Raw genomic sequence first — 57,671 nt, forward strand, 5'->3', positions numbered from 1 at the left:
AACTTTTGCGCGGATTAATTCAGCGTGGCAATAATAACTATTAGCGAAAGTTAATTATTTAGTTCGCTACTATTTTCCCGACGCAGTGCGACGGCATCCAGTATGCAGCCAGTCACGAAAGCGAGCCCTGCCAGTATCGCACCCGCCTCAAGCAAGACCGTGTCCAGCGACGTTGCCGTGATATTCAGGGCATTAGCGATCAGCAATACCAGCCAGCCGGCGACTAACAGGGCCGCGACGGCCAGCAGCGATACCGCCGCTTTATAGCCTCGCGCGAAGTGACGTCGCGGCAGGAAGCTACCGGTGCGCTGGGTGTACTCCAGCGTCTGGCGGCACACGATGAGAAGCAACAGCCCCGGCATCGCGGCGAAGACCGAGAACAGATAAAACAGCGGCCAGCCGTGAGCTTCGACAAACCAACCCGCTACCGGGCCAACATAGACGCGCCCGACGGCAGCCAGGGCAGAGAGCAGTGCGAATTGCGTAGCGGAAAACGACAGGTTGCACAGCGTCATCAGTAAGGCTACGAACGCCGCAGTTCCCATCCCGCCGCACAAGTTTTCGAAAAACACCGCGCCGGCCATGGTGTAAATACTTTTTGCGCTGATGGCGAGCAGCCAGTAACCCGCATTAGAGACGCCCTGCAGGATACCGAACAGCAGCAGGGCGCGGAACAGCGACAGGCGCTGCATCAGGATCCCGCCGTAGAGCGCCCCAATAATGGTGGCAAACAGCCCGAGCGTCTTGTTGACCATGCCGACTTCACCGGCATCAAAACCGACACCGCGAATCAGGAAGGTGGTGGTAAGCGACATGGCGAAGGCATCGCCCAGCTTATACAGCACGATCAGCATCAGGATCAGCCAGGCATTGTTGCGCCCGAAGAAGTCGCGCAGCGGGGCCATCACCGCCTGCTCCAGCGTTCGCGGCACCGGAGCGTCCACCGCCGGCTCGGGGGCCAGCAGGGTGGCGATAATGCACGGAATGAGCAACGCGGCCATCAGCCAGTACATGCCCTGCCAGCCGAGATAGTTATCCGCCAGCCACAGCGCCAGTCCGCCCGAGGCCAGCATCGCCAGCCGGTAACCCAGCACGCTTATCGCCGCGCCCGCACCGCGCTCTTCCGCAGGCAGCACATCGGTTTTCCAGGCATCGAATACGATATCCTGTGAGGCCGAGCAGAAAGCGATAACCACCGCCAGCGCCGCCATCCAGCGCAGATCGGTTGACGGCTCAAGAAAGCCCATGCCCGCAATCGCCACCAGCAGCAGAAGTTGGGTGATCAACAGCCAGCCGCGACGGCGGCCTAAGAAAGGCGGCACGTAGCGATCCATCATCGGTGACCAGAGGAATTTGAACACGTAAGCCTGACCTACCAGCGAGAAGAAGCCGATGGTTTTCAGGTCGACGTTTTCCACGGTCATCCACGCCTGAAGCGTGCCGGAGGTCAGCGCGAGCGGCAGCCCGGAGGCGAAGCCCAGGATGAGCAAAATGACGGATTTAGGATGCTGAAAAAAGCGTAATGAGAGACTGGACATAGAGAGGTGTCGTCACAGGCCCGGTCATGCCGGGCCTGTAGAGAAGTGATTAACGCGCGTTTTGCTTAATGAACTCATGGATAGCGGTATCCTGAGCCATGTCGGCAATGGTATCGGTCAGCACGCTGTTAACGGCATCGGCGATATTTTTGTTAGAGGCCTGCAGGGCACCTTCCACGCTGTAGCTGGCGCGGTAGTTTTTGTTCAGCTTATTGCCGTTGGCAGCGGTGGCGATGATGGCGATGTCCGCTTTGGTGGCAATGTTGTAACGCACGTTGCCCTGAGAAACATCGGCATACAGCTGGTTGACGATAATCTGCAGGTTAACCGCGCCGTTCGGCCCAATCATGTAGCCGCGAGACGTCATCTGCTTCTCTAACACTTCCTGCAGCAGGAAACGCAGATCGCGTGACGCGGTCAGGGTTACCAGCTGATTATTACGGGTCACTTTCGCCAGCGCCTGATCTTTACGCTGATCGGCACCGTTAATGCTGACGGTGACGCCCATCAGGCTCGGGTCCTGCTGCGGCAGAGAGATTTTCGGCGAAACATCAATCGTGGTCGGCGGCGTGGCACAGCCAGCCAGCATGAACAGCGCAACTAACGGGAAAAGCAGTTTTTTTAACATGTTCGTGTTCTCGTAATTCCGTGTGCTATCAAAAAGAAAATTCCTGCCATCATAAACATCGCGTGCGGCGAGGGGAAGTAGTAAACGAAGCGAAATCATGGCGTGACAACTTTTGTTGAATCATCAGGAATGATGATTCCGCTGCGATTAAATGCCGATTTAATCTTAAAATTGCCGCGGATGAACCAGGACTCAGCCTTAAAATTTGTTGTTTTACGGTTAAATAACCGGTAAAAGCGGCTACCATTTTAACTACCAGGGCCGCATTTCTGCCTTGTCACAGGAGTAAACAGCCATGATGATTCGTGAGCGTATTGAAGACAAGTTAAGGGCAGCGTTAGAACCCGTTCATCTCGAAGTGGTTGATGAAAGTTATCGCCACAACGTACCGGCTGGTTCTGAAAGTCACTTTAAAGTGGTGCTGGTGAGCGACCGGTTTGTTGGCGAGCGTTTTCTTAATCGTCACCGCCTGATTTACGGCGCGCTGGCGGAAGAGCTGGCGTCAACCGTTCATGCGCTGGCGCTGCATACCTATACCATTAAAGAGTGGGAAGGGCTGCAAAACACCGTTTTCCCTTCGCCGCCGTGCCGTGGCGCAGGCACTATCGCCTGAGGCCAGAATTTGCAACGACGGGAGCTTTTCCAGTATGTTGCGGTAGAGAGAGTGAAATCTGAACGGCCTGCGGGCCGTTTTGTTTTGTCTGAATTTTTATGCCGTCTGATGTGATTCAGGCAGAAAACAACGGGAAGTGTGAAAAATGCCGCAGACTGGCGCGCTTGCGCTTCTCGACTCACCAGAGCGATGCCGCTATAATGCTGCGTCTAATTTTTCGGAATGTCTTCGGGATAATTCTGACGACAGGGAATGTGATTCTGATTCAGAGGACATCCCGGTTCTGCGAAGCGGCTAGGGCTTCCAGAGTTGACCGAGCACTGTGATTTTTTGAGGTAACAAGATGCAAGTTTCAGTTGAAACCACTCAGGGCCTTGGGCGCCGTGTAACGATTACAATTCCTGCTGACAGCATCGAAAACGCTGTGAAAAGCGAGCTGGTCAACGTGGCGAAGAAAGTCCGTATCGACGGTTTTCGTAAGGGCAAAGTACCGATGAATGTCGTTGCTCAGCGTTATGGCGCTTCTGTTCGCCAGGACGTGCTGGGCGACCTGATGAGCCGCAACTTTATCGACGCGATCATCAAAGAAAAAATCAATCCGGCCGGTTCCCCGAACTACGTTCCGGGCGAATACAAACTGGGTGAAGATTTCACCTACGCTGTTGAGTTCGAAGTGTATCCGGAAGTTGAACTGAAGGGTCTGGAAAACATTACCGTTGAGAAGCCGGTTGTAGAAGTCACCGACGAAGACGTTGATGCGATGCTGGATACCCTGCGCAAGCAGCAGGCAACCTGGAAAGATAAAGACGGTGCTGTTGATGCAGAAGACCGCGTAACCATCGACTTCTCCGGCTCTGTAGACGGCGAAGAGTTCGAAGGCGGCAAAGCCTCTGACTTCGTGCTGGCGATGGGCCAGGGCCGCATGATCCCGGGCTTCGAAGACGGCATCAAAGGTCGTAAAGCGGGTGAAGAGTTCACCATCGACGTGACCTTCCCGGAAGACTACCACGCGGAAAACCTGAAAGGTAAAGCCGCGAAGTTCGACATCGTTCTGAAGAAAGTTGAAGAGCGCGAACTGCCGGAACTGACCGCAGATTTCATCAAGCGTTTCGGTGTGGAAGATGGTTCTGTTGTGGGCCTGCGTACCGAAGTGCGTAAGAACATGGATCGCGAACTGAAAGGCGCGGTGCGTAACCGTGTTAAAACTCAGGCGATCGAAGGTCTGGTTCAGGCTAACGACATCGAAATCCCATCTGCGCTTATCGACAGCGAAATCGACGTGCTGCGCCGCCAGGCTGCACAGCGTTTCGGTGGCAGCGAGAAGCAGGCTCTGGAACTGCCGCGTGAGCTGTTCGAAGAGCAGGCTAAACGCCGCGTGATTGTTGGCCTGCTGCTGGGCGAAGTGATTCGTACCCACGAGCTGAAAGCTGATGAAGATCGCGTTAAAACCCTGATCGAAGAGATGGCGTCAGCCTACGAAGATCCAAGCGAAGTTATTGAGTTCTACAGCAAAAACAAAGAGCTGATGGACAACATGCGTAACGTCGCTCTGGAAGAGCAGGCTGTTGAAGCGGTACTGGCGAAAGCGAAAGTCACCGACAAACCGACCTCCTTCAACGATCTGATGAACCAGCAGGCGTAAGCCGCTTTTTCTCAGAACGATCTGATAAAAAGCCCGTCACCGTCGGTGACGGGCTTTTTTTGTCACTTTTCGGTTTGTGCTGATGCGAAAACCGTGCCGGGATGTTAGCGTAACAGGAAAAGGTTGTTATGCTTGAAATAAGACAGGTTAAACCCCATTAATCGTTGGTAACCCAACGAATACTCTGACTGATAATCCGTCCGTGATGATTGTGAGGCACCACAAGCATAGTCATGCCTGGTCGTCTCAAGTAGAATCAGTGCAGCAGGCGACATACGAATATTTATCCAGGAGACGGAAATGTCATACAGTGGCGAACGAGACAATGTAGCACCCCACATGGCCCTGGTGCCGATGGTCATCGAGCAAACCTCACGCGGTGAGCGCTCTTTCGATATTTACTCCCGCCTGCTTAAGGAACGCGTCATTTTTCTGACCGGTCAGGTGGAAGACCATATGGCGAACCTGATCGTGGCGCAGATGCTGTTTCTCGAAGCAGAAAACCCGGAAAAAGACATCTACCTGTACATTAACTCTCCTGGCGGCGTGATCACGGCCGGGATGTCGATCTACGACACGATGCAGTTTATCAAGCCGGACGTCAGCACCATTTGTATGGGCCAGGCGGCCTCAATGGGCGCGTTCCTGCTGACCGCTGGTGCTAAAGGCAAGCGTTTCTGCCTGCCGAACTCCCGCGTCATGATTCACCAGCCGCTGGGCGGTTATCAGGGTCAGGCAACGGATATCGAAATCCATGCGCGTGAAATCCTGAAGGTGAAAGGGCGTATGAATGAACTTATGGCGCATCACACGGGTCAATCTCTTGAGCAGATTGAACGTGACACCGAGCGCGATCGTTTCCTGTCGGCATCGGAAGCGGTAGAGTACGGGCTGGTGGATTCGATTTTGACCCATCGCAGCTGATGGGCAGGCCGCGTGAGGCCGCTATACTATAGTAAAGCTGGCGCCTCACTGCGGTTGAGTACAGCTTGCGCCTGTGAATAGCATTTGCGTCGTTGTGTGCGGCACAAAGAACAGAAAAGAGGTTTTGACTCATGACAGATAAACGCAAAGATGGTTCGGGCAAACTGTTGTACTGCTCTTTTTGCGGCAAAAGCCAGCACGAAGTACGCAAACTGATTGCCGGCCCATCCGTGTATATCTGCGACGAGTGTGTCGATCTGTGTAACGACATCATTCGCGAAGAGATTAAAGAAGTAGCGCCGCATCGTGAACGTAGCGCGCTACCGACACCGCATGAAATCCGTGCTCATCTGGATGACTACGTCATCGGGCAGGAGCAGGCGAAAAAAGTCCTCGCGGTCGCGGTATATAACCACTACAAACGTCTGCGCAATGGCGACAGCTCCAACGGTGTTGAGCTGGGTAAAAGTAACATTCTGCTGATCGGTCCGACCGGTAGCGGTAAAACCCTGCTGGCTGAAACCCTGGCGCGTCTGCTGGACGTTCCCTTCACCATGGCCGATGCCACTACGCTGACCGAAGCCGGTTACGTCGGTGAAGACGTTGAAAACATCATTCAGAAACTGCTGCAGAAGTGCGATTACGACGTACAGAAAGCCCAGCGCGGCATCGTATACATTGATGAGATTGATAAGATCTCCCGCAAGTCCGACAACCCGTCGATTACGCGCGACGTATCCGGTGAAGGCGTTCAGCAGGCGCTGCTCAAGCTGATTGAAGGCACCGTTGCCGCCGTACCCCCGCAGGGGGGCCGTAAGCATCCGCAGCAGGAGTTCCTGCAGGTTGATACCTCTAAGATCCTGTTTATCTGTGGCGGTGCGTTTGCCGGTCTGGATAAAGTCATCGCTAACCGCGTTGAAACCGGTTCGGGTATTGGCTTTGGCGCAACAGTAAAAGCGCAGTCTCAGAAAGCGAATGAAGGCGAGCTGCTGGCGCAGGTTGAACCGGAAGATCTGATCAAGTTTGGTCTGATCCCGGAGTTCATCGGTCGTCTGCCGGTGGTTGCCACCCTGAACGAGCTGAGTGAAGAGGCGCTGATCCAGATCCTGAAAGAGCCGAAAAACGCCCTTACCAAGCAGTATCAGGCGCTGTTCAATCTGGAAGGTGTGGAGCTGGAGTTCCGCGACGAAGCGCTGAATGCTATCGCTAAAAAAGCAATGGCGCGTAAAACCGGCGCGCGCGGCCTGCGTTCTATCGTAGAGGGCGCACTGCTCGACACGATGTACGATCTGCCGTCGATGGAAGAAGTGGAAAAAGTGGTGATTGACGACTCCGTGATCGCCGGGCAGTCCGAGCCGTTGCTCATCTACGGCAAACCCGAAGCTCAGCAGGCATCCGGCGAATAATTCGCCAATTCATACAGCCAGTTAATACAAAAATGGGGAGTTTAGCTCCCCATTTATTTTTCCTTCATTCCTGCCGTTGAATACTCGCGATACATCCCCATATACTGATTTACTTGTTAGCGGCGGCATGAGATGTCATGTGCGCTCCATAACCTGGCGGACACTAAACTAAGAGAGAGCTCTATGAATCCTGAGCGTTCTGAACGCATTGAAATCCCCGTATTGCCGCTGCGCGATGTGGTGGTTTATCCGCACATGGTCATCCCCCTGTTTGTGGGACGGGAAAAATCAATCCGTTGCCTCGAAGCGGCTATGGATCATGATAAAAAAATCATGCTGGTCGCCCAGAAAGAAGCGTCAACGGATGAGCCGGGCGTGAATGATCTTTTCACCGTCGGGACCGTGGCGTCTATTTTGCAGATGCTGAAACTGCCGGACGGCACCGTTAAAGTGCTGGTTGAAGGCTTACAGCGCGCGCGCATTACCACACTTTCAGACGACGGCGAGCACTTCAGTGCGAAAGCCGAATACCTTGAATCGCCGGCAATTGAAGAGCGCGAGCAGGAAGTGCTGGTGCGTACCGCTATCAGCCAGTTTGAAGGCTACATCAAACTCAACAAAAAAATCCCGCCTGAAGTGCTGACGTCGCTGAACAGCATCGACGATCCTGCCCGTCTGGCTGATACCATCGCTGCCCATATGCCGCTGAAACTCGCCGACAAACAGTCGGTGCTGGAGATGTCCGACGTCAACGAGCGTCTGGAATATCTGATGGCCATGATGGAGTCAGAAATCGATCTGCTGCAGGTTGAGAAACGCATTCGCAACCGTGTGAAAAAGCAGATGGAGAAGAGCCAGCGCGAGTACTACCTGAATGAGCAAATGAAAGCCATTCAGAAAGAGCTGGGCGAGATGGAAGATGCGCCGGACGAAAACGAAGCGCTGAAGCGTAAGATCGACGCGGCCAAAATGCCGAAAGAGGCCAAAGAAAAGGCCGAAGCCGAGCTGCAAAAATTAAAAATGATGTCGCCGATGTCTGCGGAAGCAACCGTGGTGCGCGGCTACATTGAGTGGATGGTGCAGGTTCCGTGGAATGCGCGCAGCAAGGTCAAAAAAGACCTGCGTCAGGCCCAGGAAATCCTTGATACCGACCACTACGGCCTGGAGCGTGTGAAAGACCGCATCCTCGAATACCTCGCAGTCCAGAGCCGCGTTAACAAAATCAAAGGGCCGATCCTGTGCCTGGTAGGGCCGCCGGGGGTGGGTAAAACCTCTCTGGGTCAGTCCATTGCCAAAGCCACCGGGCGTAAATACATCCGTATGGCGCTGGGCGGCGTGCGCGATGAAGCGGAAATCCGCGGTCACCGTCGTACTTACATCGGTTCTATGCCGGGTAAACTGATCCAGAAGATGGCGAAAGTGGGGGTGAAAAACCCGCTGTTCCTGCTGGATGAGATCGACAAAATGTCCTCGGACATGCGCGGCGACCCGGCTTCTGCACTGCTGGAAGTGTTGGATCCGGAACAGAACGTGGCGTTTAACGATCACTACCTGGAAGTGGACTACGATCTGAGCGACGTGATGTTTGTCGCCACCTCGAACTCCATGAATATCCCGGCACCGCTGCTGGATCGTATGGAAGTGATTCGCCTGTCCGGCTACACCGAAGACGAAAAGCTGAACATCGCTAAACAGCACCTGCTGCCGAAGCAGATTGAGCGTAACGCGCTGAAAGCAAATGAACTGACGGTAGACGACAGCGCCATCGTCGGCATCATTCGTTACTACACCCGTGAAGCGGGCGTGCGTAGCCTTGAGCGTGAGATCTCCAAACTGTGCCGTAAGGCGGTTAAACAGTTGCTGCTGGAAAAATCCAGTCAGCACATTGAGATCAACGGCGACAACCTGAAAGACTACCTCGGCGTGCAGCGCTTCGACTACGGTCGTGCCGACAGCGAAAATCGCGTGGGTCAGGTGACCGGCCTGGCGTGGACCGAAGTGGGTGGCGATCTGCTGACCATCGAAACCGCGTGCGTACCGGGCAAAGGCAAGCTGACTTATACCGGCTCGCTGGGCGAAGTCATGCAGGAGTCTATTCAGGCGGCGCTGACCGTGGTCCGTGCGCGCGCTGAAAAACTCGGCATCAACGGCGACTTCTACGAAAAACGTGACATTCACGTTCACGTTCCGGAAGGCGCTACGCCGAAAGATGGTCCGAGTGCGGGTATCGCTATGTGTACCGCGCTGGTCTCCTGCCTGACCGGTAACCCGGTTCGTGCCGATGTTGCCATGACTGGTGAGATCACGCTGCGCGGTCAGGTTCTGCCAATTGGCGGCCTGAAAGAGAAGCTGCTGGCAGCGCACCGCGGCGGCATCAAAACCGTGCTGATCCCTTACGAAAACAAGCGCGATCTGGAAGAGATTCCGGATAACGTAATTGCCGACCTGGCAATTCACCCGGTGAAACGTATCGAAGAGGTGCTGACCCTGGCGCTGCAGAACGAGCCGTCGGGTATGCAGGTGGTCACCGCGAAATAGTGACCTGACGCAAAAGGCATCAATAAAAACGATGCTGGCAGGTGAAATCTCACTTGCCAGCATTTTTTTGTGCCGCTAATTTATGTGGCGGCCAGGCCGGGTTTAATCTTTTCCTGGTGTTGTAAGGGCATGAGAGGCCTGCTATAACTGCTCCGCGGTCGCGCTGTGATGGGTACAGACGCGATATATATAATAAAGTGAGGAAGAGAAGAGTGAATAAATCTCAACTGATAGACAAAATTGCCGCAGGTGCTGATATTTCCAAGGCTGCGGCTGGACGTGCGTTAGATGCGTGGATTGCTTCTGTTACTGAATCTCTGAAAGCCGGAGACGATGTAGCCCTGGTTGGTTTTGGTACTTTTGCTGTTCGTGAACGTGCTGCCCGCACTGGCCGCAACCCACAGACTGGTAAAGAGATCACTATCGCAGCCGCAAAAGTTCCGGGTTTCCGTGCTGGTAAAGCGCTGAAAGACGCGGTGAACTAAACCACTTTCCTCACACGAGGCAAGTTACTGACGAGGGCGCATCATCTGATGTGCCTTTTTTATTGCCTGAATAAGACTTTCTGCACGATGTGGGCTGACATTTGCCCCGGTTTCTTGTCACAATAGCTTTTTTGCGCGCAGCGGCAGCCCTGCTCTTTGCAGGGTGGACGGTTGTTGTGCGGGATTACAGTCACCTACAGCGGAGTGTTGTTACACCATGATGGACAATTTACGCGCGTCGGCTAACCACGTCGTGCTCAAAATCATTCTGGGTTTGATTATCGTGTCATTCATTCTGACTGGCGTGGGTAACTACCTGATTGGCGGTAACACGAACTATGCCGCAAAAGTGAACGGCCAGGAGATTGACCGCGCCCGGTTTGAAGGCGAAGTCGCCCGCGAACGTACCCGTCTGCAAAACCAGCTTGGCGAGCAGTTCTCGGTGCTGGCAGCGGATGAAAACTTTATGAAATCCCGACGCCAGCAGGTGCTTAATCAGCTGATCGACCAGACCCTGCTGGACCAGTACGCCAAAGAGCTGGGCCTCGGCATCAGCGATGAGCAGATCAAAAAGGCTATCTTCAGTACGCCGATGTTCCAGAATAACGGTAAGTTCGACAATGAGCGTTTCACCTCGCTGTTGGCAGCTAACCAGATGACACCGGATACCTACGCGCAGGGTCTGCGCAACCAGTTGCTGAACCAACAGGTTGTGAATGCGGTACTGGGCACCGACTTTACCCTCAAAGGCGAAGCCGATGAGATTGCCGCCCTGGTGTCTCAGCAGCGCGTCATGCGCCAGGCCACTATTGACGTGAAAGCCCTGGCAGCGAAGCAGCAGGCGAGCGAAGAAGAAGTTAACGCTTACTATACCCAGCATAAAAATGATTACCTGACCCCGGAACAGTATCGCGTCAGCTATATCAAGCTGGATGCCGCAGAGATGGCCCAGCCAGCTACCGACGCCGACATTCAGGCTTATTACGATGAGCATAAGGATGAGTTCACCACCCCGGCTCGTCATCGCTACAGCGTGATTCAGACCAAAACTGAAGAGCAGGCACAGCAGGTGCTGGACGCTCTGAAAAAAGGCGGTGATTTCGCCGCGCTGGCCAAAGAAAAATCTACCGATATCATCTCCGCGCGCAACGGCGGCGATATGGGCTGGCTGGAAGAATCTACCACCCCTGACGAACTCAAAAACGCCGGTCTGAAAGACAAAGGCCAGCTCTCAGGCGTGATTACTTCCTCTGTCGGCTTCCTGGTAGCCCGTCTTGACGATACCCAGCCGGCGCAGGTTAAACCGCTGAACGACGTACGCGATGCCGTCACGGCAAAAGTGAAGCAGGATAAAGCCCTGGACGCTTACTTTGCGCTGCAGCAGAAGGTGAGTGAAGCCGCCAGCAATGACAACACTTCTCTGCAGGCTGCCGAGCAGGTTGCGGGCGTGAAAGCGGTGCAGACCGGCTGGTTCAGCCGCGATCAGCTGCCGGAAGAGCTGAACTTCAAGCCGGTTTCCGATGCGGTGTTCGGCGGCGCGCTGCTTGGTTCCAACGGCGCTCCGGGTAACAACTCCGACATCATCACGGTGGAAGGCGATCGTGCGTTCGTGCTGCGTATTACCGATCACAAAGCCGAAGCGGCGAAACCGCTGGACGAAGTGCGCGACCAGGTAACCGAAACCGTCAAGCTGAACAAAGCGCAGCAGCAGGCGAAGCAGGATGCACAGAAACTGCTGAGCGCACTGCAAACCGGCAAAGGTGATGAGGCAATGAAAGCCGCTAACCTGAGCTTTGGCGAGGCGAAAACCGTCGGTCGTAATGCCGGTGACCCGGTAAGCCAGGCGGCATTCAACCTGCCGATGCCAGCTAAAGGCAAGGCGAGCTACGGCGTAGCGGACGATGCGCAGGGCAACGTCGTCCTGCTGGCGCTGGATGAAGTACGCAGCGGCACCATGCCAGAAGAGCAGAAGAAAGCCATGACTCAGGGCCTTGCCCAGAACAATGCTTCTATTGCTTTCGACGCTCTGATGCAGAACCTGCGTAAAGAAGCCAAAATCAAATATGGCGACATGGCCGATCCGCAACAATAACGAGACGCCTCGCACGTTTTGTGCAAGCTGATGCAACACCCAAAGGCCGCTTTCGCGGCCTTTTCCATTTCTGAAATCTGCCTTTTGCCCCGTCTCGTTGCCTTCGCTATCGTGACCGTGCTGTCAACAAACAAGGAGATACAGCATGAAACGAGGAATCAACGCATTTTTACTCTCGCTGGCAATGATGATGGGCACCGTCGGCTATACGGCTCACGCAGCGCCGTCTGCGGCAAAAAACGAAGCGACGCAAACGCGCCCTGAATCTTCAGGCGGCGCGCAGGCGAGTAAGTCGCAGACAGCGCAGGATAGCGTCCTGAAAGCGAGTGAAGAGGGGGTAAATATCAACACCGCCACCGCAGATGAACTGGCACAGGCTCTCAACGGCGTGGGCGGTAAGAAAGCGCAGGCCATCATCAGCTATCGCGAAGAGTTTGGTCCCTTTAAATCGATAGACGATCTCAAGCAGGTGCCTGGGATGGGCGATGCACTGGTGGAGCGTAACCGGGCCTGGATCAAACTCTGACTGACGCGCCTTGCAGAGTTGCCATACTTTGCCAGGCTAGAGAGGTCATACCAGTTGTATGACCTCTGACCCTATTACAACAACAGGAAGGTTTGGCGCTATGCAGACGCAGATTAAAGTTCGCGGTTACCATCTCGATGTTTATCAGCACGTCAACAATGCCCGGTATCTTGAGTTTCTCGAAGAGGCGCGCTGGGCGGGGCTGGAAAACAGCGAAAGCTTCCACTGGATGATGGCGCGCAATATTGCCTTCGTGGTGGTGAATATCAATATCAACTACCGCCGTCCGGCGCTGCTGGGCGATCTGCTGACTATCCGCAGCTCGGTACAGCAGCTGAACGGCAAGAGCGGTGTGCTGAGCCAGATCGTCACGCGTGAATCAGAGAGTGATGTGGTAGCCGATGCGCTGATCACCTTTGTCTGTATCGATCTCAAGACCCAGAAGGCGTTGCCACTGGAAGGCGAGCTGCGTGAAAAACTGGAGCTGATGGTCGCCTGAACCGCCGCCTCGCCTGTGTTATTGCCCTGGCGCTTCTATACTTCACTGTTCTTTCAGGCGATTTTTCAGGCAGAGGAGCGGTATGCGAATTCATCATCTGAACTGCGGCTGTATGTGTCCACTGGGCGGCGCGCTGTATGACGGTTTCAGCAAGGGAGTGCATGCGCACCTTATCTGTCACTGTCTGCTGATTGAAACCGATCGTGACGGGCTGGTGCTGGTGGATACCGGTTTCGGCGAGCAGGATATCACGTCGCCGACGCGTAGATTGCCCGGTTTCTTTCGTCTGCTGAACAATATCCAGTACCGTCGCGAGCTGACTGCGCTGCATCAGATCCAGCAGCTTGGCTTTCAGGCTGCTGACGTCAGGCATATTATCCTGACCCATCTCGACTTCGACCATGCCGGTGGTATCACGGATTTCCCGCAGGCGCGGCTCCACGTCATGCAGGATGAAATCGCCACGGCAAAGGCGCAGCGCACCTGGCTCGATCGTCGGCGCTACGCTGACAGCCAGTGGCGAACACAAGATGGCTGGCACGGTTACGCTCCTGGCGGTGAGTCGTGGTTTGGTTTTGACGCGGTACGCGACCTGCACGGGCTGCCGCCGGAAATTCTGCTGATCCCGCTGCCGGGCCACACGCCAGGCCATGCGGGGGTTGCCGTTCAGCATGCGGATGGCTGGCTACTGCACGGCGGTGATGCCTGGTTCTATCGCGGAGAAATGGAGCCGCAGTACCGCTGCACGCCGGGGCTGCGTTTTTATCAGTGGATGATGGAAAAGGACAGGCAGGCGAGGCTGGAAAATCAGCAGCGGCTACGCGCGCTGGCGCAGCAGCAGCAAGCAGGGCTCACGCTGTTTTGCAGTCATGATGCAAAAGAGTATGAGCGCCTGCTGCATCGTTAGGACTATTTCAGGCCGGTTTTTTGCTTCAGGGCCGCCATCACGCCAGGCTTGTCGGCCAGATAGTGGTTGAGGCCGTTGGCGCGCAGGTTGCAGGCGGCGCACTGTCCGCAGCCATCGCCTTTGATGCCGTTGTAGCAGGTCAGCGTCTCTGCGCGCACGGTATCAAGTTTGCCCCAGTAATCTGCCAGCGCCCAGGTTTCCGCTTTGTCGAGCCACATCAGCGGCGTCTCAAAGCGCACATCCCGGGCCATGCCAAGGCTGACCGCATGGTTCAGCGCCTTGACGAACTCATCGCGGCAGTCCGGGTAGCCGGAGAAATCAGTTTCACATACCCCGGTGATCACCGCTTCGGCCTGCACCTGGTAGGCGTAAATCGCCACCAGGGTGAGGAACAGAATGTTGCGGCCCGGCACAAAGGTGTTCGGGATACCGCTGGCATCAGGCTCGTAATCCGGCACCGGAATGCTGTCGCGCGTCAGGCTGCTGACTGCAAGCTCATTGAGCAGAGTAACATCCAGCACTTTATGGGCGCGGGCACCCAGCGCTGTCGCCAGTTCACGCGCCACATCGATTTCGGCACGGTGGCGTTGTCCATAGTCAAAGGTGACGCAATGCACTTCATCATACTGCTGAAGTGCCTGAATCAGGCAGGTAGTGGAATCCTGGCCTCCGCTAAAGACCACGACGGCACGTTTCATAATCGTTCCTGTTGTTGACGGAAATGGCCGCTATGGTAACGCCCCTGCGTCGCGTCCTCCAGCTCCTTCACCGATTTCCGGCGGCGGCAGCCAGGCGCGAGTGAAATCAAACCACCCCCAGGCATTGAGATGAATGCCGTTGACGCCGGGCGGAGCGCTGATCTGGTAGCGGTAGTTGAACAGTGGGGTGAGACGGGCCTCCTCCATCAGCGTTGCCAGCACCGCTTTGAGTCCGGCGTTGCGCTGTTCCAGCTGCGGGTGATGCTGCACCTTATCCAGCGTGGTCTGCAGCTGGTTATAGTCTGCCTCGCTGAGCAACCGGGGCCACAGCACGTCGCTGCGCAACCACTGCTCAAGCGTATATTCCGGCGCTTCGCCAATCAGCCTGTCGCCCATCACCAGATCGGCGCTGGCAAGCTGCTCGCAGCCTGCCCAGTTTTTGGCATTGTGAAAAATGACCGTCAGCTCGCAGCCGAGGCGGGCGAAGCTGGCTTTAAGCTGCGTGGCCATGGTGTGCAGCTCGCCGGGAAGATGGTAAACCAGCGTCAGGCGCGGCGGCAGCGCTTCGCTCCGCTCTGGCCAATGCGGAAGAGGAAGCCCCGGCAGCATCTCGTGGCTTGGCGTGATGAGGTTTTCCTCCAGCGGCAGGGTATGCAGCATGCCGCTGGTATGCACCGTCTGCATAATGCGTTGCGCCTGTGGCCTGCTGAGGCGCGCATTCTGCCGAATGGCGAGATAGCAAAATCCGAGGCTGATACTGGTGCTGATAGGGCGCAGCGCGGTCAGTTCGTCCGGATCGCCAACCGCGATCTGCGCCGGGTGACGACAGCTGGTGCCCATCTCGCGCTCAAACAGCTGAGGCGTGATCCAGTATTCAATGGCCTTCAGCAACGGGTGCTCCAGATGCCAGGCGTCATGGCTCTCCAGCCGCACGCGATCCGGCCTGAAGACCGTCAGCCGGAAGGGGCCGCTGCCCAGCAGCTCATCGTCAGGGTGCGCAAGGCGGCTACAGTAGCTGGCCAGCCGCCAGGGAAGCCAGTAATCAGGGTGATGAAGATAAAACGTCAGGCAGCGGGCGTGGGTGACCTCAATCCGTTTCACGCTGGCGAACAGCCGCGCCAGCGCCGGGTCGTTCAGCAGCAGCTGTAAGCGCTGCTGAAGCTGCCGGGTTTCGATGCGCTCACCGTTGTGCCAGTGCAGGGTGGAGCGGATATAAAAATGCCAGACGCCGCCGTCGGCGCTGGTCTGCCAGTGGTGCGCCAGATCGCCCTGCGGCTGCGGGTTATCGGCGACAAAGCGCGTCAGCCCGGAAAAGAGCTGTCCGGCAAGGTGTTGTTCGGCCCTTCCGGCGACAAAACCTGGCGTCACGGGCTCCAGCGAGCGGTAATAAGGAATACGCAGCGTCGGGGCATCATTCTGCCACTGGCCACCCAGAAATGGATGCAGCAGGTGGCGCAGCTGCTCCGGTGCCAGCTGCGTCAGCTCCAGGGCATGTTGCGGCTGCGCGCCTTTCAGCATCTCTTCGAGCAGGCTGCTGCGCAGGGCGTCAGGGGAGACGTGAAACGTCAGGGTGGCGCGCTTGCCGCGCCCGGACTGCGCCTGCCAGCTCAGCCAGCCCGCCTGCTGCGCCTGACGCAGCAGCGTGCGCATATGGCGCTCGCTGCAAAAACAGCGCGCCGCGAGTTCGGCGATGGTGACCTGCTGCGGTGCGCCACCAGAGGGCTGCCACAGACGCTGAAACTGATTGAGGCGGTTAACGAGGCGCATACAAAACCCGGAACGATTTTTTTCAAGTATTCCCTATTAGTTCCGTATATGCCAGGCAATACTTTTGCAGGTCTTTCACCCGCCGTAACCCCGGAGTAAGCATGGCCCGACTGGCTGCATTTGATATGGACGGCACGCTGTTAATGCCGGATCACCGTCTCGGCGAACAAACCCTCGCCACCCTGAAACGGCTGCGCGAGCGCGACATTACCCTGGCGTTTGCCACCGGGCGTCATGCGCTGGAGATGCGTCAACTGCTGGGAAATCTGGCGCTCGATGCGTACCTTATCACCGGCAACGGCACGCGCATTCATACCCTGGAAGGCGACGTACTGCACGAGCAGGACCTGGCGCCGGCGGTCGCGGAAGCGGTGCTGCATGGTGAGTGGGAGACCACCGCGAGCGTGCACGTTTTCAACGATCGCGGCTGGTTCACCGACAAGCCGTTACCCTGGCTGCTGGTGGCCCACGGCATGAGCGGGTTTAGCTATCAGATTGCCGATCTGCAACGCCTGCCGTCGGATGAAGTAACCAAAATCTGTTTTGTCGGTGAGCATGCTGACCTGGAGCGGCTGCGCCTGCAGCTTAGCGAGGCGCTGGGCGACAGCGCGCACCTGTGCTTTTCAGCGTTTGAGTGTCTGGAAGTACTGCCGCCGGGCTGTAACAAAGGGGCGGCGCTAAGGGTACTGAGCAGTCATCTCGGGCTGACCCTGGCCGAGTGTATGGCGTTCGGCGACGCCATGAATGACCACGAGATGCTGTCGCTGGTCGGGCATGGCCTGATTATGGGCAACGCCATGCCGCAACTGATTTCGGCACTGCCGCATCTGCAGGTGATTGGTCACTGTCAGACGCAGGCAGTTTCACACTATTTATCGCATTGGCTGGACCATTCTGACCTTCCTTATTCCCCCGAATAGAGGAGGCCCTTCCAGCAAGCCGGGTAACCCCCGGCTTTTTTTATCGGTTCAGCTGCGCAATGGCATCGCGCCAGCCGCTGATGTCGCCAAACTGTCGCGCCACCCACTCTGGATTGTAAAAGGTATCAAGATAGCGCTCACCGCTGTCACACAGCAGCGTGACGATTGATCCGCGTTTGCCCTCGTCGCGCATCCGCGCCGCGAGCTGAAGTACGCCCCACATGTTCGTCCCGGTCGACGCGCCCACTTTGCGGCCCAGCAGCCCTTCCAGCCAGCCCAGCGTGGCGACGGAGGCCGCATCCGGCACGCGCAGCATTTCATCAATCACATCGGCGATAAACGACGGTTCGACGCGCGGGCGACCAATGCCTTCAATCCGGCTACCCACCTGGCTTTTCAGCGTCGGATCGCGATGCTGCCAGTAATCCATAAATACCGAGTTTTCCGGATCCACCACCATCAGCTTCGTGGCGTGTCCCTGATAGCGCAGGTAGCGACCAATGGTCGCGGAGGTGCCGCCGGTTCCGGCGCTCATCACGATGTAATCCGGTACCGGATGCGGCTCGTGCGACATCTGGCGGAAAATGCTCTCGGCGATATTATTGTTACCGCGCCAGTCGGTGGCCCGCTCGGCGTAGGTAAACTGATCCATATAGTGGCCGCGCAGCTCGCGGGCCAGCATTTCAGAAGCGTCATAAATCTCACACGCGCTGTCGACAAAATGGCAGCGTCCTCCGTAGAAGGCGATCTGCTCGATCTTGCGCTTTGCCGTGCAGGACGGCATCACGGCGATAAACGGCAGGCCGAGCAGTCGGGCAAAATAGGCCTCCGATACCGCCGTCGAGCCGGATGAGGATTCAACGATAGTGGTGTCTTCATTGATCCAGCCGTTGCTCAGGCCATACAGGAACAGCGAGCGGGCAAGACGGTGCTTCAGGCTGCCGGTAGGATGGGTGCTCTCATCCTTCAGGTAGATGTTGATCCCCGGAAACGCCGGCAGCGTCAGGCGAATCAGATGGGTATCCGCCGAGCGCTGAAAGTCGGCATTAATTTCGTTGATAGCGTGGTTTACGAAGGCGCGATTCATGGTGGCGATCCGTTTGTCATTTTGTGCCTAGCGTACAGGAAGGCACGGAAAAAATAATTGCCATTTCGCCTGTGAATTTCGCACTATGGGGAAAGATTTTCTCCGTGAGGCGGCTATGATAGATAAAATTGACCGTAAATTGCTTTCGTTGTTGCAGGAGGACTGCACGCTCTCTTTGCAGGCGCTGGCGGATGCCGTTAATCTGACGACCACCCCGTGCTGGAAGCGGCTGAAGCGGCTCGAAGATGAAGGCATCATTCGTGGGCGCGTGGCGCTGCTCAGCGGCGAAAAACTGGGGCTGGGGTTAACCGCGTTTATGCTGATCAAAACCCAGCAGCACAGCAGCGCCTGGTACAGCCAGTTTGTCGGTGTGGTCGCGCAGATGCCCGAGGTGCTCGGCTTCTGGCGCATGGCGGGCGAGTACGACTACCTGATGCAGGTGCAGGTTGCCGATATGAAGCGCTACGACGACTTCTATAAGCGACTGGTAAACAGCGTGCCGGGCCTGTCTGATGTGACCTCAAGCTTTGCGATGGAGCAGATCAAGTACACCACGGCACTGCCGATAGACGCTGCGTAACGGCTGTTTTTATTCTCATTTTTGACATACTTCGTGCTCAGACTAGAATCAAACGTCCTGAGCACCCGCAGGACCACCCATCTGTTATTGATTGTTGAATTACCCAACCAGGAAATCACCGCGTGCGATTATTTGCTCAGTTAAGCTGGTACTTCACCCGGGAGTGGCGTCGCTACCTTGGGGCTGTCCTCCTGCTTATCCTCATTGCCATTCTCCAGCTGGTGCCGCCAAAAGTGGTCGGTATCGTCGTGGACGGCATTACCCAACAGCACTACTCAAAGGCCTGGCTGATGAAGTGGGTGGGGCTGCTGGTGGCGATTGCCGTGGTGGTTTATCTGTTGCGCTACGTCTGGCGCGTGCTGCTGTTTGGTGCCTCCTACCAGCTCGCGGTCGAGCTGCGCGAAGACTTTTACCGCCAGCTCAGCCGTCAACATCCTGAATTTTACCTGCGTCACCGCACCGGCGACCTGATGGCGCGCGCCACCAACGACGTTGACCGCGTGGTGTTCGCCGCCGGGGAAGGGGTGTTAACCCTGGTGGATTCCCTGGTGATGGGCTGCGTGGTGCTGGTGGTGATGTCTACCCAGATTAGCTGGCAGCTGACGCTGCTGGCACTGCTGCCGATGCCGATTATGGCTATCATCATTAAGCGCTACGGCGACCAGCTGCACAACCGCTTCAAGCTGGCCCAGGCGGCGTTTTCGTCGCTCAACGATCGCACCCAGGAGAGCCTGACCAGCATCCGCATGATCAAAGCGTTTGGCCTGGAAGATCGTCAGTCGGCGCTGTTTGCTGCCGATGCGCAGGATACCGGCGCGAAAAACATGCGCGTGGCGCGCGTCGATGCCCGTTTCGACCCCACTATTTACATCGCCATCGGTATGGCGAACCTGCTGGCCATCGGCGGCGGCAGCTGGATGGTAGTCAACGATACCCTGACCCTCGGCGAGCTCACCAGTTTTACCATGTACCTCGGGCTGATGATCTGGCCGATGCTGGCCCTGGCGTGGATGTTTAACATCGTCGAGCGCGGCAGCGCGGCCTATACGCGCATTCGCGACATGCTGGCCGAAGCGCCGGTGGTGAGCGACGGCAGCGAGCCGGTGCCGGAAGGGCGGGGCACGCTTAGCGTTGCCATCAACAATTTTGTTTATCCCCAGGCGGCGAAGCCGACGCTGAGCGCGGTGCACTTTACCCTTCAGCCGGGGCAGATGCTGGGCCTGTGCGGCCCGACCGGTGCGGGGAAAACTACCGTACTGTCACTGATCCAGCGCCATTTTGACGTTGGTGACGGCGCAATCTGCTTTAGCGATATTCCGCTGCCGCGTCTGCAGCTCAACGCCTGGCGCGGTCGCCTGGCGGTAGTGAACCAGACCCCGTTCCTGTTCTCCGATACCGTGGCGAACAACATCGCACTCGGCAGGCCGGGGGCCAGCCAGGCGGAGATTGAGCAGGTGGCGAAGCTCGCCAGCGTGCATGAAGATATTCTGCGCCTGCCCCAGGGGTATGACACCGAAGTGGGCGAGCGCGGCGTGATGCTTTCCGGCGGACAGAAGCAGCGCCTCTCGATTGCGCGCGCGCTGCTGCTGGAGGCGGAAATCCTTATCCTCGACGATGCGCTGTCGGCGGTGGATGGCCGCACCGAACATCAGATCCTGCACAACCTGCGCCAGTGGGGCGAGGGGCGCACCATCATTATCAGCGCCCACCGGCTGTCCGCCCTGACCGAAGCCAGTGAACTTCTGGTGCTGCAACATGGGCAGATTGCCCAGCGCGGTGACCACGACAGCCTCGCCGCTCAGCCGGGCTGGTATCGGGATATGTACCGTTACCAGCAGCTGGAAGCGGCGCTGGATGACGAGCCGGAAACGGACGACGACGATGACAAGGAGGCGCACCATGCGTGAGACGCCGAAGCCGGTCAAGGTATGGCCGACGCTCAAGCGCCTGCTGGCGTACGGTTCGCCGTGGCGTAAGCAGATCTACATCGCCGTGCTGATGCTGTGGATTGCCGCTGCGGCAGAAGTGAGCGGCCCGGCGCTGATCAGCTACTTCATCGATAACATGGTAGCGAAAGAGTATATGCCGCTGGGTCTGCTGGCCGGGATGGCATTCGCCTACATCTGCCTGCAGCTGCTGGCGGCGGGGCTGCACTACTGGCAGTCGCTGCTGTTCAACCAGGCGGCGGTCGGCGTGGTGCAGCAGCTGCGCACCGACGCGATGGACGCAGCGCTGCGCCAGCCGCTCAGCGCCTTCGATACCCAGCCGGTGGGGCAGCTGATCTCACGGGTGACCAACGATACCGAGGTGATCCGCGATCTCTATGTGATGGTGGTGGCTACGGTGCTGCGCAGCGCCGCGCTGGTGGGCGCGATGCTGGTCGCGATGTTCAGCCTCGACTGGCGCATGGCGCTGGTGGCGATTGCGATCTTCCCGGCGGTGATGATCGTGATGGTGATCTACCAGCGCTACAGCACGCCGATCGTGCGTCGGATGCGTGCCTACCTGGCGGACATCAATGACGGTTTCAACGAAGTGATCAACGGCATGGGTGTCATCCAGCAGTTCCGCCAGCAGGCGCGCTTCGGGGAACGCATGGGGCAGGCGAGCCGCTCGCACTACACCGCCCGTATGCAGACCCTGCGGCTGGACGGTTTCCTGCTGCGCCCGCTGCTCAGCCTGTTTTCGGCGCTGGTGCTGTGCGGCCTGCTGATGCTGTTCGGCTTCAGCCCCGAAGGCACCATTGAAGTCGGTGTGCTGTATGCGTTTATCAGCTACCTCGGGCGGCTGAACGAACCGCTGATCGAACTCACCACCCAGCAGTCGATGCTGCAACAGGCGGTCGTCGCCGGGGAGCGCGTGTTCGAACTGATGGACCGTCCGCGTCAGGAGTACGGCAGCGATGATCGTCCGCTGACCAGCGGCGATATTGCTATTGACCATGTGTCGTTTGCCTATCGCGAAGATCGTCTGGTACTGCAGGATATCGATCTGCACATTCCGTCGCGCAGCTTCGTGGCGTTGGTCGGGCATACCGGCAGCGGGAAAAGTACCCTCGCCAGTCTGTTGATGGGTTACTACCCGCTAACCGAAGGGGAGATCCGTCTCGACGGGCGGCCTCTGGCCGGGCTGAGCCACGCCGCGCTGCGTCACGGTGTCGCGATGGTGCAGCAAGACCCGGTGGTGATGGCCGACTCCTTCTTTGCCAATGTGACCCTCGGGCGCGACATCAGCGAAGAGAAAGTATGGGAAGTGCTGGAGACGGTGCAGCTCGCCGGGCTGGCGCGCAGCATGAGCGACGGCATCCATACGCGTCTGGGTGAGCAGGGCAATAACCTGTCGGTCGGCCAGAAACAGCTGCTGGCGATGGCTCGCGTGCTGGTGGAGACCCCGCAGATCCTGATCCTTGATGAGGCGACCGCCAACATCGACTCCGGCACCGAGCAAGCGATCTCCCTGGCACTGGCGGCGGTACGCCAGCGCACCACGCTGGTGGTGATCGCCCATCGTCTGTCGACTATCGTCGAAGCCGATACCATCCTCGTGCTGCATCGCGGCCAGGCAGTGGAGCGCGGCTCCCATGCCGACCTGCTGGCGCAGCAGGGGCGCTACTGGCAGATGTATCAGCTGCAGCTGGCCGGCGAAGAGCTGCAAGCGGCCAGCCGCGACGAGCCGGCTACCGCCTGATGCACTAAAACAACGCACTGCGGCGGCAGGTTGTTGCCGTGGTGCAAAATTGCAACGCACCATGCACTCTGATGGTGCGTTTTTTTATGCCCGCACTGTGCCGCTCCCTTTTTCCCGCCCGGCCCGCACTGACACACCCTTACATTCCGCCTTAGCGTTAACAATCACCTCCGGTTTCGATTTCTGGCACGGCGCTTGCTTTATCCCTCTCGTGTTCGCTGCGGCAATTGCCCAATTCTGAGTGGAGGGGATCTATGAAGCTGGTTACCGTGGTAATCAAACCGTTCAAGCTGGAAGACGTGCGTGAAGCGCTCTCGTCGATTGGTATTCAGGGACTGACCGTGACTGAAGTAAAAGGCTTTGGTCGCCAGAAGGGCCATGCCGAGCTGTACCGCGGTGCGGAGTACAGCGTCAACTTCCTGCCTAAGGTGAAGATTGATGTGGCTATCGCAGACGATCAGCTGGATGAAGTGATTGATATTATTAGTAAAGCAGCCTACACCGGCAAAATTGGCGACGGCAAAATTTTTGTTGCCGAACTGCAACGCGTTATCCGTATTCGCACCGGCGAGTCGGATGAAGCCGCCCTGTAATCGTTAAGCCTCTCGTGACAGGAATGATGAAAATGAAAAAAGTAGCCATGAAATTAGGGCTTAGCGCGCTGGCACTGCTGCCGGGTATTGCGCTGGCTGCACCAGCAGTGGCGGATAAAGCCGACAACGCCTTTATGATGATTTGCACCGCCCTGGTACTGTTTATGACGATCCCGGGCATTGCGCTGTTTTACGGCGGTCTGATCCGCGGTAAAAACGTACTCTCGATGCTGACTCAGGTCACCGTCACCTTCGCGCTGGTATGCGTACTGTGGGTGGTCTACGGCTACTCGCTGGCCTTCGGCAGCGGCAATAACTTCTTCGGCAGCTTCGACTGGACGATGCTGAAAGGCATTGAAATCACGGCGCTGATGGGCAGCTTCTATCAGTACATCCATGTCGCTTTCCAGGGCTCTTTTGCCTGCATTACCGTGGGCCTGATCGTCGGTGCACTGGCAGAACGTATTCGCTTCTCGGCGGTGCTGATTTTCGTGGTGGTGTGGCTGACGCTCTCCTACATCCCGATTGCGCACATGGTCTGGGGCGGCGGTCTGCTGGCTTCCCACGGCGCGCTGGACTTCGCTGGCGGCACCGTGGTGCACATTAACGCCGCGGTAGCGGGCCTGGTGGGTGCCTACATGATTGGCAAACGCGTCGGCTTCGGCAAAGAAGCGTTCAAACCGCACAACCTGCCGATGGTGTTTATCGGTACGGCAATCCTCTACGTCGGCTGGTTTGGTTTCAACGCCGGTTCTGCCAGCGCTGCCAATGAAATCGCTGGCCTGGCGTTTGTGAATACCGTAGTAGCAACCGCTGCGGCGATCCTTGCCTGGGTCTTCGGCGAGTGGGCGCTGCGCGGCAAACCGTCGCTGCTGGGTGCCTGTTCCGGTGCCATTGCCGGTCTGGTGGGCGTGACGCCGGCCTGTGGCTACATCGGTGTTGGCGGGGCGCTGATCGTCGGTATCGCGGCGGGTCTGGCAGGGCTGTGGGGCGTGACTATGCTGAAACGCTGGCTGCGCGTCGATGATCCATGCGATGTGTTCGGCGTACACGGCGTGTGCGGCATCGTGGGCTGCGTGCTGACCGGCTTCTTTGCGTCCACTTCCCTGGGCGGCGTGGGCTATGCGGAAGGGGTGACCATGGGCCATCAGGTGCTGGTACAGCTGGAAAGCATCGGCCTCACTATCGTCTGGTCCGGCGTGGTGGCCTTCATCGGCTATAAACTGGCAGACATGACCGTTGGTCTGCGCGTTCCGGAAGACCAGGAGCGTGAAGGGCTGGACGTCAACAGCCACGGCGAGAACGCCTACAACGCCTGATTTTTTGAGTATCTCCTGAGCCTCAAACCTCCCGCATGCGGGAGGTTTTTTTTGGCAGGTATGCAACGGTGTTTACGGTATGTAGGGCGGGTAAGCCTGCGCACCCACTGTCGGTGAAACAGAAAAGGTGGGTGCGTGAGAACAGGGTCAGGGCTAGCTGCGCTTGCGCATTACCCCTTCCTGCACCGTTGAGGCCACCAGCACGCCATCCTGGGTATAGAACTCGCCGCGCACAAAACCGCGCGCGCTGGAGGCCGAGGTGCTCTCCACGCTGTAGAGCAGCCACTCGTTGATGTTGAACGGGCGGTGGAACCACATCGAATGATCGATGGTCGCTACCTGCATGCCCGGCTCCAGGAAGCCGATGCCGTGCGGCTGCAGCGCCACCGGCAGGAAATTAAAGTCTGAAGCGTAACCAAGCAGGTACTGATGCACCCGCAGATCGTCCGGCACGCTGCCATTCGCCCGCAGCCACACCTGGCGCGCCGGCTCGGCGGTATGGCCTTTGAGCGGGTTGTGAAACTCCACCGGGCGGATCTCCAGCGGCTTGTCGCTCAGGAACTTCTCGGCGGCCTGAGGCGGCAGGAGGTGCGCCAGCTTACGCGCGATGTCAGTCTCCGACGGCAGCCCGTCCGGCGACGGCGCAGACGGCATGGTTTTCTGGTGCTCAAAGCCCGGCTCGGGAGCCTGGAACGAGGCCGTCATGTAGAAGATAGGCTTACCATTCTGTACCGCGGCGACACGGCGGGCGCTGAAGCTGTTGCCGTCGCGCAGCACTTCCACGTCGTAAACGATAGGTTTCTGGCTGTCGCCAGGGCGCAGGAAGTAGCTGTGGAACGAGTGCACCAGACGCTCGGCGGGGACAGTTTCTTTCGCCGCATACAGCGCCTGGCCAACGACCTGACCGCCAAATACCTGGCGCAGCCCCAGATCTTCACTCTGGCCTCGAAACAGGCCTTCCTCAATTTTTTCCAGATTCAGTAACGCCAGAAGGTTGTTCAGTGCCTGACTCATACATTTCCTCAATAACAACGGGGCAGCGCTGTGCCGGTAATTACCGCTGAGTATAACCTGGTTTATGAAGTGGTCCGATGGGTGCATTTGTCTGAATGGCGGGGCGTTTCCAGGCAGAATCGGGTGATCTATGCCACACTTAGCACGTTATGTTGTTGTGACCACACACTCTGGTGGGAGTACTTCCCGCTGGTGCATTGAAGATAAGGAGAACTCAATGAAACTCGTGCACGTATTAAGTGGTGTAGCGGTTGCCGTAGCGCTCGCTGGTTGCGCGCAAGACAAAAGCGCAGATATCCAGACTCCCGCGCTGAACCCGAATACCGCCGGGGTTAACACCCAGCCTGTCATCAAGCAGCCGAATGTATCTGGTACCGTATGGATCCGTCAGAAAGTGGCTCTGCCACCGGATGCGGCGCTCACCGTGACGCTGTCGGATGCTTCCGTAGCCGATCAGCCGTCGAAAGTGCTGGCGCAGCGGGTAGTGCGTACCGAGGGCAAACAGGCACCGTTCAGCTTTGAACTGCCGTTTAACCCGTCTGACGTACAGCCGAACGCCCGTATCCTGCTGAGTGCGGCGATCACCATTGATGACAAACTGGTGTTCATCACCGATACCGTGAAACCGGTAATTAATCAGGGCGGCACTAAAGCTGACCTGACGCTGGTTCCGGTGCAGCAGACCGCAGTTCCGGTAAACCAGAGCGGCGGCGCGGCGACCACCGTACCATCGACTTCACCGACGCAGGTTAACCCGTCGTCTGCCGTTCCGGCACCGACGAACTTCTGATGACCCGCATACTGACTCCGGCACGCCGGGGTCAGTAGTTCCAGCGATAGCGCTGCATATCGATTTGCCCACTCCCGCTCACTTCCACACCTTCAGATAACAGCGCCTGGCGCTGACGCTGCAGATCCGGCCCGGTCAGGGAAATCGCACCGTGGCGATTCACCACCCGATGCCACGGCAGCTGGCTCCCCTCCGGCAGACGCTTCAGCACGCCACCCACCTGACGCGCCGCGCGCGGCGATCCCGCCAGCCTTGCCACCTCGCCATAGGTGGTGACGAATCCTTTCGGAATCGCGGCCACAATCTGGTAAATGCGCTGCGGGAAAGTGTCCTGATTGTCCATAAGCGTCTCCTTTTTAGCGTGCTTGCAAGGATAGATGTAGCCTGAGCACGTGAAAAGGGATGATTAGCTGAGCGTTTTTGCAGTATCGAACAAGAAACCAGCACCCGGTTGTGGTCGGGTTGCAATTGCCGGGGGTTATAAGGATAATGCCGCCTGCGCGTTGATACTCAACGCTCTCAATGGGGGCCCTGTTGGTTCTCCCGCAACGCTACTCTGTTCACCAGGTCAGGTCCGGAAGGAAGCAGCCAGGGCAGATGACGTGTGTGCCGGGATGTAGCTGGCAGGGCCCCCACCCAATTCTGGCTCCCGCCTTTTCGTTACTTCTCATCGTTTTGCAACACTTTCCTTTTTTTGAACATATCCGTTTTCGCTGTCACATTTCTGATAACTGTCATCAATTTGTCATACTGCTGTCATTTAAATTATTCATGTTATTAACGCATCGATGGCGTAACGCCTTCATTTTCCCCTGTTTAACGTTAAGGAAATGCTATGACCACCGCGGTACTGAACGTCAAAATCAATGCGGAGTTAAAAGAGCGTCTGCGTGAATATGCTCAGGAAAATGACGAGACCCTCGGCGCGGTTACCGAAAGATTGCTGCTGAGCGCGATGAACGATGACGACATTTCAGAAGACGACATCGACAGCCAGCACACGGAAGAGAGCCGTACCGAGCAGCTCACTGATAAAGAAATCAAAGCCCTGCGTAAACTTCTGAAGAAGAAAAAATGAAACGTCACGAGCCACATACCACGGCCCACAACTATGCTGAAGCCTGCCATCTGCTGCGCTCAGGCTATGTGAAGCACGTTCGGTTGGGCTGGAACGTCGAAAGCGATGAGTTTTTCCGTATCGCCTCGGACTGGTGCGACGCTGGCGCCAGAATTGTAAAAGAGGATGATGCCTTCGTCGTCTCGCTGAAAGGGTTCGCAATCCCGCGTCAGCACTGACATAACACTAATAACACCGCCTCAACATCCATTATAAAGCGTCACGGACGACGTTTCGGCGAACCCGCGGGTTCGTCACTTTTCCTCTGTTTTTGTCATTCCCGCTCATTAATTCTCATCTTTCCCCACGCCTGTAAAATTCCACGCCATGCCTGTGCCAGGGTGAAGTTTCGATACGCCCGATGAACGGTGAGGTGGCTGTGAAATTTGATCCGCAGTGCGACGATATCGCTATTGTTCTGTCAGCGCTGAAGCTGCGCCAGTCGGCTGACTTTATGGACAGCTACAGCGAGCCGTATGTGATGGTGGTCGGCATGGATGAAACCAGCGCTGACGCTGCGCGCTTCCACTGCCAGCTCAACGCGTTCAGCAACGTCAGGGCATACCAGCCGCTGGTGGCAGCCGGAGAGGGGATTCTGCTGTACGGCCCGGCGAATCCGGGAGCATTCGTGACGCTTTCGGTCGCCATCATGGAATCCGATGCGGAGATCCGTCAGGCGGGCCAGGATCTGCAGGCGTGGGTGAGCCAGGCTGCACAACACATCGGCGTGGCTTCGCTGCTGGCGACGAATCCTGGTGCAACCACCGCCCGCTCGCTGGTAGAGCAGGTGCTGGGGCGGGTAGCGAACCGGATGCGCGATAATCAGGACGATACCCTGTTAACCGTTTCCGGCTGCTGGTTCCGCGACCGCCCGGTGCCCTATAACATCAACAGCTTTTCGGTGCATCACAATGATTTTGCCGAAGCGACGCTGAAGGTGATCCCCCTCCCGCCGGGCTGAATCACACCACGCCGCGGGAGCGCACCGGGGCGCTGACCAGCGACTGCCACAGCGGTTGAAGCCGCTGCAGCGCGTCTTCAAGCTGCGGGGTCTCCAGCGCAAACGGCAGGCGCAGGAAGCGCTCAAAGGCGCCGTCGGTGCCAAAGCGCGGCCCGGCCCCGAGATGAATCCCGATGTTGAGCGCGCTGGCGGCGAACTGCGAGGCCAGCGGCAGCGGCAGCTCCACCCAGAATGACAGCCCGCCTTCAGGAAGCTGAAAACGCCAGTCCGGAAAATAGCGCTTCAGCATAGTGGCGGCGGCATCGCGGCGCGTTTTCAGCAGCGCCCGCCGTGCCGGCAGGAAGTTATCCGCCTCGTTAATCAGCGCCTGCACCGCCAGCTGTTCAAGCAGCGGCGAGCCTAAATCCAGACTGTCACGCACCTGGGTTAGCGAGGCGATGGTCCGCGCCGGGGCGCGGATCCAGCCCAGACGCAATCCGCCCCAGAAGCTTTTTCCCGCCGAACCAATGGTGATCACCTCATCTTCGCCGAACGCGGCCAGTGGCGGGGGAGGCGGGGCGTCATACCAGAGATCGATCATGGTTTCGTCCACCACTACCGTGGTACGGGTGCGGGCGGCGATGGCGGCGACGTCCTGGCGGGTCGCGGCATCCATACAGCGACCGGTGGGGTTGTGAAAATCCGGCAGCAGATAGGCGAGACGCGGCGCGGTCTGGGCGATGGTTGCCGCCAGTGCCGCGCTGTCCCAGCCCTGATCCGGCAGCGAAATTCCTACCGCGCGGCATGAGGCTCCTTCAATCGCCGCATGGGCCAGCGGATAAGTGGGGTTATCCACCGCCACGCGATCTCCCGGCCCGGTCAGCAGCCGCAACACCAGCGCAAATCCCTGCAGCGCCCCGTTGACCATCATAATCTGGTCCGCCGTGGTGGGCAGGCCGCGCGCGGCATAGCGTTCGGCGATGGTCTGGCGCACGCTCAGCAGCCCCTGGCGATCGTAGCCGGTGTGGTCGAGGAAGCCCGGCAGCTGGCTCAGGGCGTGGGAGAAGGCATGGTGAATTTCCGGCCCGGCGGGCAGGGCGGCGGTCGCCAGATCCAGCGCCTGAGGCACGCTGTGGCGGCCCGCAGCCGGACGCGGTTCGGGCAGCACGATCACCGAGCCGGAGCCGTGGCGGCTGACCAGATAATTTTCATCCCGCAACTGGGCGAGGGCGCTGGCAACGGTGGTGCGGCTGACGTTGAGCGCACTGGCCAGCTCGCGCTCGCCGGGCAGGCGGCTGTCGAGCGGTAGTCGGCCATCAAGGATCAGCAGACGCAGCGCCTGGGCTAACTGCTGATAGAGCGGAGCGCGGGAGGCGGGTTGCTGCCAGTTGCCCAACAGGCGCAGCAGCGACAGGCTTCCGGATCGACGTTGATTCATGGCAGTCCACTTTGTTTAAACTGGACCTTAATAATAAGTCCAGTTCCGATAGAGTGAAACCATCATGTCGCCACCGGAAGATTTTATGTTACGTCGTCTGTTTCAGCTCTACTTTGGCCTCGGGTTATACGGGGTTTCTGCCGCTATGTTCGTCACCGCTAATCTCGGGGCCGATCCCTGGAACGTGTTTCACCTCGGCGTAGCACGGCTGTTTTCGCTCAACATTGGTCTGGTGATGATCCTCGTCGGTGCGCTGGTGCTGCTGTTCTGGATCCCGCTGCGTCAGCGTCCGGGTCTCGGCACCATCAGCAACGTTATTGTTATTGGTCTGGCGGCGGACGCCACCCTGGCGCTGATGCCGCCGGTCAGCGGTCTGCCGCTGCAGGTAACGCTGCTGGTAAGCGCGGTGGTGCTGAATGCGATGGCGACCGGGATGTACATCGGCGCGGGCTTCGGTTCCGGGCCGCGTGACGGGCTGATGACCGGCATCAACGCCCGCACCGGCTGGTCGGTGCGTACCGTGCGTACCGCAATTGAGCTCACCGTGCTGCTGGCCGGATGGGCGATGGGCGGCACGCTGGGGGTCGGCACCGTGTTGTATGCCCTGGCGATCGGGCCGCTGATCCAGTTCTTTATGCCGTGGTTTCGCCGCCGGCCACAGCCGCCGGTAACGGAAACCGCAGCGGTGTCATGAAGGCGAAGCGCTCACAATTTTTGCCCGACTGCGCTAGAATAACGGCGATCTCCACCACTTCTGAGCCGCTATGAAGCCGAAATCCATCACGCTTTACGACGTCGCACGCCATGCGGGCGTCTCCTATCAGACCGTCTCCCGGGTGATTAACCAGGCGGAACACGTCTCTGCCCGCACCCGGGAAAAGGTGGAGCAGGCGATGACCGCGCTGCACTACGTCCCGAACCGGGTAGCGCAGCAGCTGGCGGGCAAAGCCCTGCTGACGCTGGGCCTGGTAACAGCTGACCTGTCGCTGCATGCCCCGTCGCAAATCGCCGCTGCGGTAAAGCGACGCGCCAGCCTGGCGGGGTATAACGTGGTGATGTCGATGCCGGAAGATAACAGCGTTGCCGCCTGTGAAGCAGCAGTGGCGGGTCTGCTGGCACAGCGGGTGGATGCCCTGCTGATTAACGTTCCGCTGGAAAACGATGCCGCAGCGCATATCGCCGCCCGCAGCCAGCCGCTGCCGGTACTGTTTCTTGATGTCGATGAGAATGCCCCGGTGCCGTCGATGGTGTTTGATGCGCAGCAGGGGGCGCGGCTGGGAATTGAACATCTGCTGGCGCTGGGCCACCGGCGCATTGCCTGTCTTGCCGGGCCGCTCGATTCGGTCTCCGCCCGACTGCGTCACCAGGGCTGGATCGCCGCGCTGCATCAGGCGGGGCTGACGCCCTGCGTGGAGGCGCACGGTGACTGGAGCGCCGCATCAGGATATCACCATGCCCATGCCATTCTGGCTGCGCGCCCGGACGGCGTGGTGGTGGCGAACGATCAGATGGCGCTTGGGGTGCTGCGCGCCTGCGCGGAGCAGCAGCTCCAGGTACCGGATGCCATTTCTGTTATTGGCTATGACGATACCGCCGACAGCGCCTGGTTTACCCCGGCGCTGACCACCATCCGTCAGGATTTTCGCCTGCTGGGGGAGCGAAGCGTGGAGTGGCTGTTGGCGCGCCTTCATGCCGCACCGACGGCGGAGTCGGCGATTACGCTGCCGGTGTCACTCATCGAACGCCAGACCAGCGGCGCACGGCGTAGTACAGAGATAACGCCCCGGCAGATTGCCGCCCGGTTGACGCAGCTGGCGCAGCAGTTGGCGGATCTCGATCGTTCCTGACGTTATGTGATCCGCTTCGCATCAGTGCCGGGGCGATCTTTACTCCCGACCACAACCTGTGCAGAGTTACCTTTATTTGTGAGCGCTTCGCAATTGAGGTTAACCATGCATCAGACTTCCCCTTATCTCTCCCTGCAGTCGCTGCTTTCCCGCCGCGACTGGGAAAATCCCGGCGTCACCCAGTGGCAGCGTCTGCCGGCCCACGCCCCGTTCAATAGCTGGCGCAGCGCCGGGGCCGCGCGTGAAGATCGCATCAGCGAACAGCGGAAAATCCTGAACGGCGACTGGCTGTTCAGTTATTTTCACGCCCCGGAAGCGGTGCCGGAGAGCTGGCTGCAGCAGGAGTGCGCCGACGCTCGCCCGCTGCCGGTGCCGTCGAACTGGCAGATGCACGGCTACGATGCGCCCATCTACACCAACGTCACCTATCCCATCGCTACCACGCCGCCCTTTGTGCCGCGCGAAAACCCTACCGGGTGTTACTCGCTCACCTTCCGCCCCGATGCGGGCTGGCTGGCAGGCGGGCAGACGCGCATCATTTTCGAAGGGGTGAACAGTGCGTTCTATCTGTTCTGCAACGGGCGCTGGGTGGGGTACTCCCAGGACAGCCGCCTGCCGGCGGAGTTCGACCTGACGGATTTCCTGATCGACGGCGATAACCGCCTGGCGGTGCTGGTGCTGCGCTGGAGCGACGGCAGCTGGCTGGAAGACCAGGATATGTGGCGCATGAGCGGTATTTTCCGCAACGTGGTGCTGCTGCATAAGCCCGATACGCGCATTGCCGATTACCTTGTACGCACTCCGCTTAACAGCGAATTGAGCGCCGGTCGGCTGGAGGTTGAGGTCCATCTTGAAGGCCGCGATGTGGCAGCAAGCCAGGTCGCCGTGGCGCTGTGGCGGGACGATACGCTGATCGGCGAGGTGCAGGCCGCGCCGGGCAGCGCTCCGGTGGACGAGCGCGGCAATTACGCCGAGCGGGTGACGCTGACGCTGCCGGTGGAGCAGCCGGCGCTGTGGAGCGCGGAAACGCCGCACCTCTATCGCGCTGTGGTCTCGCTGCTTGATGCTCAGGGCGAGCTTATCGAAGCCGAAGCCTGCGACGTGGGCTTCCGCAAAGTGGAAATCAGCAATGGTCTGCTGAAGGTCAACGGTAAACCGCTGCTGATCCGCGGCGTGAACCGTCACGAACATCATCCTGAGCACGGGCAGGTGATGGACGAAGCTACCATGCGCCGCGACATTGAGCTGATGAAACAGCACAATTTCAACGCGGTGCGCTGCTCGCACTACCCGAATCATCCGCTTTGGTACCGGTTGTGCGACCGCTACGGCCTGTACGTGGTGGATGAAGCCAATATTGAAACCCACGGTATGGTGCCGATGAACCGCCTGTCGGACGATCCGCGCTGGCTGCCGGCGATGAGCGAGCGCGTGACGCGCATGGTGCAACGCGATCGCAATCACCCCTCGATCATTATCTGGTCGCTGGGCAATGAATCCGGGCACGGCGCAGCGCATGACGCCCTCTATCAGTGGATTAAAAAGCACGACCCGAGCCGTCCGGTGCAGTACGAAGGCGGCGGAGCCAACACTACGGCGACAGATATCGTCTGCCCGATGTACGCGAGGGTCGATCAGGATCAGCCATTCCCGGCGGTGCCGAAGTGGTCGATTAAGAAGTGGATCGGCATGCCGGACGAGACGCGTCCGCTGATCCTGTGCGAATACGCCCACGCGATGGGCAACAGCTTTGGTGGTTTCAGCAAATACTGGCAGGCGTTTCGCCAGTATCCGCGGCTGCAGGGCGGCTTTGTCTGGGACTGGGTGGACCAGGCGCTGACCAAAACCGATGCCCAGGGCAACACCTTCTGGGCCTACGGCGGCGATTTCGGCGACACGCCCAACGATCGCCAGTTCTGCCTGAATGGCCTGGTGTTTCCGGATCGTACTCCGCATCCGGCGCTGTCTGAAGCCCAGCGCGCTCAGCAATTCTTCCAGTTCCATCTGGTGAGCCACAGCCCGCTGGTGGTGGATGTAGAAAGCGACTATCTGTTTCGATCCAGCGACAACGAGCAGCTGCGCTGGCGCGTGGAAGTGGACGGCGAGGTGCTGGCCCAGGGAGAGACGCGACTGGAGATTGCGCCGCAGGGCACGCAGCGCCTTGAACTGGGCGCACTGCCTGCCGGAACGCGGCCCGGTCAGTGGTGGCTAAACGTCGAGGTGGTACAGCCTGACGCCACCGCCTGGTCCGCGGCCGGGCATCGCGTGGCCTGGGATCAGTGGCGTCTGCCGGTGCCGCTGGCCCAGCCCGCTGCGCCGGATACGGACGGGGTTGCCCCGCAGCTTACGTCAGAGGAGGCAAGCTTTAGCGTCACGCATGGCAACCAGCGCTGGGCGTTCTGTCGCACCGCCGGGGTACTGGCACAGTGGTGGCGCGATGGCGAAGAGACGCTGCTTACGCCGGTGACCGACCAGTTCAGCCGCGCACCGCTTGACAACGACATTGGCGTCAGCGAAGTGACGCGCATCGATCCGAATGCGTGGGTGGAGCGCTGGAAAGCGGCGGGCATGTACGCCTTGTCGTCGGTGCTGGTGAGCTGCCGGGCGGAACAGCGCGCTGAAGCGGTGGAGATCGCCACGCTGCACCGCTGGGTACATGAGGGAAAAGTGTTATTTATCAGCCGTAAAACCTGGCGTATTACCGCGCACGGCGAGCTGCAGATTGAGGTCGAGGTAGAGGTGGCGAGCGATATTCCGGCTCCGGCGCGTATCGGCTTAACCTGCCAGCTGGCGCAGACGCCTGAGCAGGCGAGCTGGCTGGGTCTGGGGCCGCACGAGAACTACCCGGACCGCAAGCTGGCGGCACAGCAGGGGCGCTGGACACTGCCGCTGGACGCGCTGCACACCCCGTACATTTTCCCGGGGGATAACGGCCTGCGCTGCGATACCCGCGAGCTGCGCTTTGGCGCGCATCAGCTGCACGGGCAGTTCCACTTTGCCCTCAGCCGTTACAGCCAGGCGCAGCTGCACCACATAACCCATCACCATCTGCTGGAAAAAGAGCCGGGCTGCTGGCTGCACGTTGATGCCTTCCACATGGGCGTGGGCGGGGATGACTCCTGGAGTCCGAGCGTAGCGCCGGAGTTTCTGCTGCAGCAGGAGAACGTACGCTACGCGCTGCGCTGGCGTCAGGCGTAACGTACCGCGGCGCAGGGAGGCGCCGCTATGCGTGAGGGGGGGCGAGCAGCGTCTCGTCCTCGCGGCTCGCCAGATTCTCTTCCGCCCAGCGCATAAACGCCTGGGCGGACAACGCTTTACTGTAGTGCCAGCCCTGACCGTACTGCACGCCGTGCCGGCACAGCCAGGCTTCCTGCTGCGGGCTCTCCACGCCTTCCGCCACCATCTCCAGCTTCAGGGTGCGCGCAATCTCAATGATGTGCGATGTCACCTGCTTACGCTCCAGCGCCATCACGAAGGATTTGTCGATCTTCAGGATGTCGACTTCCAGTTCCTGCAGGTAGCTCAGGCTGGAGTAGCCGGTACCGAAATCGTCAATGCTGACCCGAAAGCCCGCCTGGCGATAGCGGGTGAGGATCGGGCCGGTGATATCCGGATCGACGACGCTGCGTTCGGTTATTTCGATGACGATCTGACGTGTTGCGATGCTTGCCCCGGCGCATAACCGGGTCAGCCGCTCCAGCAGCACAGTAGAGGAGAGATCCTGCGCTGCCAGGTTGATGGCGATATGCTTATCGGGGTGCTGGCGCAGCCAGTCGCTCATCTCTTCAAATACCCGTTCAATTACATACGCGCTGAGCTGGTTGATGGTCCCGGTCTGCTCCGCCATCGGGATGAACACGTCAGGCGAGAGCCAGGTGCCGTCCGGCTGCGGCCAGCGCACCAGCGCCTCGGCACCGATGACTCTGCCGCTTTTTAACTCCACCACCGGCTGGTAGTTGATGGTCAGATCGCGATTATGCAGGGCATCTATCAGCCGGTAGCGCGGCGACTGCAGCCGCCCCAGCAGGCGCAGGATAAACGCCGCCGCCAGCAGGCTGATGACAATGCCGAACGGCATCCACAGCAGCAGCTGATCGCGCCAGGCCTTTTCCAGCGGGGCCAGCGATGCCCAGGCGACAATCATCAGCTTGGCATTGAGCAGCGGCAGTATTTCATAGCGGTTGCCGTGCCGGGTGAGGCTGATACTGTGCTCTTCGCGCACTGTCTGCCAGATGTCGGGGCTCAGGGTGCTGGTGCTGGCGATAATGTGATTGCTGGCGGTGCCGATCAGCGCCAGGTTAATGGGGTTGCTGCTGAACGGCACCACATCAATAAAGGTCAGCGGATCGATAATCACCGCGTAGCGATCGAGGCCGATCGCCACCATTTCATAACTCATGTCCAGATCGGTGCGCGAGGTGTACCAGGCGCGGAAGCCCTTTTCGGTGACGGCGTCCGGCGGCGGAAACGGCTGCTGTCTGCTGCTGCTTTCCAGCGAGGAGCAGCGCGGGCTCAGGCCATCCATCCAGATCACTTCCTGCACGTAGCGATGCGTATAGGCGAGGCGGCGCAGAGCAAGCAGATGTTCTGGACTACAGGGCGTGGTTTGCAGCGTATTGAGCACCAGCAGCGCTTCGCGCGCCTGCTCAATCACCATCTCCACGCGCGCTCTGGCGCTGGCGGTATAGGTTTCCAGCTCGTCATTGAACTGCTCATTGGCGTGGCTTCTGGCAAACCAGATGCTGAGCGCGATGGGAAGAAGAACGGCAAGGATCAGTATGGCTGTGACGAGGCTCCGGAGCCGCCTGTTGGTCATCTCATTTTCCTGAACGTGCAACGATGGTGGGGCATCTAATGAGTTAACCACAGGACGGTGGTTTTTGCCTGGACGAGGATGCTATCTTTTGCAGCTGCACCGGTTTTTGACATTTAGCACAGCGGGACGCCATGAAGAAAAAAGAGTTTGTCACCCAGGATCTGCTGAGCAAGATCTACCAGAGCGAGCCGGGGGAACGGCGCAAGCTGCCGCCGGAGCGGGTGCTGGCTGCGGAATATGGCGTGTCGCGTTTTACCATTCGTCAGGCGCTGGAGAAGCTGGCCAGCATTGGCGTGGTGAAGATCGTGCAGGGGTCGGGGATCTGGATCAACGATAACGTGCGCAGCAATCCGCTGGTCTACAACTCTATCACCGAGAAGCGTTTCGATCAGATCCAGTTTCGCATGGTGAAGCTGCACAAAAAGCTGCCCGGCATCGAGGAGCAGCAGGTGTTTGGCATCGAGGCCGGGACGTTTATCTGGCAGTTTTGCCGCCTGCGGCTGGTGGACGGCGCACCGGTGCAGATTGAGATATCAAGTATGCCGGTAAGCCTGTTTCCCGACCTGAACCAGCAGATTATCGAGCGGTCACTGCAGCGGTACGTGCTGGACAGCGGTTACCGCATATCCCATATGCTGACCAGCTACCAGGCGGTGAGCGTGTCGCGCGAGCAGGCGGCGCTGCTCGGCTGCAAAAAGGGCAGCCCGGCAATGCACATCGCTAACCGTGGCATTCTGGAAGGGGGACGGGTGTTTGAGATCAGCGATATCATTGATATCAACTACACCTGCACCTACGTCATCCCCTTTAATCATGACAATCTTGCCTTCCGCCAGGGCGCTCAGGGGGTGTGAATCGCCCCGTTTGGCAGGCGGCTCTGGGTCCACTCGTGTGGACGGTAGACCACCGGCCACTTCAGCGCCTCGGCTTCATCAAACCCTACGCCGATCCCCGGCTGCTCGATGGGGTAGATAAAGCCCTGCTCCGGGGCGGCCGCGCCGGGGAATACCGCGGCGGTATCGTCGCTAATCGGAATGAACTCCTGAATCGCGGCGTTGTGCAGGTGGATGTTGAGGTGGGTATTCACCGCCACACCGATGGGGGTCATATCTCCCGGCCCGTGCCACGCCAGCCGCACGCCAAAGGCCTGACACAGCACCGCCAGCTTCAGCGCCGGGGTAATACCGCCAATCTGCGATACGTGGCAGCGAATGAAGTCGATCTGCCGGTTGACGATCAGATCGTGCCACTCCGCCGGGTTATTGAACAGTTCGCCCATCGCCAGCGGGACGCAGCTCTGCTGACGCACCTGCGCCAGCCAGGCGCTCTGCTGAGGCGGCAGAATGTCTTCGATGAAAAAGGGCTGATATGGCTCCAGCGCTTTCGCCAGCTGCACCGCCTGCTGCGGGAACAGGCGCTCGTGCACGTCGTGCAGAATATGAAAACGCGACCCGTACTTGTCGCGCAGCGCCTTAAACATGGCAACGGTGTTAGCCATGTACTCATCCTGATCGTAATAGGCACCCTGGGTCGGGCTGCGGGTGCTGTGCATCGCTTCCGGCGTGCCACCGTAGAAACCGAGCTGGCAGCGGATATGACGATAGCCTCCGGCCAGCAGGGCGTCCACGCGGGTGAAAAGCCCGTCGAGGGTGTCGCTGCTGGCGTGGGTGTAGGCGGCGATGGCGTCTTTCGATTTCCCGCCGAACAGCTGATAGAGCGGCATGCCGGCCAGCTGCGCTTTGATGTCCCACAGCGCCATGTCCACGCCAGCGATGGCGTTGTTGGTTACCGGGCCGTTACGCCAGTAGGCGTTAACGTTCATCATCTGCCACAGATCTTCGATGTTATTCGCATCCCGGCCGGTCAGCAGCGGCTTCAGGTACTCATCGACCATCGTCTTCACCGCCAGCGGGCGCTGCTGGAAGGTGGCGCAGCCGTGACCGACCACGCCTTTATCAGTGGTGATGCGCACCACGATCAGGTTGTGCCGGTCGGGGCGGGTAATAAAGCACTCAATATTTTCAATTAGCGTAGGCAACACCGTAATACTCCCTGGGCCACAAAACAGCGGGCCGGTTGCGACATTTATTGACGTGATGGCCGCCACTATCGCCTTAATAATCCGGCGGCGTAAACCGCTTTTTTTAAATAATTTTTATTGGTCAGAAAGCTGCCTGAATAATGAATATATACCGTACCAATTTGACAGATAGCGTCGTTGTGTGGCTTTACTGGTGGTGAATTGTGATTGTCGTCATGTTTTATTGGTTTGTTTTGTTATAGCGATTTACCTACCATCACTGTCATCAATGACAACAACAACTAACTGGCGGACGTTTTATGGGGACACAGGAAGCAATTATGCGCATTATTCGTCTGGTTGGCGGGGCGGATAATATTAATAACGTCTGGCACTGCATGACGCGGCTGCGCTTTGACCTGGTTGACGATAATAAAGTCGACCAGGGTGAAATTAAAAAGATCCCCGGCGTACTGGGCGCTCAGCTGCAAAGCGATCAGTTCCAGGTCATCATCGGGCCGCAGGTAAACAGCTGGTATCAGCAGATGCAGGCCATGCTCGGCACGCCGTCTGCCACGCCTGGCGACAGCACCGCTGGCGGTAGAGGGCGTAAAAGTCTGGTGTCGCTGTTTATGGATACCGTCTCCGGCGTGTTTGGTCCTATCGTACCGGCGATTGCCGGGGCCGGGATGATCAAGGGGCTGCTGGCCGGGCTGGTAGCGCTGAACGTGGTGTCGGCAAAAAGCGATACCGTGGTGGTGATCGATCTTATCGCCAGCGGCGTGTTCTATTTCCTGCCGTTCTTCCTCGCGGTATCGGCGGCGAAGATCTTCAAAACCAACGAATATCTGGCGGCGGCGGTGGCGGCCTGTCTGATGTATCCCTCCCTGATTGAGGCGGCGAAAAACCTCGCGGCGGGCAGTCCGGATGCGGTGAGCGCATTCTGGCTACTGAATGCGATCCCGGTGTCGGTATTTAACTACGCCTCCAGCGTTATCCCGGTGATCTTCTCCATTCTGGCGCTGAGCTACATCCATCGCTGGGTGGACAGCTTTATGCCAGAGGTGCTGAAAACCGTCTTTACCCCGACCCTGACGCTGTTTTTGGCGGCTCTGGCCGCGCTGGTGGTGATCGGCCCGATTGGTATCTATCTCGGTAAAGGGCTGGCGCTGTTTATCGAAGGGCTGTTCAGCATCTCGGCAAGCTTTGCCGGGCTGGTGGTCGGGGCGATCCGTCCGGTGGCGATCCTCACCGGGATGCACCACGCCATGACGCCGATCGCGCTGCAAAACTTTAGCGATCGCGGCTATGACATGCTGATGCCGATGATGTTTATGGCCAACATGGCGATTGCCGGCTCGACCTTCGCTATCTGGCGTCTGAGCAAATCGCGCCAGGATAAGACGGTCACGCTGTCCGCCGGCGTCTCGGCGCTGCTGGGAATTACCGAACCGGCGCTGTTCGGCGTGTTAACCCGGTACAAGAAAGCGTTTATTGCCGCCACGGTAGCCAGCTCGCTGGCGTCGGCTTTCATTGCCTTCTTCGGCGTGCGCCTCTATGGCTACATTCTGTCGAGCATCTTCAGCCTGCCGGCCTACATCGGCCCGTATCTGATCTTTGCCCTGCTGGGCGTTGCTATCGCGCTGGTGCTGTCGTTTGTCCTGACGACCGTGCTGGTGGGGAAAGAGGCGGAATAAAACAGGTGATGCAGCGCGCCTCGTCGGGCGCTGCATCGCTGCTATGAAACACGATAATGCAAAGTGTTTCCAGATGTTTCATGACGACATCATCCCGGTAATAAGATCAGTGAGTTAGTACACACTTTTGCAACATCCCCCCTTTCCCTGTGCGTTAACGGTTCAAGTTTGCCCGCGGCGTGCCGTTGACCAAAGAAGGCGCATTGCCTCTTTATCTCCAGGGAATTTGTCTATGTTCAAAACCACGCAGTCCCGTTTCATCCTTACGCTGTGCCTTTTCTTTATTGTGTTAGTTGGCGTGACGTCGCTTGCGATCACGCTGTTTGTCAGCCCGCAGATTAAACAGTCCGAAACGCGGCTTATCCGCTATGAAGTCGGTAACGTGGCGGGCGCTATCGTCGAGCAGATGAACCGCGTGCAGGCGCAGATGCGCAGCGTGACGCAAACGGTAGCCGCCCTCTCCAGCGAGCAGATTGATGTGGTACTGCCAGCGCTGGTGGATCAGTACAAGGATGTGAACGTGTTCGGCGGGGGCATCTGGCCGCTGCCGGAAAAACGCGAGGCCGGACGCAATAAATTCAGCACCTTCTTCGCACGCGACGCGAACAACGATTTGCAGGTCAACACCTACTGGAACTCCGACGCGGCACCGAATTACTACGAACAGGTGTGGTACAAGGGCGGTCTGGCCGCACCGGTTGGACAGTGCGCCTGGGCCAACGCCTATCAGGACGACGCCAGCCCGCAGCCGCGCACCAACTGCGCCATGACCATCAACAAAGACGGTCAGCCGTGGGGCGTTGCCACCATCGACGTCACGCTGGGCTTCTTCAACCAGCTGGCGAAGCAGATGGATGAGGCGATCCAGGGGCGCGTGCTGATCGTGGAAGCAGACGGCAAAATCGTCGGCAATGCCGATCAGCTGGGGAAAGCAGCGAGCCTCGATAACGTGGCGCAGATGAACACGCCGATGGCAGCTGCCCTCAGCGGGTTGCTGAAAGGCTACGATCCGGGAAGCCAGCTGGAGCAGGAGTATGACAACGACGGCACCTCGCATACCCTGATTTTGCAGGCAATTAAGGGCAGCCCGTGGATTATCGCGGTGGATCTGCCGACCGCGCTGCTGACCCAGCAGACCAGCACCATCATGACGCGTTTAGGCCTGGTGCAGATCCCGCTGGCGCTGCTGCTGCTCGGCGTGCTGGTGGTGTTTATCCGCACCATGACCGGTCGCCTTGCGGCTCTGAACCACAACATCAGCCGTTTGTCGTCAGGCGGGGCCGATCTGACCCAGCGCCTGCAGCCGGGCAGCAGCCCGGAGTTCAACGCGGTGATCGACAGCTTCAACGGCGTGATTAGCTGGCTGCAGGAGATGCTGCGCCAGGTGGGGGACAGCGCGCGGGCCATCTCGTCGGCCTCTCAGCAGATTGCCACCGGCAACCAGGATCTCTCAGCGCGTACCGAAGATCAGGCCAGCTCGATTGAAGAGACGGCGGCGTCGATGGAGCAGCTCACCAGCACGGTGCGCCAGAATGCGGATAACGCAGCCAATGCCAACGAGCTGGCGCGCGATGCCTCGGCAGTGGCCGAGCGCGGCGGGGAAGTGGTGAAACAGGTGGTGACCACCATGAACGCCATTCAGGCCTCGTCCGGTAAAGTGGTGGATATCATCAGCGTTATCGACAGCATCGCCTTCCAGACCAACATTCTGGCGCTTAACGCGGCGGTGGAAGCCGCCCGTGCCGGCGAGCAGGGCAGGGGCTTTGCAGTGGTGGCGCAGGAAGTGCGTAACCTTGCACAGCGTTCTGCCCAGTCGGCGCGCGAGATCAAGCAGCTGATTGAAGCCTCGGTGAGCAATATCGACATCGGTACCAGCCTGGTGACCGAAGCCGGTAAAACCATGGAGGAGCTGACGCAGAGCGTGCGCAACGTGACGACCCTGATGAGTGAGATCATGTCGTCGAGCCGTGAACAGAGTGCGGGTATTGAGCAGGTCAACCTGGCGATTAACCAGCTCGACAGCACCACCCAGCAGAACGCCGCGCTGGTGCAGGAAGTCTCCGCTGCTTCACACTCTATGTCCGAGCAGACGCAGCAGCTTAACCAGGTGGTTGCCGGCTTCAGACTGTAACGTTCTTCCCTCTCAGCGCACCGCAGCCGCGGTGCGCTTTTCTCTCCGCTTGCAATTTGATCATCACAGGCTTACGATATTGTTATGTTATAACATATAGAAAGGTCATTACGATGAAAGACGGCATCCATCCGCTTTACCGCACCGTGGTTTTCCACGACACCAGCGCCAACGAGTATTTCAAAATTGGTTCCACCATTAAGACCGACCGCGAAATCGAACTCGACGGCCAGACCTGGCCCTACGTGACGCTCGACGTGTCCTCGGCGTCGCATCCGTACTACACCGGGAAACAGAAAACCTTCTCTAACGAAGGCAGCACGGCTCGCTTCCAGCAGCGCTTTGGTCGCTTCCTGGGCGGGGCGAAAGGAGAGAAATAATGCAGGTACTCAACTCATTGCGCAGCGCAAAGCAGCGCCATCCTGACTGTCAGCTGGTCAGACGCAAAGGACGGCTGTATGTGATTTGCAAATCGAACCCGCGCTTTAAAGCGGTGCAGGGTAAGAAGAAGAAACGATAAAAACGCGCCCCTGGCCTGATGGCAAGGGGCGTTTTGTTATGCCTGGACAGGAACGCCGGTCGCGACGGGCTTATCCAGCGAATAGATGTCGTAGAAGGAGAGGGTCTGTTTGCGGCTGAGCATTTTAGTCAGCATCGCTTTTTGCGATTCACTCACTTTTGGCGAGCGCATAATTGCCTCAACCAGTTCTGCAGGAACATCGCGCGTGTTGTACCACTCCCCGTTATAGCAAACCCGAAAATCAAGCACGTCGATATCTTCGTAGCGATAGCGCGGGTTCACATCAAAGAAAAAGAAGCCGTTCAGCAGCACAAACAGCACGACCAGCAGCCATACTGACCCGGACAGCGTAGCGGACTGCAGCATTACCGCCATGGTGGCGAGCCAGCCGATATACATCCCGATAAATAAGCCAGGGTGCTTGCGAATAAAGCTGATGCTGAAGCGCGGGCGGTTATCGCGTTTTTCCACGCGGTTGAGTTCGTCGATGGTTTGGTTAAGCAGGCGTTGTATTTCAGTCATTCCAGGCCTTCAGAGTGGTGCGCAGCGGGCGCGGGAAGGTTTTTTACTAGTGTAAAAAGCAGGGGCTTAAGAAAAAAGTAACAGATGGCGCTGAAAAAACGATAACAGTTCAGCGCCAGCGAGCATGACAGTTTACAGGGTTTTGATGATGCGTGCCGGGTTGCCGCCTACCACGCAGTTATCCGGTACGTCTTTGGTGACTACCGCGCCGGAAGCGATGACCACGTTATGACCAATCGTTACGCCAGGATTGATGATAGCGCGCCCGCCGATCCAGGCGTTATCGCCGATAGTAACCGGCTTGCCGTATTCCACACCGCTGTTGCGCTCGGTGGCGTCCAGCGGGTGAGTCGCGGTATAGATATGCACGCCAGGCGCCATCATGCAGTTCTTGCCGATATGCACCGGACAGACATCAAGGATCACGCAGTCGAAGTTGGCGTAAAAATTATGACCGAGAAAAATGTTATAGCCGTAATCACAGCGGAAGGTTGGCTCGATATAAACTTTATCGCACCCGCCCAGTAAATCCTGTAGCAGCGCCTTACGCGTGGCGGTTTCATCCGGCGCGGTATGGTTATAGCGATGTACCAGATGCCGGGCGCGAATACGATCTTCGCGCAGCGTCGGGTCACCCGGATCGTAAAACTCGCCAGCAATCATTTTACGCTTTTCTTCGCTCATTCCTGCTCTCCTTATTAACGACTGGCAACAAGGTAATGCAGCATCAGCAAAAAGAAAACGCCTGTCTGGCGGCTTTGCGCGGCGCGCAGCAAATTGCAGATAAAACGCAGCGTAAAGGGCGCGCCATGTTAATGGAACGAGTCAGGCCGCAGGCAGAGGTGAGGGGACGCTCAACATTAACATGGCTTCAGGACAGCAGGTGACGGGCAGGATTCACATTTAAATACGCTGGATTAACGAACAAATTTCCACACGGAGGCCGGAATTTTATCATACAGCTTATTCATGGTCAGTTCCGCGAGGCGATGATCGGCCGCGGAATAAAAGACGGTCAATTCGTTATCGGGTAATTCGTATTTATTTTTTTCGATTACACGTTCCAGGGTGTCAATAGACTGACAGCGACGTAAGCGCATCAGATAATCAATTTTAGTTAATGGCTTTGTGGACATTTTTTCACCTTAAGTGATTGTAGTAGTTTTAAAATGACAGACTAACCGGGTTTGCCCGACTCACATTGAGAAAACAACGAAACAGACGATTGCCCGACTTACGCCACTTCTGCAAGTCCTGTGCATTTATGCCGTAGTTACTGAACAACATGAAGGTGTCGTCCAGGTATTCATCTATTTGCTCAATCAGAATATTGTCTTCATCATGCTTAATTTTGTAATTAAGTGCGAAGGTAGCTATGTGTTCGATCAATTCATTCAGCTGGAGGTTAATCGCTGATGTAGGATCGTTAACCCAACCATGGTGGCTTTCATCAAGGTTAGCAAGGCAGTCATGATACAAAGTTTCGCAGAGAAATTTAAGCTGCGCTATATCATGCCTCTTTGGTGAGTATTCGTCCATACGCTTCCCCCTTTTTCGTAAAAAAATTTGATTACACAGGTGCGCAACAGGGGTAATAACTGTTTCTATATGGCCACGCCGGCGTCTTGCCGTGTCTCATTAACTATAAATCACGCTTAAGGATTTTTCCTTCTGCTATTACGAAAAATTACATTTCGTTCGTAAGGATGATGAACGCTGCCTTAATAAGACTTACGGATGATTTGCCATTGTCTGCTGCGGTTAAAAGGGCGCTGACAGTAAGATAAGTGGTTCATTCAGTAGTGTATTATCTTAAATCCTCCACTAATAATATAAGCCGCTACGGTGCAGGGTTATTTGTAAGATTACTCTGAATTAGATTTCACCAATTGTATTAATATCTTTCACGCTATTTTTCTGCGGGTAATGATCCCGATAAATAGTAATTAATTTTTCCCGTCCGGACGTGACGCATTTAGATTATGGCGCGCAACCAATAAAAAAGGCCGCGTTACGCGGCCTTTTGAGGAAAGATGGGAATTAATGATGCTCAACCTTGTGGCTGTGCTCAATATCCTCATTTTTCCGGTGGAAGCGGCGGCGAACCACCACGAAGAACACCGGTACGAAGAAGATAGCCAGCACGGTAGCCGTTACCATCCCGCCCATTACGCCAGTACCTACGGCGTTCTGTGCGCCGGAACCCGCGCCGGTGCTGATAACCAGCGGCATTACCCCGAGGATAAACGCCAGCGAGGTCATCAGGATGGGACGCAGACGCATACGTACCGCTTCCAGCGTCGCTTCAATCAGCCCTTTGCCTTCTTTGTCCATCAGGTCCTTGGCGAATTCCACGATAAGTATCGCGTTCTTCGCCGATAGCCCAATGGTTGTCAGCAGGCCCACCTGGAAGTAGACATCGTTGGTCAGGCCGCGGAACGAGGCTGCAATCAGCGCACCCAGTACCCCGAGCGGAACCACCAGCATGACCGAGAACGGAATCGACCAGCTCTCGTACAGCGCGGCCAGACAGAGGAAGACCACGATAAGCGAGATAGCGTACAGCGCCGGGCCCTGGTTACCGGAGAGACGTTCCTGGTAGGACATACCGGTCCAGTCAAAGCCGATACCCGCCGGCAGCTTGCTCGCCAGCTGTTCCATCATATCCATTGCTTCACCGGTACTTCTGCCCGGTACCGCTTCACCGAGGATCTCCATAGACGGCAGGCCGTTATAGCGCTCCAGACGCGGTGAACCGTACTCCCAGCGCGTGCTGGCGAAGGCAGTAATCGGCACCATCTGACCATCGGAGCCGCGCACGTACCAGTTACCAATATCTTCCGGCAGCATACGGTATTGCGCTTCGGACATGACGTACACCTTCTTCACGCGACCGCGGTCGATGAAGTCGTTGACGTAGCTTCCGCCCCAGGCCGCACCCAGCGTGGTGTTGATATCGGTAATCGATACCCCCAGCGCCTGTGCTTTTTCCTGATCGATATCAATTTTGAACTGCGGGGTATCTTCCAGACCGTTCGGACGCACGCCCGCCAGCAGGTCAGGGTGTTTCGCCACCTCGCCCAGCAGCTGGTTACGCGCCTGAGTCAGTTTTTCATGGCCGAGGCCGCCCTGGTCAATCAGCTGGAAGTCAAAGCCGGTTGCCGTACCGAGATCGACGATCGCCGGCAGGTTAAACGCGAACACCATTGCATCGCGGATCTGCGAGAAGGTGCCCATCGCACGGCCGGTAATCGCCCCCACTTTGTTCTCATCGCCCTCACGCTCATCCCAGTTTTTCAGAGAGACGAACGCGATACCGGTGTTCTGACCACGACCAGCGAAGCCGAAGCCGTTAACCGCAAACACCGAGTTAACGTTCGCTTTCTCTTTTTCCAGGTAGTACTGGGTAACTTCATCCAGCACTTTCTGGGTACGCTCCTGAGAGGCGCCCGCCGGCAGCTGAACCATGGTCAGGAATACGCCCTGATCCTCTTCCGGAAGGAACGAGCTTGGCAGACGCACAAACAGATACGCCATACCGACCACGATGATGATGTAGAGCAGCAGGTAACGACCGGTGCTGCGCAGAATGCTGGCAACGCTGTCGGTGTAGTGGTGCGTGCTCTTGTCGAACATGCGGTTAAACCAGCCGAAGAAGCCTTTCTTGCCTTCCCCGTGATCGCCTTTCGCGATGGGTTTCAGCATGGTGGCGCACAGCGCCGGAGTAAGGATCAGCGCCACCAGTACCGAAAGCACCATCGCGGAAACGATAGTGATGGAGAACTGACGGTAGATTGCCCCGGTAGAGCCGCCGAAGAAGGCCATCGGAATAAATACCGCGGACAGCACCAGCGCAATACCCACCAGCGCACCCTGGATCTGGCCCATCGATTTACGCGTTGCCTCTTTGGGCGGTAATCCTTCTTCCGCCATGACGCGCTCGACGTTCTCCACCACCACGATGGCGTCATCCACCAGCAGGCCTATCGCCAGCACCATCCCGAACATCGTCAGGGTGTTAATCGAGAAGCCAAACATCCCGAGGATGGCGAAGGTACCGAGCAGTACCACCGGCACCGCAATCGTCGGGATCAGCGTGGCGCGGAAGTTCTGCAGGAACAGATACATCACGATGAACACCAGCACGATCGCTTCGACCAGGGTTTTCACCACTTCGTTAATGGAAATCTTAACGAACGGGGTGGTGTCATACGGATAAACAATTTCCAGACCGGCCGGGAAGGTGGCTTTCAGCTTATCCAGCTCGGCGCGTACCGCATTGGCGGTATCCAGCGCGTTCGCACCGGTTGCCAGTTTGATACCCAGACCGGAAGCCGGCTGGTTGTTGTAGCGCGCGATGATGTCGTAGTTCTCACCGCCCAGCTCAATGTTCGCCACATCACGCAGGCGAACCTGCGAGCCGTCCTGGTTCACCTTGAGCAAGATTTTGCCGAACTCTTCGGTAGAGGTCAGACGGGTCTGCGCGATGATAGAGGCGTTAAGCTGCTGGCCTTTCACCGGCGGCGTACCGCCTAACTGACCGGCTGCCACCTGGGCGTTCTGCGCTTTGATGGCGTTGATCACGTCAACCGGCGTCAGCTGGAAGTTGTTCAGTTTGTTCGGGTCCATCCAGATACGCATCGCGTACTGGGAACCAAACAGCTGCACATCACCCACGCCAGGCGTACGGCTGATCGGGTCCTGAATGTTTGCGGCGACGTAGTCGGAGATATCTTCCTGGGTCATGGAGCCGTTGGTGTTGATCACCCCGGCTACCATCAGGAAGCTGCTCGCCGATTTCTGTACGCTCACACCCTGCTGCTGCACTTCCTGCGGCAGCAGCGGCATCGCCAGCTGTAGCTTGTTCTGCACCTGTACCTGCGCGATATCCGCGTCGGTACCGGATTCGAAGGTCAGGGTGATCTGCACCGTACCGGTGGAGTCACTGTTAGAGGAGAAGTACATCAGGCCATCGATACCGTTCATGTTCTGTTCGATAACCTGCGTCACCGTGTCCTGCACGGTTTTCGCATCAGCCCCGGGATAGGTTGCCGAAATCGTCACCGCCGGCGGCGCAATCGAAGGATATTGCGCTATCGGCAGGTTGAGGATCGACAGTCCCCCAGCCAGCATGATGATGATCGCCAGCACCCAGGCAAAGATGGGGCGATCGATAAAGAAATTAGGCATGTCTTAACGGCTCCTGTTTGAGTTAAGACTGAGGTTGTTCTGACTGACCATTGGCCGCAGCCTGCTCTTTCTTGTCAGCCGTGACTTCCTGCGCTTTAACCTGGGCGCCCGGTCTTACTTTTTGCAAGCCGGAAACGATCACGCGATCGCCTTCTTTCAAGCCATCCGTTACCAGCCACTTGTCGCCGATCGCCTGTTCAGCGGTAATCTGGCGCACTTCGACCTTATCGCCTTCGCCAATTACCATTGCACTGGCATCACCACGCGGTGTGCGGGTCACGCCCTGCTGCGGAACCAGAATCGCATTCGGACGAGTGCCTTCTTCCAGTTTGGCGCGAACAAACATGCCAGGCAGCAGCGTCATGTCCGGGTTCGGGAAGATAGCGCGCAGCGTGATAGACCCGGTGGTCTGGTCAACGCTGACGTCGGAGAACTCAAGGGTACCGGTCTGCGGATATTTATTGCCGTCGTTAGTCACCAGCTCCACTTTCGCTTTGCCGCCTTCCTGCTTCAGCGAGCCGTTAGCCAGCTCCTGTTTCAGGCGCAGAAAATCGTTGCTGGACTGGGTAACGTCAACATAGATAGGGTCGAGCTGTTGCACCGTGGCGAGGGCGTTGGTCTGTCCGCTGGTCACCAGTGCCCCTTCGGTCACGGCAGATTTACCGATGCGGCCGCTGATAGGGGAGGTGACTTTGGTGTACGCCAGGTTGATGCGCGCGGTTTCGACCGCCGCTTTAGCCGCGACGACCGCAGCGCTGGTCTGCTGCGCCTGCGCCTGGGCGTCATCGTAATCCTGCTGGCTGATGTACTGAGTACCCAGCAGTTTCTTGTAACGATTCAGCGTGACCTGAGCGATGTTAGCCTGGGCCTGAGCCTGCGCCAGATCGCCTTTGGCGCTTTCGTAAGATGCCTGATAGGTTGCCGGATCAATCTGGTACAGCGAGACACCCGCTTCCACATCACTGCCTTCGGTAAAGTTACGCTTCAGGATGATGCCGCTTACCTGCGGGCGTACTTCTGCCACGCGGAACGCGTTAGTACGGCCTGGAAGCTCAGTTGTGATTTGAAGTGGCTCGCTTTTCAGCGTCACAATGCCAACTTCCGGCACTTGCGCACCCTGTTGCTGAGCCTGTTGATCGTCACATCCTGTAAGCGCTAAGCCGCCGGAGAGCATCAGAACGACCGCCAGAGGCGAAAATCCTCTGTTTTTGTTCATATCAAAACCTCGAGTGTCCGATTCCAAAATTGATCAATGGATCAAAAGTCCATAAACCCATTGCTGTGTTTATATTATCGTCATGCTATGGTACATACATTCACAAATGTATGTAAATCTAACCCTGTAACTTCACCCACATATGGCACGAAAAACCAAACAACAGGCGCTTGAGACGCGGCAGCACATTCTTGATGTTGCGCTGCGCTTGTTTTCTCAGCAGGGCGTATCCGCGACATCGCTCGCGGAAATAGCGCAGGCGGCAGGGGTGACGCGCGGCGCTATCTACTGGCATTTCAAGAATAAGTCGGATTTGTTCAGCGAAATCTGGGCGCTTTCAGAGTCCAGTATCAGTGATTTAGAAATTGAGTATCGGGCAAAATTTCCTGACGATCCACTGTCAGTGTTACGTGAATTACTAATTTACGTACTGGAAGCAACGGCAGCCGAGGAGCGCCGTCGTCTGATGATGGAAATCATTTTCCATAAGTGTGAGTTTGTTGGCGAAATGGCGGTAGCCCAGCAGGCGCAGCGAAATCTGTGCGTGGCGAGTAACGAGCGCATTGAACAGACCCTGAACGACTGTATTGAGGCCGGAATGCTGCCGGCGAAACTGCAAACGCGTCGCGCGGCGATCCTGATGCGCAGCTATATCTCCGGCATTATGGAAAACTGGCTGTTTGCCCCGGAAACCTATGACCTGAAGCGCGAAGCGCGTGAATTTGTTGATATTCTGATTGAGATGTACCAGCTGTGTCCGTCGCTGCAGCGCCCCTTTGATGAGCACGACGCTGCTCCGGAGCCATAAGGGATTTTTCCGCAATACCGGGTGAGCCGCTATTCTGCTTTCCAGCGCCATGTTATTCTGCGCCACTCTAACGATCCCTGTCCTCAGTAGCCTGGCAATCCATACACAACTATGCAGCATATGACTCTTATCCGGCACGCCGCTCTGGCGTTTGTCTTTGCCCTCTTTGTCGCCCTGCTCGGCGCGCCTGCCAGCGCGGTGGCAGCCGCAAACAGCGATCTTCCTTCCCGCAGCGAGGTGCAAAACCAGCTCGATACGCTGAATAAGCAAAAGAGCCTGAGCGGGGAAGAGAAGCTAACCCAGCAGGATCTGACCGAGACCCTGGAAGCCCTGGAAAAAATCGAGCGCGTAAAGCAGGAAACCGAGCAGCTGCGGGTGCGGGTCGCCCAGGCGCCGGCGAAGATGGCGAAGGCCACCGCAGATCTTAACGAGCTCAGCAACCGCGACAGCGATGACGTTACGGTTCAGAGTTATAACGCCATGCGCCTGCACGATCTCGAACAGCGCGTGGCTTCGGTGCTGGACAAACTGCAAACCGCCCAGAGCGAGCTTTCTACGCTCAACAGCCAGCTGGTGTCGCTCCAGACCCAGCCGGAGCGCGTGCAGAACACCATGTTTAACGTCTCCCAGCAGCTGCAGACCATTCGTAATCGCCTCAACGGCACCGGGCCTGGCGAGCAGGCGCTGCGTCCAAGCCAGCAGACGCTACTGATGGTGCAGCAGGTGCTGCTTAATGCCCAGCTGGATCAGCAGCGCAAGAGCCTTGAAGGCAACACCGTGCTGCAGGACAGCCTGCAGAAGCAGCGCGATTATGTGGTAGCGAACATCAATCAGCTTGAGCATCAGATTCAGCTGCTGCAAACCGCGGTGAGTAACAAGCGTCTGACGCTGACCGAGAAAACAGCCCAGGAAGCGCTCTCCCCGGATGATGCCTCGCGCATCCAGAACAACCCGCTGGTGCGCCAGGAGCTGGATCTCAACCACCAGCTCAGTGAGCGCCTGATTGCCGCCACGCAGAGCGGTAACGCGCTGGTTGAGCGCAATATCAAAGTGAAGAACTGGCTCGACCGGGCGCTGCAGTCCGAGCGCAACCTGAAAGAGCAGATTGCGGTGCTGAAAGGCAGCCTGCTGCTGTCGCGTATTCTCTATCAGCAGCAGCAGACGCTGCCGTCGGCGGACGAGCTGGAGGATATGACCAATCGCATCGCCGATTTGCGTCTGGAGCAGTTTGAAATCAACCAGCAGCGTGATGAGCTGTTCCAGGGCGATACCTGGGTGGCGAAGCTGGAAGAGGGTCATCAGGGCGAGGTCAACAGCGAAGTGCATGATGCGCTGCTGGAAGTGATCGACATGCGTCGCGCGCTGCTCGATCAGCTCAACAAACAGCTGGGCAACCAGCTGATGATGGCCATCAACCTGCAGATTAACCAGCAGCAGCTGATGAGCGTCAGTAAAAGTCTTGAAGAGATCCTGACCCAGCAGATCTTCTGGGTAAACAGCAACAAGCCGATGGACTGGGAGTGGATCAAAGCCTTCCCCGGTGCGCTGCATGACCAGATCAAAGCGATGAAGTTCACGGTGAACTGGGATAAAGCCTGGCCGGCGGTGGCGCTGGCGCTGCTGGCCGGTTTGCCGCTGGTGCTGCTGGCCGGACTTATTCGCTGGCGCTTTGGCTGGATGCGTCAGTATCTGGCGCGCCTGGCCTCTGAGGTCGGGCAGCTGCGTAACGACAGCCAGCTTCACACGCCGAAAGCTATCCTGATAAACCTGATCCTCGCGCTGCCGGTGTGTCTGATTATTCTCGCGGTCGGCCTGATCCTGCACGTGATGCAGCTGAGCGTCAGCGAACTGCTGTGGGCGTTCAGCAAAGAGCTGGCGCTGTTCTGGCTGGTATTCGGCCTGTGCTGGCGCGTGCTGGAAAAAGACGGCGTGGCGGTGAACCACTTCAATATGCCTGTTCAGATCACCAGCCACTGGCGGCGACAGATTGTGCGCATCAGCCTGGCGCTGCTCCCGCTGCTGTTCTGGTCGGTGGTGGCCGAGCTGTCGCCGCTGCACCTGATGGATGACGTGGTCGGCCAGTCGATGATCTTCATCAACCTGCTGGTGATCGCCGCGCTGGTCTGGCCGATGTGCCGGGAGAGCTGGCATGACAAGGAGTCGCACACCATGCGCCTTGTCACTATCACCATTCTCTCGATTGTGCCGGTGGCGCTGCTGGTGCTGACCGCCAGCGGCTACTTCTATACCACTCTGCGCCTGTCGGGCCGCTGGATTGACACCGTGTATCTGGTGATCGTCTGGAACCTGCTGTACCAGACGGTACTGCGCGGGCTGAGCGTGGCGGCGCGCCGCATCGCTTATCGCCGTGCGGTGTCCCGACGTCAGAATCAGGTAAAAGAGGGAGCGGAAGGGGCCGAGCCGGTACAGGAGCCGCCGCTGGCGCTGGATCAGATCAACCAGCAGACCCTGCGACTGACCACCCTGTTGATGTTCGCGCTGTTTGGCGTAGTGTTCTGGGCGATCTGGTCCGATTTAATCACCGTCTTCTCCTATCTCGACAGCGTGGTGCTGTGGCACTACAACGGCACCGAAGCCGGTGCGGCGGTGGTGAAAAACGTGACGATGGGCAGCCTGCTGTTCGCGCTGGTGGCCTTTACCGTCGCCTGGGCGCTGATCCGTAACCTGCCGGGCCTGCTGGAAGTGCTGGTGCTGTCGCGCCTGAAGATGCGTCAGGGGGCGTCCTACGCCATCACCACCATTCTTAACTACGTGATTATTGCTGCCGGGGCGATGACAGTGTTCGCCTCGCTCGGCGTGTCGTGGGACAAACTGCAGTGGCTGGCCGCCGCGCTGTCGGTCGGTCTGGGCTTCGGCCTGCAGGAAATCTTCGGGAACTTCGTCTCCGGCCTGATCATTCTGTTCGAGCGCCCGGTGCGTATCGGCGATACCGTGACCATCGGCACTTTCTCAGGCACGGTCAGCAAGATCCGCATTCGCGCCACCACCATTACTGACTTCGATCGCAAAGAGGTGATTATCCCGAACAAAGCCTTCGTCACCGAACGCCTGATCAACTGGTCGCTGTCGGATACCATCACCCGCGTGGTGATCCGGATTGGTGTGGCTTACGGTTCGGATCTGGATAAGGTGAAGGCGATCCTGCTGCAGGCGGCGATGGAGCACCCGAAAGTGATGCACGATCCTGAGCCGGCAGTGTTCTTCACCACCTTCGGGCCGAGTACGCTGGATCACGAGCTGCGCCTCTATGTGCGCGAGCTGCGCGACCGCAGCTTCACCGTGGATGAGCTGAACCGCGCCATCGATCGTTTGTGCCGTGAGAACGGGATCAACATCGCTTTCAACCAGCTGGAAGTGCACCTGCGCAATGAGAAAGGCGAGGAGCACACCGAGGTGAAGCGCGATATCAATAAAGGTGAGGGTGACGCCCCGGCGATCGCCTGACGTCCGGCGGCGTAGCCTTCGTTAACCGGAGCGTTGCGCCGCCAGCTTGTTTTCAAAATCGCGCTGGACGATTTCCAGCGCCTTCAGCACGGTTTCAGGATCTAGCGCATGCTCTTCAAGCAGCATGATCAGATCCACTGCCAGTTTTACGTCATCAGATGCCTGTTCCAGCGACATAATTACTCCTCTGTATAAGGTTAGCGGCGCAGACGCGTCAACGCGCGCTCAAGGTTCTGGGTGGCATCGCGACAGCGCGCCAGACGCCCTTCGAGAGCATCAATTTCCCGGTGCAGCAGCTGCTGCTCCACCAGGGTTTCGACCTCTGCGACGCGCAGTTCGCGCTCACGCTTCATCTCAATCAGCCGGCGTTCAAACTCCTGGTGCTCCAGCAGCTTTTTATGCAGTTTGCCCAGCCCGGTATGGGCGCTGTCATGTGTGCGCAGCTGCCAGCTTGCTGCTTCGCGCTGCAGGGCTTCAATCTGCAGCGCCACGGTTTGTGCAAGCCACGCCACCTGCTCGGTTTCGTTAGCGGTCGCACATGCGCGCAGCTGAGCGGCGTTGGCATGGATTTCATCAAGGAAATCCTGCATCCGGCGGCCCGTGGTGCGAAAGCGCTGGCGATCGAAGCGCGGGGTGATGCTGTCGTGCCCGGCAAGCGGCGCAATGCGCTGGTCAAGATCGCTCAGGCGGGTATCCAGCAGATCCAGGAGCTGGGCGGTTTTCACATGGTTCTCCATGAAATCGAGGCGCGCTATGCTAGGATAGCGCGTCATCTCTTTGTGGTCAGGGCTATGAAACGGACTATTTTACTCATCACAGGCTGGCTTGCGGTAGTGCTGGCGACGCTGGGCGTGGTGCTGCCGTTGCTGCCGACCACGCCTTTTTTACTGCTTGCCGCCTGGTGTTTCGCCCAGTCCTCGCCGCGCTTTCACCACTGGCTGCTGTACCGCTCGTGGTTTGGCAGCTACATCCGGCACTGGGAGCAGTATCGCGCGATGCCGCCCGGCGCTAAACCCCGTGCCATCGCGGTGATTCTGGTGACCTTCGCCATCTCACTGTGGCTGGTAAAGATCATGTGGGTACGCATTCTGTTGCTGGTTATCTTAACCTGCCTGCTGATATTTATGTGGCGAATGCCGGTGATTGACGAAAAACAACAAAAACCGTGAAGCCGCACCGCTGGCTGTTGCAATTGTCCGCCACAGTCAGTAAATTCGAGCGTTTTCGAGTACAGCCGCGCCTGGTCAAAGGATGAGCAATACATCCCGGCCTGTTTTCAGGTGGGCGCGCTGTGAGTAATACCGTATTTATCAGGCAACTATCCATGACCGCAACTGCGCAGCAGCTTGACTATCTCAAGAACAGTATTAAAAGCATCCACGACTATCCGAAGCCGGGTATTCTGTTTCGCGACGTAACCAGCATGCTGGAAGACCCGAAAGCCTACGCGCTCAGCATCGAACTGCTGGTTGAGCGTTATAAAGACGCGGGCATCACCAAAGTCGTGGGGACCGAAGCGCGTGGTTTCCTGTTTGGCGCGCCGGTTGCGCTTGCCCTCGGCGTCGGCTTCGTGCCGGTGCGTAAGCCGCGTAAGCTGCCGCGTGAAACTATCGCCGAAAGCTACGAGCTTGAGTACGGCACCGACCAGCTGGAGATCCACATCGATGCCATCCAGCCAGGCGATAAAGTACTGGTGGTGGACGATCTGCTGGCGACCGGCGGCACCATCGAAGCCACCGTTAAGCTGATCCGCCGCCTCGGTGGCGAAGTGACCGACGCCGCGTTCATTATCAATCTGTTTGACCTCGGCGGCGAACAGCGTCTTGAGAAGCAGGGCATCAACTGCTTCAGCCTCGTGCCGTTCCCGGGCCATTGATCCTCCCGGTCACCGCGCCGCCAGGCGTTGCGAACCAGACCGGAAGATTGATGACACGCAGCCTCGCCGATCCGGTGGGGCTGTGTTAGCATTACCCCCCTTAGCATCCACCCCTTAGCGTTTCAGAGCCTGCCCATGAGTTATCAGGTCTTAGCCCGCAAATGGCGTCCACAAACCTTCGCTGATGTCGTCGGCCAGGAACATGTACTGACCGCGCTGGCAAATGGCCTGTCACTGGGTCGTATTCATCACGCGTATCTGTTTTCCGGCACGCGCGGGGTTGGTAAAACCTCTATCGCCCGCCTGCTGGCGAAAGGTCTCAACTGTGAGACCGGCATCACCGCCACACCGTGCGGCGTGTGCGACAACTGCCGTGAAATCGAGCAGGGCCGCTTTGTCGACCTGATTGAAATCGACGCCGCCTCGCGCACCAAAGTAGAAGATACCCGTGACCTGCTGGACAACGTTCAGTACGCACCGGCGCGTGGCCGCTTCAAAGTTTATCTGATTGACGAAGTGCACATGCTCTCGCGTCACAGCTTCAACGCGCTGTTGAAAACGCTGGAAGAGCCGCCGGCACACGTCAAATTCCTGCTGGCGACCACCGATCCGCAGAAGCTGCCGGTGACCATTCTGTCGCGCTGCCTGCAGTTCCATCTTAAAGCGCTGGAGCCGGATCAGATCCGCGCTCAGCTGGAGCACGTGCTGGGCCAGGAGAACATTGGCTACGACACGCGCGCACTGCAGCTGCTGGCCCGCGCCGCAGACGGTAGCCTGCGCGATGCGTTGAGCCTGACCGATCAGGCTATCGCCAGCGGCGATGGTCAGGTCAGCACCCAGGCCGTGAGCGAGATGCTTGGCACGCTGGATGATGACCAGGCCCTGTCGCTGGTGGAAGCGCTGGTACACGCCGACGGCGAGCGTGTGATGACGCTGCTCAACGAGGCCGCCGGGCGCGGTATCGAGTGGGAAGCCCTGCTGGTGGAGATGCTCGGCCTGCTGCACCGCATTGCCATGGTGCAGCTTACGCCGTCTGCCATCGGCAGCGACATGGCCGCCATCGAACAGCGCCTGCGTGAACTGGCGCGCACCGTTTCGCCTGCCGATCTTCAGCTCTATTACCAGACGCTGCTGATTGGCCGCAAAGAGCTGCCCTGGGCACCCGAGCGTCGCATGGGCGTCGAGATGACCCTGCTACGCGCGCTGGCGTTCCATCCGCAGGCCCCGCTGCCGGAGCCGGAAGCGGCACCGCGTGCTGTCGCGCCGGTCGCAGCCTCCGCGCAGTCAATGCCGGTGGTTAATGCGCCGCCGGTGCATACCCCACAGGCGGCGGCCCCGCCGCGCAGCGATACCCCGCTGCCGGACGCCACCAGCCAGGTGCTCCAGGCGCGCAGCCAGCTGCAGCGCGCACAGGGAGCCGCCAAAGCAAAAAAGAGTGAACCGGCGGCGCGAGGTACAGCGCGGCCGGTGAATAACAGCGCGCTGGAACGCCTCGCCTCGGTAACCGAACGCGTGCAGTCCCGCCCGGCTGCGTCAACGCAGGAAGCGGCACCGGTTAAAAAAGAGGCCTATCGCTGGACCTCGCAGCTGAAAACCGAAGAAGTAAAAGAGGAAGTGGCGACGCCGAAGGCGCTGCGCACCGCCCTTGAACATGAGAAGACGCCGGAGCTGGCCGCGAAGCTTGCGGCGGAAGCCATCGAGCGCGACGCCTGGGCGGCAGACGTCAGTCGCCTGCAGGTGCCGAAGCTGGTGGAGCAGGTGGCGCTTAACGCCTGGAAAGAGCAGGACGGCAACCGCATCTGCCTGCATCTGCGC

Annotated in this window: 51 protein-coding genes, 1 other RNA gene and 1 other annotated feature (1 of these 53 only partly in view); of the genes, 34 read left to right on the forward strand and 18 right to left on the reverse strand. The window is 58.2% G+C overall.

Going from position 1 to position 57,671, the window contains the following annotated elements:
* Positions 1–50 precede the first annotated feature (50 nt).
* Positions 51–1,538, reverse strand: a complete 1,488-nt coding sequence (gene ampG / locus ET34_RS0117670; protein WP_031524291.1) for a muropeptide MFS transporter AmpG — start codon at positions 1,536–1,538, stop codon at positions 51–53.
* A gap of 49 nt (positions 1,539–1,587) precedes the next feature.
* Positions 1,588–2,166: a lipoprotein gene (locus tag ET34_RS0117675; RefSeq protein ID WP_031524293.1), complete on the reverse strand. Its 579-nt coding sequence runs from the start codon at positions 2,164–2,166 to the stop codon at positions 1,588–1,590.
* Positions 2,167–2,461: 295 nt separating this feature from the next.
* Between ET34_RS0117675 and bolA the strand changes: the two genes are divergently transcribed.
* From bolA to ET34_RS0117725, 10 genes are all read left to right on the forward strand, one after another.
* Positions 2,462–2,779 (forward strand): transcriptional regulator BolA, encoded by a 318-nt coding sequence (gene bolA, locus ET34_RS0117680; protein WP_031524294.1) that lies wholly within the window; start codon positions 2,462–2,464, stop codon positions 2,777–2,779.
* Between the two features lie 343 nt (positions 2,780–3,122).
* Complete coding sequence (tig, locus tag ET34_RS0117685) at positions 3,123–4,421, forward strand: trigger factor (RefSeq protein WP_031524295.1); 1,299 nt, start codon at positions 3,123–3,125, stop codon at positions 4,419–4,421.
* A gap of 300 nt (positions 4,422–4,721) precedes the next feature.
* A complete protein-coding gene (gene clpP / locus ET34_RS0117690) occupies positions 4,722–5,345 on the forward strand; it encodes an ATP-dependent Clp endopeptidase proteolytic subunit ClpP (protein WP_031524297.1) in 624 nt (207 codons plus the stop codon).
* 131 nt (positions 5,346–5,476) lie between these two features.
* Positions 5,477–6,751 (forward strand): ATP-dependent protease ATP-binding subunit ClpX, encoded by a 1,275-nt coding sequence (gene clpX / locus ET34_RS0117695; RefSeq protein ID WP_031524299.1) that lies wholly within the window; start codon positions 5,477–5,479, stop codon positions 6,749–6,751.
* A gap of 183 nt (positions 6,752–6,934) precedes the next feature.
* Entirely contained in the window at positions 6,935–9,289 is a 2,355-nt protein-coding gene (gene lon, locus ET34_RS0117700) for an endopeptidase La (protein ID WP_031524301.1), read from the forward strand.
* A 197-nt stretch (positions 9,290–9,486) separates the two neighbouring features.
* A complete protein-coding gene (gene hupB, locus ET34_RS0117705; protein WP_264385554.1) occupies positions 9,487–9,774 on the forward strand; it encodes a nucleoid-associated protein HU-beta in 288 nt (95 codons plus the stop codon).
* Between the two features lie 217 nt (positions 9,775–9,991).
* Positions 9,992–11,866, forward strand: a complete 1,875-nt coding sequence (ppiD, locus tag ET34_RS0117710) for a peptidylprolyl isomerase (RefSeq protein ID WP_031524303.1) — start codon at positions 9,992–9,994, stop codon at positions 11,864–11,866.
* A 145-nt stretch (positions 11,867–12,011) separates the two neighbouring features.
* On the forward strand, positions 12,012–12,392 hold the full coding sequence (locus ET34_RS0117715; RefSeq protein WP_031524304.1) for a ComEA family DNA-binding protein: 381 nt from the start codon (positions 12,012–12,014) through the stop codon (positions 12,390–12,392).
* A gap of 100 nt (positions 12,393–12,492) precedes the next feature.
* The gene (locus tag ET34_RS0117720; protein WP_031524306.1) at positions 12,493–12,891 is read left to right on the forward strand and encodes a YbgC/FadM family acyl-CoA thioesterase; all 399 of its coding nucleotides are present in this window, start codon (positions 12,493–12,495) and stop codon (positions 12,889–12,891) included.
* Between the two features lie 82 nt (positions 12,892–12,973).
* Positions 12,974–13,798, forward strand: a complete 825-nt coding sequence (locus ET34_RS0117725) for an MBL fold metallo-hydrolase (protein ID WP_031524308.1) — start codon at positions 12,974–12,976, stop codon at positions 13,796–13,798.
* A gap of 2 nt (positions 13,799–13,800) precedes the next feature.
* Here ET34_RS0117725 and queC read toward each other — a convergent pair whose 3' ends face one another.
* Both queC and ET34_RS0117735 read right to left on the reverse strand, forming a co-directional pair.
* Positions 13,801–14,496: a 7-cyano-7-deazaguanine synthase QueC gene (queC, locus tag ET34_RS0117730; RefSeq protein WP_031524309.1), complete on the reverse strand. Its 696-nt coding sequence runs from the start codon at positions 14,494–14,496 to the stop codon at positions 13,801–13,803.
* A gap of 30 nt (positions 14,497–14,526) precedes the next feature.
* A complete protein-coding gene (locus tag ET34_RS0117735; protein ID WP_051640569.1) occupies positions 14,527–16,263 on the reverse strand; it encodes an SgrR family transcriptional regulator in 1,737 nt (578 codons plus the stop codon).
* Between the two features lie 101 nt (positions 16,264–16,364).
* Between ET34_RS0117735 and cof the strand changes: the two genes are divergently transcribed.
* Positions 16,365–17,183, forward strand: coding sequence for an HMP-PP phosphatase (cof, locus tag ET34_RS0117740; RefSeq protein WP_031524312.1), 819 nt, complete (start codon positions 16,365–16,367; stop codon positions 17,181–17,183).
* A 40-nt stretch (positions 17,184–17,223) separates the two neighbouring features.
* On the opposite strand, the gene ET34_RS0117745 is transcribed toward cof, so the two are convergent.
* Entirely contained in the window at positions 17,224–18,270 is a 1,047-nt protein-coding gene (locus tag ET34_RS0117745) for a PLP-dependent cysteine synthase family protein (protein WP_031524314.1), read from the reverse strand.
* Positions 18,271–18,385: 115 nt separating this feature from the next.
* Here ET34_RS0117745 and ET34_RS0117750 point away from each other — a divergent pair, with 115 nt between their 5' ends.
* From ET34_RS0117750 to amtB, 5 genes are all read left to right on the forward strand, one after another.
* Positions 18,386–18,850: an Lrp/AsnC family transcriptional regulator gene (locus tag ET34_RS0117750; RefSeq protein WP_031524316.1), complete on the forward strand. Its 465-nt coding sequence runs from the start codon at positions 18,386–18,388 to the stop codon at positions 18,848–18,850.
* Positions 18,851–18,972: 122 nt separating this feature from the next.
* A complete protein-coding gene (locus tag ET34_RS0117755) occupies positions 18,973–20,757 on the forward strand; it encodes a SmdA family multidrug ABC transporter permease/ATP-binding protein (protein WP_031524318.1) in 1,785 nt (594 codons plus the stop codon).
* Positions 20,750–22,537 (forward strand): SmdB family multidrug efflux ABC transporter permease/ATP-binding protein, encoded by a 1,788-nt coding sequence (locus ET34_RS0117760; RefSeq protein WP_031524320.1) that lies wholly within the window; start codon positions 20,750–20,752, stop codon positions 22,535–22,537. Before ET34_RS0117755 ends, ET34_RS0117760 begins: the two co-directional genes overlap by 8 nt.
* A 254-nt stretch (positions 22,538–22,791) precedes the next feature.
* Complete coding sequence (gene glnK, locus ET34_RS0117765) at positions 22,792–23,130, forward strand: P-II family nitrogen regulator (protein WP_031524322.1); 339 nt, start codon at positions 22,792–22,794, stop codon at positions 23,128–23,130.
* A 32-nt stretch (positions 23,131–23,162) separates the two neighbouring features.
* Positions 23,163–24,449, forward strand: a complete 1,287-nt coding sequence (gene amtB, locus ET34_RS0117770; protein WP_031524324.1) for an ammonium transporter AmtB — start codon at positions 23,163–23,165, stop codon at positions 24,447–24,449.
* A 153-nt stretch (positions 24,450–24,602) separates the two neighbouring features.
* Here the strand turns inward: amtB and tesB are convergent, their stop codons facing one another.
* Positions 24,603–25,463 carry an acyl-CoA thioesterase II gene (gene tesB / locus ET34_RS0117775; protein ID WP_031524325.1) on the reverse strand — a complete coding sequence of 287 codons (861 nt, stop codon included), beginning with the start codon at positions 25,461–25,463 and terminating at the stop codon, positions 24,603–24,605.
* 217 nt (positions 25,464–25,680) lie between these two features.
* Between tesB and ET34_RS0117780 the strand changes: the two genes are divergently transcribed.
* Positions 25,681–26,253, forward strand: a complete 573-nt coding sequence (locus ET34_RS0117780; protein WP_031524327.1) for a YbaY family lipoprotein — start codon at positions 25,681–25,683, stop codon at positions 26,251–26,253.
* 31 nt (positions 26,254–26,284) lie between these two features.
* On the opposite strand, the gene ET34_RS0117785 is transcribed toward ET34_RS0117780, so the two are convergent.
* On the reverse strand, positions 26,285–26,596 hold the full coding sequence (locus tag ET34_RS0117785; protein WP_031524329.1) for an MGMT family protein: 312 nt from the start codon (positions 26,594–26,596) through the stop codon (positions 26,285–26,287).
* A gap of 189 nt (positions 26,597–26,785) precedes the next feature.
* Here ET34_RS0117785 and ffs point away from each other — a divergent pair.
* The 4 genes from ffs to ET34_RS0117800 all read left to right on the forward strand — a co-directional run bounded on the left by ffs (position 26,786) and on the right by ET34_RS0117800 (position 28,331).
* Positions 26,786–26,882, forward strand: an RNA gene (gene ffs, locus ET34_RS22120) — signal recognition particle sRNA small type.
* A gap of 206 nt (positions 26,883–27,088) precedes the next feature.
* Positions 27,089–27,331: a hypothetical protein gene (locus ET34_RS0117790; RefSeq protein ID WP_031524330.1), complete on the forward strand. Its 243-nt coding sequence runs from the start codon at positions 27,089–27,091 to the stop codon at positions 27,329–27,331.
* A complete protein-coding gene (locus tag ET34_RS0117795; RefSeq protein WP_031524332.1) occupies positions 27,328–27,549 on the forward strand; it encodes a hypothetical protein in 222 nt (73 codons plus the stop codon). Before ET34_RS0117790 ends, ET34_RS0117795 begins: the two co-directional genes overlap by 4 nt.
* A gap of 200 nt (positions 27,550–27,749) precedes the next feature.
* Positions 27,750–28,331 (forward strand): hypothetical protein, encoded by a 582-nt coding sequence (locus ET34_RS0117800; RefSeq protein WP_152548415.1) that lies wholly within the window; start codon positions 27,750–27,752, stop codon positions 28,329–28,331.
* 1 nt (position 28,332) lies between these two features.
* On the opposite strand, the gene yczR is transcribed toward ET34_RS0117800, so the two are convergent.
* Positions 28,333–29,748 (reverse strand): MocR-like transcription factor YczR, encoded by a 1,416-nt coding sequence (gene yczR / locus ET34_RS0117805; protein ID WP_031524335.1) that lies wholly within the window; start codon positions 29,746–29,748, stop codon positions 28,333–28,335.
* Positions 29,749–29,833: 85 nt separating this feature from the next.
* On the opposite strand from yczR, the gene yczE reads away from it, so the two are divergent.
* From yczE to ET34_RS0117820, 3 genes are all read left to right on the forward strand, one after another.
* A complete protein-coding gene (gene yczE, locus ET34_RS22370) occupies positions 29,834–30,442 on the forward strand; it encodes a membrane protein YczE (protein ID WP_031524337.1) in 609 nt (202 codons plus the stop codon).
* 70 nt (positions 30,443–30,512) lie between these two features.
* Entirely contained in the window at positions 30,513–31,595 is a 1,083-nt protein-coding gene (locus ET34_RS0117815; RefSeq protein WP_031524339.1) for a LacI family DNA-binding transcriptional regulator, read from the forward strand.
* A 105-nt stretch (positions 31,596–31,700) separates the two neighbouring features.
* The gene (locus tag ET34_RS0117820) at positions 31,701–34,793 is read left to right on the forward strand and encodes a beta-galactosidase (RefSeq protein WP_031524340.1); all 3,093 of its coding nucleotides are present in this window, start codon (positions 31,701–31,703) and stop codon (positions 34,791–34,793) included.
* A 25-nt stretch (positions 34,794–34,818) separates the two neighbouring features.
* Here the strand turns inward: ET34_RS0117820 and ET34_RS0117825 are convergent, their stop codons facing one another.
* Positions 34,819–36,411, reverse strand: coding sequence for an EAL domain-containing protein (locus ET34_RS0117825; RefSeq protein ID WP_051640570.1), 1,593 nt, complete (start codon positions 36,409–36,411; stop codon positions 34,819–34,821).
* A gap of 131 nt (positions 36,412–36,542) precedes the next feature.
* Between ET34_RS0117825 and ET34_RS0117830 the strand changes: the two genes are divergently transcribed.
* Positions 36,543–37,265 (forward strand): GntR family transcriptional regulator, encoded by a 723-nt coding sequence (locus ET34_RS0117830; protein ID WP_031524344.1) that lies wholly within the window; start codon positions 36,543–36,545, stop codon positions 37,263–37,265.
* Here the strand turns inward: ET34_RS0117830 and ET34_RS0117835 are convergent.
* Positions 37,253–38,452 carry an enolase C-terminal domain-like protein gene (locus tag ET34_RS0117835; protein ID WP_031524346.1) on the reverse strand — a complete coding sequence of 400 codons (1,200 nt, stop codon included), beginning with the start codon at positions 38,450–38,452 and terminating at the stop codon, positions 37,253–37,255. The two genes, ET34_RS0117830 and ET34_RS0117835, sit on opposite strands and share 13 nt — an antisense overlap.
* Positions 38,453–38,751: 299 nt before the next feature.
* Here ET34_RS0117835 and ET34_RS0117840 point away from each other — a divergent pair, with 299 nt between their 5' ends.
* From ET34_RS0117840 to ykgO, 4 genes are all read left to right on the forward strand, one after another.
* Positions 38,752–40,128 carry a PTS transporter subunit EIIC gene (locus tag ET34_RS0117840; protein WP_031524347.1) on the forward strand — a complete coding sequence of 459 codons (1,377 nt, stop codon included), beginning with the start codon at positions 38,752–38,754 and terminating at the stop codon, positions 40,126–40,128.
* A gap of 232 nt (positions 40,129–40,360) precedes the next feature.
* Positions 40,361–42,259, forward strand: coding sequence for a methyl-accepting chemotaxis protein (locus ET34_RS0117845; RefSeq protein WP_031524349.1), 1,899 nt, complete (start codon positions 40,361–40,363; stop codon positions 42,257–42,259).
* Positions 42,260–42,372: 113 nt separating this feature from the next.
* A complete protein-coding gene (locus ET34_RS0117850) occupies positions 42,373–42,639 on the forward strand; it encodes a type B 50S ribosomal protein L31 (protein WP_031524351.1) in 267 nt (88 codons plus the stop codon).
* The gene (gene ykgO / locus ET34_RS0117855) at positions 42,639–42,779 is read left to right on the forward strand and encodes a type B 50S ribosomal protein L36 (protein WP_031524353.1); all 141 of its coding nucleotides are present in this window, start codon (positions 42,639–42,641) and stop codon (positions 42,777–42,779) included. Before ET34_RS0117850 ends, ykgO begins: the two co-directional genes overlap by 1 nt.
* A 36-nt stretch (positions 42,780–42,815) precedes the next feature.
* On the opposite strand, the gene ET34_RS0117860 is transcribed toward ykgO, so the two are convergent.
* From ET34_RS0117860 to acrA, 6 genes are all read right to left on the reverse strand, one after another.
* Entirely contained in the window at positions 42,816–43,301 is a 486-nt protein-coding gene (locus tag ET34_RS0117860; protein ID WP_031524354.1) for a YlaC family protein, read from the reverse strand.
* 132 nt (positions 43,302–43,433) lie between these two features.
* Entirely contained in the window at positions 43,434–43,985 is a 552-nt protein-coding gene (maa, locus tag ET34_RS0117865; RefSeq protein ID WP_031524356.1) for a maltose O-acetyltransferase, read from the reverse strand.
* Positions 43,986–44,218: 233 nt separating this feature from the next.
* A complete protein-coding gene (locus tag ET34_RS0117875) occupies positions 44,219–44,437 on the reverse strand; it encodes an HHA domain-containing protein (protein WP_031524357.1) in 219 nt (72 codons plus the stop codon).
* A 28-nt stretch (positions 44,438–44,465) separates the two neighbouring features.
* Entirely contained in the window at positions 44,466–44,840 is a 375-nt protein-coding gene (gene tomB, locus ET34_RS0117880; protein ID WP_031524358.1) for an Hha toxicity modulator TomB, read from the reverse strand.
* A gap of 501 nt (positions 44,841–45,341) precedes the next feature.
* Positions 45,342–48,491: a multidrug efflux RND transporter permease subunit AcrB gene (gene acrB, locus ET34_RS0117885; RefSeq protein ID WP_031524359.1), complete on the reverse strand. Its 3,150-nt coding sequence runs from the start codon at positions 48,489–48,491 to the stop codon at positions 45,342–45,344.
* A 22-nt stretch (positions 48,492–48,513) separates the two neighbouring features.
* Positions 48,514–49,707: a multidrug efflux RND transporter periplasmic adaptor subunit AcrA gene (gene acrA / locus ET34_RS0117890; RefSeq protein ID WP_031524361.1), complete on the reverse strand. Its 1,194-nt coding sequence runs from the start codon at positions 49,705–49,707 to the stop codon at positions 48,514–48,516.
* A gap of 142 nt (positions 49,708–49,849) precedes the next feature.
* On the opposite strand from acrA, the gene acrR reads away from it, so the two are divergent.
* Both acrR and mscK read left to right on the forward strand, forming a co-directional pair.
* Positions 49,850–50,515: a multidrug efflux transporter transcriptional repressor AcrR gene (acrR, locus tag ET34_RS0117895; protein WP_031524363.1), complete on the forward strand. Its 666-nt coding sequence runs from the start codon at positions 49,850–49,852 to the stop codon at positions 50,513–50,515.
* 111 nt (positions 50,516–50,626) lie between these two features.
* Positions 50,627–53,980, forward strand: coding sequence for a mechanosensitive channel MscK (mscK, locus tag ET34_RS0117900; RefSeq protein ID WP_031524364.1), 3,354 nt, complete (start codon positions 50,627–50,629; stop codon positions 53,978–53,980).
* Between the two features lie 21 nt (positions 53,981–54,001).
* Here the strand turns inward: mscK and rsmS are convergent, their stop codons facing one another.
* Together rsmS and priC are read right to left on the reverse strand one after the other, a co-directional pair.
* The gene (gene rsmS, locus ET34_RS22135) at positions 54,002–54,157 is read right to left on the reverse strand and encodes a pleiotropic regulatory protein RsmS (protein ID WP_072002063.1); all 156 of its coding nucleotides are present in this window, start codon (positions 54,155–54,157) and stop codon (positions 54,002–54,004) included.
* 20 nt (positions 54,158–54,177) lie between these two features.
* Positions 54,178–54,705, reverse strand: a complete 528-nt coding sequence (gene priC / locus ET34_RS0117910; RefSeq protein ID WP_031524366.1) for a primosomal replication protein PriC — start codon at positions 54,703–54,705, stop codon at positions 54,178–54,180.
* Between the two features lie 66 nt (positions 54,706–54,771).
* Between priC and ET34_RS0117915 the strand changes: the two genes are divergently transcribed.
* From ET34_RS0117915 to dnaX, 3 genes are all read left to right on the forward strand, one after another.
* The gene (locus tag ET34_RS0117915; RefSeq protein WP_031524368.1) at positions 54,772–55,149 is read left to right on the forward strand and encodes a DUF454 family protein; all 378 of its coding nucleotides are present in this window, start codon (positions 54,772–54,774) and stop codon (positions 55,147–55,149) included.
* Between the two features lie 155 nt (positions 55,150–55,304).
* Positions 55,305–55,856: an adenine phosphoribosyltransferase gene (gene apt, locus ET34_RS0117920; RefSeq protein ID WP_031524370.1), complete on the forward strand. Its 552-nt coding sequence runs from the start codon at positions 55,305–55,307 to the stop codon at positions 55,854–55,856.
* A gap of 135 nt (positions 55,857–55,991) precedes the next feature.
* Positions 55,992–57,671: the 5' portion of a DNA polymerase III subunit gamma/tau gene (gene dnaX, locus ET34_RS0117925; RefSeq protein ID WP_031524372.1), read on the forward strand. Its footprint extends 261 nt past the window's final position; only the first 1,680 of its 1,941 coding nucleotides appear in the window; its start codon is at positions 55,992–55,994; its stop codon lies off the right edge, out of view.
* Positions 57,265–57,329 (forward strand) — a sequence feature (DnaX frameshifting element). It overlaps the preceding gene by 65 nt.

Source organism: Siccibacter colletis (assembly GCF_000696575.1).
In the GTDB taxonomy this organism is placed as follows: domain Bacteria; phylum Pseudomonadota; class Gammaproteobacteria; order Enterobacterales; family Enterobacteriaceae; genus Siccibacter; species Siccibacter colletis.

Bases quoted from the DNA above. Each gene is read 5' to 3' on its own strand.
- mscK (WP_031524364.1), top strand. From the start codon at position 50,627: ATGCAGCATATGACTCTTATCCGGCACGCCGCTCTGGCGTTTGTCTTT.
- ET34_RS0117725 (WP_031524308.1), top strand. From the start codon at position 12,974: ATGCGAATTCATCATCTGAACTGCGGCTGTATGTGTCCACTGGGCGGC.
- ET34_RS0117845 (WP_031524349.1), top strand. From the start codon at position 40,361: ATGTTCAAAACCACGCAGTCCCGTTTCATCCTTACGCTGTGCCTTTTC.
- ET34_RS0117795 (WP_031524332.1), top strand. From the start codon at position 27,328: ATGAAACGTCACGAGCCACATACCACGGCCCACAACTATGCTGAAGCC.
- ET34_RS0117830 (WP_031524344.1), top strand. From the start codon at position 36,543: ATGAAGAAAAAAGAGTTTGTCACCCAGGATCTGCTGAGCAAGATCTAC.
- ET34_RS0117750 (WP_031524316.1), top strand. From the start codon at position 18,386: ATGATAGATAAAATTGACCGTAAATTGCTTTCGTTGTTGCAGGAGGAC.
- ET34_RS0117915 (WP_031524368.1), top strand. From the start codon at position 54,772: ATGAAACGGACTATTTTACTCATCACAGGCTGGCTTGCGGTAGTGCTG.
- acrB (WP_031524359.1), bottom strand. From the start codon at position 48,491: ATGCCTAATTTCTTTATCGATCGCCCCATCTTTGCCTGGGTGCTGGCG.
- ET34_RS0117745 (WP_031524314.1), bottom strand. From the start codon at position 18,270: ATGAATCGCGCCTTCGTAAACCACGCTATCAACGAAATTAATGCCGAC.
- ET34_RS0117820 (WP_031524340.1), top strand. From the start codon at position 31,701: ATGCATCAGACTTCCCCTTATCTCTCCCTGCAGTCGCTGCTTTCCCGC.
- ET34_RS0117860 (WP_031524354.1), bottom strand. From the start codon at position 43,301: ATGACTGAAATACAACGCCTGCTTAACCAAACCATCGACGAACTCAAC.
- clpP (WP_031524297.1), top strand. From the start codon at position 4,722: ATGTCATACAGTGGCGAACGAGACAATGTAGCACCCCACATGGCCCTG.
- tig (WP_031524295.1), top strand. From the start codon at position 3,123: ATGCAAGTTTCAGTTGAAACCACTCAGGGCCTTGGGCGCCGTGTAACG.
- ET34_RS0117790 (WP_031524330.1), top strand. From the start codon at position 27,089: ATGACCACCGCGGTACTGAACGTCAAAATCAATGCGGAGTTAAAAGAG.
- ET34_RS0117840 (WP_031524347.1), top strand. From the start codon at position 38,752: ATGGGGACACAGGAAGCAATTATGCGCATTATTCGTCTGGTTGGCGGG.
- ET34_RS0117785 (WP_031524329.1), bottom strand. From the start codon at position 26,596: ATGGACAATCAGGACACTTTCCCGCAGCGCATTTACCAGATTGTGGCC.
- ET34_RS0117720 (WP_031524306.1), top strand. From the start codon at position 12,493: ATGCAGACGCAGATTAAAGTTCGCGGTTACCATCTCGATGTTTATCAG.
- yczR (WP_031524335.1), bottom strand. From the start codon at position 29,748: ATGAATCAACGTCGATCCGGAAGCCTGTCGCTGCTGCGCCTGTTGGGC.
- ykgO (WP_031524353.1), top strand. From the start codon at position 42,639: ATGCAGGTACTCAACTCATTGCGCAGCGCAAAGCAGCGCCATCCTGAC.
- clpX (WP_031524299.1), top strand. From the start codon at position 5,477: ATGACAGATAAACGCAAAGATGGTTCGGGCAAACTGTTGTACTGCTCT.
- ET34_RS0117760 (WP_031524320.1), top strand. From the start codon at position 20,750: ATGCGTGAGACGCCGAAGCCGGTCAAGGTATGGCCGACGCTCAAGCGC.
- queC (WP_031524309.1), bottom strand. From the start codon at position 14,496: ATGAAACGTGCCGTCGTGGTCTTTAGCGGAGGCCAGGATTCCACTACC.
- cof (WP_031524312.1), top strand. From the start codon at position 16,365: ATGGCCCGACTGGCTGCATTTGATATGGACGGCACGCTGTTAATGCCG.
- ET34_RS0117825 (WP_051640570.1), bottom strand. From the start codon at position 36,411: ATGACCAACAGGCGGCTCCGGAGCCTCGTCACAGCCATACTGATCCTT.
- ET34_RS0117675 (WP_031524293.1), bottom strand. From the start codon at position 2,166: ATGTTAAAAAAACTGCTTTTCCCGTTAGTTGCGCTGTTCATGCTGGCT.
- acrA (WP_031524361.1), bottom strand. From the start codon at position 49,707: ATGAACAAAAACAGAGGATTTTCGCCTCTGGCGGTCGTTCTGATGCTC.
- glnK (WP_031524322.1), top strand. From the start codon at position 22,792: ATGAAGCTGGTTACCGTGGTAATCAAACCGTTCAAGCTGGAAGACGTG.
- acrR (WP_031524363.1), top strand. From the start codon at position 49,850: ATGGCACGAAAAACCAAACAACAGGCGCTTGAGACGCGGCAGCACATT.
- ampG (WP_031524291.1), bottom strand. From the start codon at position 1,538: ATGTCCAGTCTCTCATTACGCTTTTTTCAGCATCCTAAATCCGTCATT.
- ET34_RS0117850 (WP_031524351.1), top strand. From the start codon at position 42,373: ATGAAAGACGGCATCCATCCGCTTTACCGCACCGTGGTTTTCCACGAC.
- ET34_RS0117780 (WP_031524327.1), top strand. From the start codon at position 25,681: ATGAAACTCGTGCACGTATTAAGTGGTGTAGCGGTTGCCGTAGCGCTC.
- yczE (WP_031524337.1), top strand. From the start codon at position 29,834: ATGTTACGTCGTCTGTTTCAGCTCTACTTTGGCCTCGGGTTATACGGG.
- ET34_RS0117715 (WP_031524304.1), top strand. From the start codon at position 12,012: ATGAAACGAGGAATCAACGCATTTTTACTCTCGCTGGCAATGATGATG.
- rsmS (WP_072002063.1), bottom strand. From the start codon at position 54,157: ATGTCGCTGGAACAGGCATCTGATGACGTAAAACTGGCAGTGGATCTG.
- tomB (WP_031524358.1), bottom strand. From the start codon at position 44,840: ATGGACGAATACTCACCAAAGAGGCATGATATAGCGCAGCTTAAATTT.
- lon (WP_031524301.1), top strand. From the start codon at position 6,935: ATGAATCCTGAGCGTTCTGAACGCATTGAAATCCCCGTATTGCCGCTG.
- apt (WP_031524370.1), top strand. From the start codon at position 55,305: ATGACCGCAACTGCGCAGCAGCTTGACTATCTCAAGAACAGTATTAAA.
- bolA (WP_031524294.1), top strand. From the start codon at position 2,462: ATGATGATTCGTGAGCGTATTGAAGACAAGTTAAGGGCAGCGTTAGAA.
- amtB (WP_031524324.1), top strand. From the start codon at position 23,163: ATGAAAAAAGTAGCCATGAAATTAGGGCTTAGCGCGCTGGCACTGCTG.
- ET34_RS0117735 (WP_051640569.1), bottom strand. From the start codon at position 16,263: ATGCGCCTCGTTAACCGCCTCAATCAGTTTCAGCGTCTGTGGCAGCCC.
- tesB (WP_031524325.1), bottom strand. From the start codon at position 25,463: ATGAGTCAGGCACTGAACAACCTTCTGGCGTTACTGAATCTGGAAAAA.
- ppiD (WP_031524303.1), top strand. From the start codon at position 9,992: ATGATGGACAATTTACGCGCGTCGGCTAACCACGTCGTGCTCAAAATC.
- maa (WP_031524356.1), bottom strand. From the start codon at position 43,985: ATGAGCGAAGAAAAGCGTAAAATGATTGCTGGCGAGTTTTACGATCCG.
- ET34_RS0117875 (WP_031524357.1), bottom strand. From the start codon at position 44,437: ATGTCCACAAAGCCATTAACTAAAATTGATTATCTGATGCGCTTACGT.
- ET34_RS0117815 (WP_031524339.1), top strand. From the start codon at position 30,513: ATGAAGCCGAAATCCATCACGCTTTACGACGTCGCACGCCATGCGGGC.